The sequence below is a fragment of the Haladaptatus rarus genome, assembly GCF_054177585.1.
In genome coordinates this window covers 112,278-167,216 of sequence record NZ_JBPEHG010000007.1, presented here as the reverse complement: position 1 = coordinate 167,216, position 54,939 = coordinate 112,278, and the positions used below count along the sequence as shown (strand labels likewise).

The following is a 54,939-nucleotide window of genomic DNA, read 5'->3' as shown; positions in this document are numbered from 1 at the left end:
GTGCCACGCTTCGCGTATCCGTGTCCCGACTGCCGAACCACGACGAACCTCCACGGCCCGGACTGCCGGTTCGATGGAGAGCCGTGGACGGACATCGAGAAAGCGTACACGGACATCGTCGCAGTGCTCTCGACGGACTCCTACACCGAGGAGGAACTCCGCGACCTGGTTCACGGTCGCTGGGACGCGCTCCGTGCCGCGGCACTCGACCGCCTCCAGCACGAGCGGCGAGTGGTCGAAAGCGACGGTGCACTCAGATTGCTCACTGCGGACGAGTTCCGGGAGACGGTCTCGGAACCGACCTTCGAGCCGATGCAGACGATCTACGAGAAAGGAAGCGTGCCGGGCTGTCACGACAACGCCGTCTTCGCCATGATCGCGTGGTACGAGATGGTCGGCCTGTCGTGGCCCGAGACACGAGAAAACGTCGTCGAATGGCTTCACGATAGCGGAACGTGGGTCAGAGGTGGGTTCGAGGAATCGACGCCCGAGGAACTGGTCGAAAACAAGCGCCATGTCTACGAGGCTGGCTACGGCTGGAAAGAGAAAGCCGAGGCCGCGAAAGCAGTCGTCGACCGGAATCTGTAATCTGCGAGAAGAAGAGAGACGTTAGTCGCTCTGGATACGCGGCGCGAGCATGTACGTGACTTGTCCCATACCTTCTGCGATCTCGAAGTGAAGCTTCAACGGGAACTCCTCGCCGAGGTCGATGGTCACTTCACCGTTCTTCGGGAGCGCCTTGTTCATATCCTTGAGATAATCGAGACTGAACAGGGAGTGGGCGGGACCTGCCGTGAGATCGATGAGGTCGTCGGTGTCGAGTTTCAGATCGACGTTATCGGTGTCGCCTTCGGCTTCGACGTAGAACAGTTCGTCGTCTTCGTCGACGCCGAGTGCGATGTGGTCGGAGACCATGTCTGCCGCCTTGACCGCGCGGTTGATGTCGGAGCCTTCGACGACGATGGTAGCGGGAAGGTCGAGATCTGGGATGTCCGGCTCTTGTCGGATGGAGTCCGGGTCGATGAGTGCGAGGGTGTATTCGAGACCATCGATCTTGATGTGGAGCTTGCGGGTCTCCTCGTCGAGTTCCATCTCGACGAGCTGACCGGAACTTGCCATTCCGGCGATGCTTTCGAGACGGTCGAGGTTGACCCCGATGACGCCCCCGTCTGCCTCGTAGGATTCGAACGCTTCTGCGTCGAGTTGGAGATCGACCATACCGACGTTCGCAGGGTCGACAGCCTTGATAGCGAGGCCATCCTCGTCGAGGTGGATCTTACATTCATCCACCAGAACGCCCACGGAATCAATCGTCGTCCGGAGCGTTTCTGCGCTCACGATAGCCTTGAACATGTTGAGGATGGCTACGAAACCGTGGCATAAAAAGACACCCGTTCGCGCGCGCGCCATGTGCGTGTCTATAACATGCTTACCGGCTGTTCAGTGTGAAAACGGCTGTGCTCATCCGCTGCCTGATTATTACAACTGATAATAAACAGATTTTTGATAAACGTTTTAGGGGTGAAGGTATTCTGGACGAATATGTCGCAGGAGTGGCGGCCAGAAGGATACACGCTCGACGATGACGACCCTCGGTGGGGGATATGCAATTATTGCAACAAGAAAGTCTTCGTCAGCGGGAAGAATAAATCGGATCTCGTCCGGCATCAGGACGAGTGTGACCATCGCTGACGGGCGATTCTCCGTCGACAATCCCTCGATACCATCCAGTGGCGACGCTATCGGTCGTCTTCGGTAGCGAGCGAGGCTCGTCGCCGAGTCGAAGCCCGTAAACGGGTCTGTGTAGTACGTTCGAGCAATGACTGGAAAAGACCACTACTACAACAAATCCAAACAGGAGGGGTATCGCTCTCGGGCGGCGTACAAACTCAAGCAACTAGACGAAACCGCCCACATCCTCCACGAGGGCGAGACGGTCATCGACCTCGGAGCGGCACCCGGTGGCTGGCTACAGGTCGCCGCCGAGACGGTCGGCGACTCCGGCACCGTCATCGGTGTCGACCTCCAGCGGATCGATGACATCGACGGTGTCGAGACCATCCGGGGCGACATGACCGAAGACGAGACCCGCGAGAAGGTTCGCGAGGTCGCAGGCTCTGCCGACGTGGTGCTCTCGGACATGGCACCCAACATGACCGGTGAGTACAGCTTAGATCACGCACGTTCCGTCTACCTCGCTCGACAGGCGTTCGAGACGGCACTCGACGTGCTCGACTCCGGCGGTGACCTCGTCGTGAAGGTGTTCCAGGGGCCGGATCTGGACGACCTGCGCGAGGACATCGACCACGAGTTCGAGTACGTCAGAACGATGAGTCCCGACGCCTCGCGCGACGAATCCTCCGAAGTCTATCTCGTCGCCCGGAAGCGTCTCACCGCCCCCGTCAGGGCTGGTGACACCCTCGAAGTGACCATCGAGGGCGTGGGAAGCGAAGGCGACGGCGTGGCGAAGGTCGAAGAGTACACGCTGTTCGTGCCGAACACCGAAGAAGGCGAGACGGTCGAGATACGCGTCGAAGAAGTGAAACCGCGGTTCGGGTTCGCTCAGCGCGTCGAGTAGCTACTCTCGGCGTTCGATGATGGTGCCACTCCCGCCGACCGCCACGTCGGGTCCACTTTCTCCGACGACGGCGTCCCTCAGCGTGTTACTGACCGGTGTCGAGTCTTGTTCCCATCCGTCTTCGGTCAGCTCGAAGATGGTCCCGCTGCCACCTCCAACCAATCCATTCTCGCTCGTCCGGTCGATACCGTAGAGAGCGTTCCCGCCAGCGTAGTTCTTCGTCCAGACCGCACCGTTGTACCGGAAGATAGAGCCGTCACCGCCGGTGACGTTGATGTCGTCCTCGGTGAGTGCGGCGACCCCGTACAGGCCGACGCTGCCGCCGTCGATGCCGACCGTGTTCCACGAGCTTCCGCCGTCTTTCGTCTCGTACACCTTCGCGTTCGTATCGACGATGTACGCCGTCGTATCGTCCACGAGGTCGATGGCCTTCATACTCGAACCGCCGCCCGGCTTCACCACGTCACCCCACGTGATCGCGCCGCTGTCGTTCTGGCCCGTGAGCACTTCGCCGGAGCCGTTGATGAGGTAGATGTTCTCGTTACCGGCACCGCCACCGACTGCGATTCCTTCCCACGTACTCGTCTTGCCCTTCGGCGGGGAGTAGTCCGTGAGCTGTTCTTCGTCCACGTCGTACAGCCCGACGACGCCGCTCCCGCCGACGAACCAAACGTGCTTGCCGTCGTCGGTCACTCCCGCACCGCGAAGCGGGTTCGACTGTACCGTCGGTCCCTTTTCGAGGACGAGTTCCCAGCCGTCTGCGCGCCGAGCGAGCACGTCCCCACCGGCCGCGACCGCGTACGGCTCTTCTTTCGTCATGACGACTTCGTAGATCGTCTTCCCTGTTGGCGATTCCACTTCGGTCCAACCATTCGTCGAAGCCGTGGTCATGGCTCCCGACGATGTACCAGCAAATGCCGCACCCGTCGCGGCGACGCCGGTTGTTTTCAGAAACGTCCGTCGTGACTGCCGTGGTGTGCGCGGCATGGTTACGGGAATGTAATGGGGCACTATAAAATAAGTTAGACATAAATAAAGATTAAACATAGATAGATAAATTTATTCAACAATAAGTAGAAATTTTCTTATTATCTTAACCGAAAATCGTTTACACTGTCAGGGAACTGCATACTGTGAATTCGGCTCCTCAGAGGAATTAGTCCGCAGTCAGTCCGCAGTACTCGGAGATGCTGAAACGTGGTCCTGCGACCGCAGGTAGCCAACCACGGCGTAGACGAGTGGTGTGTCGAGAACCGCGATGAGCAGTTTCAGGAGATACTGGCCGACGATGAGCGAGAGGATGATGTCTGTGGGAAGTTTCGGCCCGATTCCGGCGTACTGCGGCATGACGAAGAACGCCACGCCGACGAAGATGACCGTATCGATAGCCTGACTGCTCGCCGTCGAACCGATGTTTCGCGCCCAGAGATGTGTGCCGTCGGTGAGTTCGCGTATCTTGTGGAACACGATGACGTCCCAATTCTGGCTCACGAGATAGGCGAGCAGGCTTCCGACGACGATGTTCGTACTCGCCCCGAGGACGGTGCGGAACTTCGTCGGGTCGACGCTGGACTGGGCAGCGGGCGCTGCGATGGTCGACCATACCAGCGCCAGCATGACGAAGTTCATGACGAACGCGACGTTCACGAGTCGCTGGGCGGCCCGCTTGCCGAACAACTCGGCGTAGCAGTCCGACGCGAAGAAGGTGAGCGCGTAGGCCAGCGCCGCCCCCGGAAGGAAGAGGGCGTTCCCGGTGACCGGGAGGGAGAACGGGATGGTGAACGCCAACACCTTCGCCGCGGTGAGCTGGGCCGTCACGAGCGCCGTGACGAACAGCGCAGCGATAGCGAGTTGGCCCGTCTCTAGTATCGAACGTGGCGTCTCGCTAGTCATCCTCGAGTCTCCCGTGTCGTTCGTCGATCTCGTCCAGCACGTCCAACATCTTCCGAATGGACGCCCGCACTGCCTCGCTTCGGTTGACGAACTTTCCGTCGTCGCCGACGTGCTCGTCTAAGTCCGCGAGTAGCTCGTCGGGTATCTCGACGCTTATCTTGCTCATACCGCAATATTATCTGAAGAATATTATAAGTCGTTCGGGGCGAACGTCAGGGCCGTCGCGCTCGGTGGGATCGCACCGCGTACCCCACCAGACCAGCGACGAACGAGAGTCCTGCGACCGCTCCTGCAACCATGGTTATAGCGGTCGTGCGGGGGCGACCGAGCAGCTGGTCCACCAGCAGCGTCTCCGGTCGAATCGAGGTCGGAAGCGCGGGCAAGAGGGCCTGATTCAGCCACACGTCGCCACCGAACAGAAGGGCGGCGTAGGCCACGAGGAACCCGACGATAGCGAATCCGAACAACTGTGCGCCTTTCACTCGGATGAGCCGACTGGAGCCGAGCATCGCCAGTCCGAGCCCGTAGGCGAACGAGACGGGGATGGCGACGAGGAACATCGTGTAGAGGCTGTCCGGCGTCACCAGTCCCGCGATGGCGAAGGTGCCCACGACGAAGACGCGCCAGCGGTTACGCATCGTCTCGTAGGAGAGGATACCGCCCGCGTGGAACAGGAGCATCGAGAGCGGGATGTCCGCCAGCAGGCCGACACCAGCCGTGGTGAGGAAGACGAGCCAGAAGAAGCTCTTCACCCGGTAGTAGATGACCATGTTCGCCTGATTCGCGTCGGTGACCAGCCACGAGATGATACGCGGCGCGACGAGACCGTAGCCGATGGCACTGCCGACCAGGAGACCGCCGACGAGCACGCCACCCCACAGGAAGAAGACGTTGCGGTTCCCCCTGACGAGTTTGCGCTCTTTCATCGCGGGCCATCCGTAGTACAGCACCATCGGGAGCACCGAGACCGCGGCGAGCAGGGTACTGACCTTCACCTCGAAGATGAGCGCCTCGACGGGATGGAGCGTGACGATGTTGAGGAAGTCGCCTTTTCCGACGATCTCCTGTGGAACACGCCGCGTGAAGTCCTCGTTGATGACCTTCATGCCGCCCTGGTAGAGCGCCACGAACACACTGGCGAGCACGAGCATGAAGACGCCGACGATGCGGAACATCTTCGACGTGAGACTCTGGAAGATGAACGCGATGTCGTAGTAGTAGCCGCCGATGTCATCCTCGGTGGTCTCGTCTTCCGTGAAGGCGTTCGCCATCCCTGCGGCTGTGCTTTGGAAGACGTTTCCATCGTCGTCTTCGTCGCCCGGCCGTGGCTGTTTCGCCACGTCCTCCGCGAGTGGCGCGCCGCCAGCTTCACGGATCTCCGGTTGCTCGTCTTCTTCCTCTTCTTCCTCGTGGACTTCGTCCCAGCGGTCGAAGATGGCCTGTGCCTTCTCCGGCTGGTCTGCGGCCATCGCGTTGCGTGCGTGGTCGAGTGACTCTCCTTCGCTCATCTCCTCGAACAACTCGGGCGGGGCCGCACGAACGCCTGCGGCGTTGAGCTCATCGATGTCGATCGCGGCGGGAGCGCCCGAGCGTTTCATCGTCGTGCCCGATTCGAGCGAGGCGAAAACGAAGTAGAGGATAGCGACGACGAGTGCGAGGAGGCCGACACCGGCTACCGTGACGAGGATCGCTGTATCGCGCGGCAGTCCGACCACCTGCTCGATAGCTGGCACGCCACCGGGTCGATACCCTGCCGGGAGCATCGGGAGGAGCCGTTCTTCGACGTAGGTGCCGCCCCCACGCGAGATGAACAGATAGGCCCCACCAGCCGCGAGAAGCGTGATTCCGAGGATATGGTTCCAACTCTGCCGAACCGTCCTGCCGAGGCTCACCTCGTCACTTCCGCGGCGGATGGTGACGACGAGTTTCGTCAGGTAGAGGCTGAACCCGTACAGGACGAGCAGTGGCGCTGCCCACATGATCTGCGTGAACGGGTCTGGGGGCGAGAAGAACGCACCGAAGGTGAAGATGCCGACGACCGCGTACCGCCACTTGTCACGGAACGTCTCGTAGGGGACGATTCCCGTGTAGCCGAGGCCGCTCATGATAAGTGGCATCTCCGCGGCGAGACCGAACGAGAGCGTGAGGACGAGCACGAACTCCGTCCACTCCACGATACCGTACTTCGGACTGAACCCCGCGCTGGTCGCGTTCGTGGCGAGGAACTTGAACATCAGCGGGAAGAAAAGCGAGTAGCCATACCAAAGCCCGCCGATGAAGAGCGCGACTGCGAGACTGCCGAGTGGAACGACCTTCCAGTATGAGATAGAGAGATCGGGGTACCATTCGCGTTGCCGGAACGAGTCACGAGCGTAGTAGAGTAAGACGGGGATGGAGATGATGACGCCAGCCACCATCGCTATCTTCGCCTGCAACAGGATGACGTCGAACGGCGTCACCGCGACGATGTCGACCTGATTCATCACGTCTTTCGGCATTCCGGCGGTCGTGACCTCTTTCAGGAACGGCCAGACGACCTGGGCCATGGCGTAGAACGTCCCGAGAAAGCCGATGACGAATACGATGAAGACTTTCTGGAGATGTGTCTGTGCAGTCGAAAGCACTGATCCGAGGGCCTCACGGCCGCTGGCGACTGTTTTTGCGGTATCCTCGTCGATAACGCTGCTCCCCGAGGTAGACATTCCTTGCGAATGGTAACCCCGTCCCAGTTATCAATCTTCTCGTCTCGCAAGATGAAGAAAGCCTATAATAACCGCGACACCTAGCACCGGGTGAATGGGCGAAGAATCGGAGGCGACGGCAGGAAACAATCTTTCGAAGGCACCGGCCACAGAGGAGGCTCCGGAGCCGCGAGAAGAGGAGCTGTACACACCTGAAGATCCGGAACCCGCGGTCGAGCGACCGACCCAACCGGTGAGCGACGAGGAGATGCCGCTGGCGGATCACATCGAGGAGATGATAAAGCGACTCGCGGTCGTCCTCATCATCGCGGGCGTCGTGAGTGTCGTCGTTCTCCCGTTCGCGGACACCGTCATCAACTTCCTCTGGAACTCGATTCTTCCGGTCAAAGAGGGGACGCGCCCGCGGCTCTACCACCCGCTCGCGCTCGTCATGACGGAGCTCAAGGTTGCCAGTCTCGCCGGGGTCATCGTCGCCCTCCCCGTGATGGTGTACGAGACGTATCTGTTCATGCGCCCGGGGCTGTACCCGCACGAACGTCGCTACTATCTCGCCGCAGTGCCGACCAGCCTCGTCCTCGCCCTTATCGGCGTCAGCTTCGCCTACTTCCTCATCCTGCCCGCCATCTTCTCGTATTTCCTCTCGTACACGATGAACGCGGATATCGTCGTCGCGTTCGGTCTGACGAAGACGTTCAACCTCATCCTGATGATGATGGGCGTGCTGGCGGTCGTCTTCCAGATTCCGCTGCTCATCATGCTCGCTATCATGATGGGGCTGACGACGCGCCAGTGGATGGCGAACCGTCGCCTCTACTTCTGGGGTGGCTTCCTCGGCTTCGCGTTCCTGTTCAGCCCCGACCCGACCGGGATGGCACCGTTCCTCGTGGCGCTCACCATGGTCGGCCTGTTCGAAGGAACGCTGTTGTTGCTCAAGTGGACGGGCAGGTAAGCGTCTCCCCCGTCGTTCGTTCTCGTGCCTCTATTCGAACCCGTCGGACAACGGTCGCTTGTGATTCACGTAATCGGGTTATAACTAAGGAAGTAGCTTACCAAATAGCGAGTAGCGTTCGCGCCTGCCCTTAGCTCGCGTGCCAGCAGCTACAGACCGCAGTTCGCGTGCCAGCAAACTGCCACCCTTTGGGTGCGAACGCCTACCCGATTTCTACTGCCGAGTCAGGAACCGAGCTTACGCGCTGTCGGTCGGATACTCCATCGAGAACACGTCTTCGACCAGTGGTTCGTCAGTCGCCGACTCGGTCTCTGGACTCACGCTTCCCGTCTGATAGCCGTGCAGGTCGAGCGTGACGTGGTCGAAGCCGAGGTTGGTGAAGTGCTCGCGGGCGGCGCGGACGAACTCCTCGTCCAGTGCGCGAGCGAGTTCGTCTTCAGCGATCTCGATACGAGCCAATCCGTCGTGGTCGCGGACGCGGAACTGGGAGAATCCCCACTGTCGTACCAGTGCCTCGGCGCGTTCGATGCGCGACAATCGTTCTTCGGTCACTTCGAGGCCGGTCGGGATGCGCGAGGAGAGACACGCCATCGAGGGTTTGTCGGCTACAGAGAGACCGTAGTCCGCCGCGATCTCACGAACCTCGTCTTTCGAGATGTCGTGTTGCAAGAGGGGTGAGTAGGCGTCGAGTTCGTCAACCGCGCGCAGGCCGGGGCGGTGGCCTGCGTTCACGTCGTCGGCGTTCGTCCCGTCGCAGACGATCTCGATACCGAGTCGCTCCGCGGTCTCGAACATCGTCCCGAGGCGCATCGTCCGGCAGTGATAGCAGCGATCCTCGTCGTTGGCGATGAACGCCGGGTCGTCCAGTTCGCTGAACTCGGCGATCTCGTGTCTGATACCGATCTCGTCGGCGACGCGCGTGGCATCTTCGAGTTCGGCGTCGGGAAGCGTCTCACTCTTCGCGGTACAGGCAACCGCGTCGTCACCAAGTGCATCGTGGGCGACGGCGGCGACGACGCTCGAATCGACGCCGCCGCTGAACGCGACGAGAACGCCGTCACGGTCGGCGAGGTCTGCCTTCATGGCGGCCAGTTTCTCCTCGATGGTCGGCATACCTGTACCCTCTCGTCTGGATGGGCAAAAGCCCCTCGTGACGAAAACGCGTCGAATGCTACCATCCGGCCATCATTTTGAACTGCATCTACGGCGATATACTCTCCCGACGATGCCTGACTACTCAGTCCACCAACCCGAGTATTCGGGGACGACTACCGACGGGTGGAGTTCGCCACAGGAGAACGACTTCGACACCGACGACCTCTCGACCATCGCCGACCATTTCTTCCTCTCGTCGTCGGGGTTCCCACCGGACGATTTCACCGACCTGAAACTCCCGGTCGTGAACCCCGACGGGGAGCTGAACCTGAACGCACTCGAAACCGCACACGGTGGCGCACACAGCGTCGAGGCGGTCGATGGCATCGACGACGACACCAAAGAACAGGTGAAAGAGACGATCGAGGAACTCGCGAACGACGAGTTCGACCACGAGATAGACGGGAATTGACTCGGTCACGTCGTCGCGGTCGATCCGATCACCACGTGATTGCGGTAACTTCGGCCACGCCACGTCGGGAACGTTTTTTATGTGTGACGCAATACCTCGGAGCGAATGGACTTCGAGGCGATACCGGGTGTCGGTGCGAAGACTGCCGACGCGCTCTCCAAACTGGACGACTCCGAGCGCGCGCTGAAGACCGGTGATGTCGCCACGCTCGCACGAGCGCCCGGCATCACGGATGGCCGTGCCGCGGCCATCGCGCGTGCGGCGATACGGATCCGACACGACGACCCAGGCGATTTTCTGGCGACCGACAGAGCGCGTGAACTGTACCGCGACGTTCTCTCCCTGTTGCAAGCACGAACGGTCACGACCTACGCCGAAAAGCGTCTCGAAACGCTCTACCCCAGTACGGCGGCGTCCCGCATCGAAGAGGTACGCGAGTTCTCGATGCGGGCGATGGAACGCGAACCCACGTCCGAACTACAGGACGCACTCGCCGGGGTCGAACCGTTTTCGACCCCTCGCGATGTGACCGTTCGCGACCGCTGTCTGGCGACGATCGACGCCGAGCGATACGCGAAAGCTCGGGAAGCGGTGCCCGAACTCCAGGTCGAAGTGGTCGAAGACACCCGCGAACTCGCCGAACTCGCACGCGGCTACTCCACCGTCGTCGCGTTGGACGAGGCGTTTACGGGCGTGACGGTCGATGGCGACGTTCGCGTCGAACCCGATGCACTCGACCGCCCGGCGGAACTCGTCCCCGAGCGCCCGCTGGCCTTCTTTGCGACGAACCGCGACACCCTGCTGGCCGCCGCGGAGGTTCACCGCGTCGCCGGACTGGACGCCCCACTCGACATCGAGGAACTGGAGTCGGCACTGTCTCGGGTCACTCCCGACGGCGGCGTCGCGGGCGACGACGAACTCGACCGACTGACGAACGCGATCTCGGATCTGGACGCCGCCGTCTCGATGGCCGAGGGGGTCGCCAACGACCGGATGCGTGATGCCATCCGGGAGCGCGACGTGACCATCGAAGGGGCCGACCTGCTCTCGCTGGTCGAGCGTGGCGCTGGCGTCGATTCCCTCCTCTCGCGCGAACTGGCGGACGAGTACGACGCCGCCGTGGAAGCCGCCCGCGACCACCTCGTCGAGACGCTGGCACTGGACGCGGGCGAGACGGAGATCGCGCGGCAGGCGTTCCCGGACGACCCGACGTTCCCGGTCGGACACGACGAGAGCGCGATCGCCCGCCTCCGTGAGGATCTAGAGGCCGAGAAATCTCGACGCGCAGAGCGTCGCAAGCGCGAACTCGCGCGGACGCTCGCGGACGAGCGCGAGGCCGCGGAGGAACTCGTCCACGCCGCCCTCGAACTGGACGTGGAACTCGCCATCGCTCGCTTCGCCCGCGATTTCGACTGCGTGATGCCCGAGTTCGATGGCAAGGATGGGAGCGAGAGCGGTGCCGGTGGCAAAAACGGTGACTGCGGCGGCTTCGACATCCGCGGCGGACGCTCGCCACTCCTCGACGTCCCCTTCTCGGGGGTCGAACCGGTCGACTACGGTGTTTCGGGCGTTGCGCTCCTGTCGGGCGTCAACAGCGGCGGGAAGACCTCGACGCTCGACCTCGTGGCGCTCGTCGTCATCCTCGCGCAGATGGGGCTGCCAGTCCCCGCCGAATCGGTACGCTTGCGGCGATTCGAGGAACTCCACTACCACGGGAAGACGCAGGGCACCCTCGACGCGGGGGCGTTCGAGAGCACGCTCCGGGAGTTCGCGGCCCTCGCCGATGGGCAGACGGGCCGACTCGTGCTGGTGGACGAACTCGAAAGCATCACCGAACCCGGCGCGAGCGCGAAGATCATCGCCGGAATCTTGGAGGAACTGAGCGAACGCGACGTGACCGGCGTGTTCGTCTCTCACCTCGCCGACGAGATCCGGGACGTGGCGGACTACGACGTGGCCGTGGACGGCATCGAAGCGACGGGGCTGGAAGACGGCGAGTTGGTCGTCGAGCGGTCGCCGGTGAAAGACCATCTGGCGCGTTCGACCCCGGAACTCATCGTGGAGAAGTTGGCAGACGGTGGTGAGAGTGGATTCTACGAGCGGTTGCTGGAGAAGTTCGATTAGGGTTGTTCGGGTGAGTTTGGAGTTTCCGGAGTGTTGTACTGAAATATACTGGTTTGTACTAATTTGTACTATCCGCGCTTCGAACGTCACGAGAAACCGACGCTACGCCCTTCACCACTTGCTCGGTTCGCTCTCGGCCTCTCTATCGAGAGTCTCCGTCTCGCTCTCTGCGCGGTGTTCCGCCAGAATACCACCGACTGCACCGAAGACGAGGGGGTAGACGAGACCGAGGAATATCGCCGGTATTCCTGCGGGTGAGGCAGTAATCGGGCCGTTCACCGCATCCGCCGTAACGATGAACGCGACGACGACGAACAACGGGACATACCCGACTGCGACGCTCGCACCGGCATTTCGCGGGCCGTTCGCGCCGGAGACCGTTCCGGTCTTCACGACGAGGTAGCCTGCGCCGACCAGAAGCAGTGGCGGGAGAAGATAGAGGACGAGAAGTGACCCGCCGACTTCCGTCAGGAGATTTTGGTTCGTGAGTCTCCCGAGACCGTTCATCGCGTCGGCCGTCGGAAGGCTCGTCGGGACGAAGTGCGCGTTGTAGAACAGCCATCCGGAGACTACCCATTGCGGTGGTGTCGATCCGAAAATCTGTCCGAGGGGCGTCGCGTCGAGATATTCGCCCGGAACTTCGAGCGCCATGACCGTCCCGACGCGGCCAGCCGTGGCCCCGAGGGTCACGAGATACCCGACCACGTATGCGACGATTCCGGCCGGGGCAGCGCGTCGAAGGGGGAGGTGTGTGAACGACATTGTTACAATACTAACCTGTTCCCACATATCTATTTCGCCGAGAACGACCGAACGACGTGCAGAAACCGACAAAAGTGCAAAAAACGCCGTTTTCGACGGAGACACTTACAATCGCTGTCGCAGGGCCGCGACCGTCTTCTCACCGACGCCCTCGATCTCTCGAAGTTCTGAATCCGAGGCCGCACGAATCCCGTCGAGGCTTCCGAACCGCCTGAGGAGCGACCGCCGGGTCTTCGGCCCGACACCGGACACGTCGTCCAGTTCGGTGGAGATCTCGTCGCGGAGCGTCTGGTGATACTGCACCGCGAATCGGTGGGCTTCGTCGCGCACGCGCTGGAGGACGTGGAGGTGCGGAGCGTCGTGCGGCCAGTCGTAGGTTCCGGTCGGCGTGACGACCATCTCCTCGGCTTTGGCGAGTCCGACGGCGGGGATGTCCCAGCCGACCTCGGCCAGTGCTTCGCGCGCCGCGTCGAGCTGTCCTTTTCCGCCGTCGATGAGGAGCAGGTCGGGGTCTGGGCGGTCGTCGCGCCCCTCGACTGCACGTTTCGCGCGCCACCGGAGCAGGGTACGCATGTTCGCGTAGTCGTCGTTTCGCTCGTCCAATTTCTTCCGGCGGTAATCCGACTTCTCCGGCGACCCGCCGACGAAGACGACGTTACTGCCGACGACCGACGACCCCTGTGCGTGGCTCACGTCGAACCCTTCTATCCGTTCGACCGAGGAGAGCGAGAGGGCATCGGCCAGCGCCCGGAGTTCGTCGGGGGCGGTCGCGCTGTTCCGGGCGTTCTTCAGCGCGAGATCGACGAGCGTGGCTTCTCTGCCCGCGCCGGGGACGCGCACCGCGACACCCTCCACGTCCAGCCAATCGAGCACGTCCGCGTCGTCGGGACGCTCCGAGAGCAAGAGTGCGTCGGGCATCTCGCGCTCGGCGTAGAACTGGGGGATGAAGGCCCCGAGCACTGCCGCCACGCTGTCGCCTTCGCCGTCCGGCACCGAGAGCGTGTGACGGTCGCGGTCGACGAGTTGCCCGCGTTCGCTGTGCAGGCGAGCGACGGTCGCCCGGTCACCTTCGACGGCACCCCCGAGCACGTCCACGGTTCGCTCGTCGGTCTGGGAGGCGATGGCGTCGGCATCCCCACCGTGGAACGATTCGACGGCTTCGAGGCGGTCGCGGAGGTTGGCCGCGCGCTCGAACTCACGCTCCTGTGACGCCTCGTCCATCTCCCGGCGGAGCGGTGCGGCCAGAATATCCGTCTCACCACCCAGGAATCGCTCGACGCTCTCTACGTCGGCGAGGTACGCCTCGCGCCCGATCTCGTTCGTGCAGGGCGCGGTACAGAGGCCGATGTCGTAGTCGAGACAGGGGCGGTCGCGGTTCGCGTATTTGTAATCCGAACAGCCGCGAACGCCGTAGGTCTCCCGGAGCGCCTTCACGACCGTCTCGACGCGCGATTTCTTGGTGAACGGTCCGAAGACTGTCGCCCCTTCTCGATCCGGGTCACGGGTGATCTCGATCTGTGGGAACTCGTGGCCCGTCAACTGGACGAGTGGATACGATTTGTCGTCTTTCAGGCGAACGTTGTATCGCGGCTGGTAGCGTTTGATGAGGTTCGCTTCCAGCAAGAGCGCCTGCGTCTCCGTGTCGGTGACGGCGAAATCGAGCGCGTCGGCTCGGTCGACCATCCGTCCGATACGGTTGCTTCGCGGGTCTGCGTACGAGCGCACGCGCGAGCGAAGGTCTACCGCTTTCCCGACGTAGCGAACGGTGTCCCCTTCGAGAAACTGATAGACTCCGGGTTCGTGCGGTAGCTCCGTCGCACGTTCTCTGACGGTCGCCGCGTCCATCGACTGCGCCTAGTCAGCGCTCGGCTTTGAACTTGTCCCTAGTGTCTCTCGAATCCGGCGGGCGGCGTCTTCGGCCTCCTTGCCATCGACCGGTACGCAGATGGGGTCGCGGCCAGCGCGCTCGATGACCAATTCTTCCGAGCGACTGGAAAGGTAGAGACTGCCGAGGACGAGCGCGGTGAACACCAGCACGCCACCGACCAGCAAGAGCACGTCGGTGAGGATGGAGAACATATCGATCATGAACGTGACCAGTTGTTTCACGCCGCCGACGACCTGTCCGTCGGGTGTGTTCGTCCCGCCGAGTTGCGTGAGGATTCCGCTACTGGTTATCAGATACCCTCCGCCGAGGAGGATGGTGCCGTAGACGAGGCTCCGGACGCTCCACGAGAGATAGTTCTGTTGCCCTGCCGGTTCGACGCGCGCGTCGAGGACGTTCGGCCTGTCTTCGTGGTCGAAGCGCCGACCCCCTCCCTCGGGCATGAACGCGAGCACGCGGTGGCTCGTCACCGCGATCCGTGCGCCCGTGAGTTCGATCTCTTCTTCTATCTCCTCGCCCGCGAACAGCATGTCCAGCAGACGATCATCCGATGCCTGGGACAGCGGGGACTGTTGCATCGTTTATCGGGTCGATGACTGAGATAAATAAGGTTGCGGCTGACTGTCTCTCGCCAGATACAAATCCGCGACTCACGAACGACCGTCCATGGACGACGTGGGCGATACGGATGACGTGCGCGTCTGGTTGGTCGAACGAACCTACTCCGACCGCGACCTGTTGACGCTGGTGTATTCGACACCCGATGGCGCGCGGTATCTCCAGAAAGAGCGTGCAGGGCGACTCGGTGGCGAGACGACCGCCGCCATCGAAGTCGAGCCTGACAGACTCTCGACAGTCGAAGACGAGACGACACGAGAGCGATACTCGGCGGAAGCCGCGCGAATGGCAAAGAAACACGAACCTGACGATACCGTGTAGCGCGGAACAGTACAGTTTTATGTCCGTTTCCGTAACCGGGAACTATGACCGCCATTCGACTCGACGGCGTGACCAAGCGGTACGACAGCGTCATCGCCGTCAACGACCTCTCGCTCGAAGTGAGAGAGGGAGAGGTGTTCGGCTTTCTCGGGCCGAACGGCGCGGGAAAATCGACGACCATCAATCTCGTCCTCGATTTCATTCGTCCGACGAGCGGCACGGTCTCCGTGCTCGGCCACGACGCGCAGGAAGAGAGCGTCGCCGTCCGCGACCGAACCGGCGTCCTCCCGGAGGGCTTTTCGGTGTACGAACGATTGACGGGCAGACAGCACGTCGAGTTCGCCATCGAATCGAAGGAGACAACAGACGACCCCGATGCCCTCCTCGAACGGGTCGGCATCCTCGACGCCGCCGACAGAAAGGCGGGCGAGTATTCGAAGGGGATGGCTCAGCGCCTCGCGCTCGCCATGGCGCTCGTCGGTGAGCCCGACCTGCTCATCCTGGACGAACCCTCGACCGGACTCGATCCGAAGGGAGCGCGCGAGATGCGCGAGATCGTCCGGGAAGAACGCGACCGCGGTGCGACCGTGTTCTTCTCCAGCCACATCCTCGGGCAGGTCGAAGCCGTCTGCGACCGCGTCGGCATCCTCCGGGAGGGTGAACTCGTCGCCGAAGACTCCATCGAAGGCCTGCGCGACGCTGCAGGCGGCGATACCACGCTCCGTATCGAGACGACGTCGCTGCCGTCCAGCGCGCTCCAACAGGTGCGCGAGATCGACGGCGTTTCGGGCGTCAACCGGGACGGCGACACGCTGTTCGTCACCTGCGATTCGAGTGTCAAGACGACCGTCATCGCCACGCTGGAGAACGCGGGCGCTGACATCGACGACTTCGAAGCCGAGGAGGCGTCGCTGGAAGACCTCTTCATGGCCTACACCGAACCGGAGGTCACAGCATGACGTGGCAAGCAGTCGCACGAAAGGATTTCCGCGACTCGCTTCGCTCGCGGTGGCTGTGGGTGTTGTCTGCGATCTTCGTCGGCCTGTTCGTCGGAAGCGCGTACTTCCTCGGATCGAGCCTCGGTGGGTCGAAACAGCCGGTCAATTCCGATGCGTTCATCGGCCTGCTTGGGAACAGGGTCGTCGCGCTCCTCGTTCCGCTCATCGCTATCGTGGTGGCCTACAGTGCTATCATCGGTGAGCGCGAATCCGGGACCATGAAGCTCCTCCTCTCGCTTCCGCACTCTCGACAGGACGTTATCGTCGGCAAGGCCGTCGGTCGGAGCGGCGTCGTCGCGGTGCCGATCCTGCTCGGATTGGTGGTCGCCGCGATGCTGCTCGTCGCTTACGGTATCAACATCAAGATCGTGAGCTATCTGCTGTTCACGATCCTGACCATCGCACTCGGCGTGACCTTCGTCAGTCTCGCGGTCGGGGTTTCTGCGGCCGCGTCGACGAACCGCCGTGCGATGGTCGCGTCCGTCGGACTGTACGTTCTGTTTACGATCCTCTGGAAGAGCGTCCGCCGGATTTTGCTCGTCGTGAACGACGAACTCTCACTGGGCTGGGAGACGGTCGATCTGGTTAAATACGGGCTGTTCATCAAGTACTTCAATCCCGTCCGAGCCTACGAGACATTGGTTCAGGCGCTGTACGCTAAATCGACGTTACAGGCACGACTGTACGGTGCAGGCATGTACGCCCAGATCCTCGAGAAACAGATCGGGACAGCACCGTTCTACCTCTCCGATGCAGTCGTCGTCTCCCAGTTCCTCCTCTGGCTGCTCATCCCCGTCGCAGTCGGCTATGTGGCGTTCGAGAAGGCCGACCTCTAGGCTCCTAATCCCTGATCTTTCCCTCCTCTACACTTCCGACCGCTACGCCTCGATCCCTTCTTCGTCCAGCAGGTTCCAGAACTCCTCTTCTTCGATCACCGGCACACCTCGTTCCTCGGCATCTTCGCGCTTCGTCTGCCCCGGATTCTCACCGACGACGAGGTAATCCGTGTTGCCCGAGACGCTCCCCGTCGCGTTCGCGCCGTGGCTCTCGACGAGATCGGCGATGTCGGAACGTGGCTGTGAGAGCGAGCCGGTGAACACGAAGGTGAATCCGGCGAGTTCGTCGCCGCCTTCCATCTCCACCTGCTCGGGGTCGACGTGGGTCAGCAGTTCCTCGATGACCTCGCGGTTCTGTTCGGAGTCGAAGAACTCCCGAATCTGCCCGGCGACGGTCGGCCCGATGTCCGGAACCGATTCGAGTTCGTCACGGCTCGCGTCCATCACCGCCTCGAACGTCCCGAACTGGCGGGCCAACTCGCGGGCCGTCTCGGTGCCGACTCGGGGAATCCCGATCGCCGAGATGAAGTCGTCGAGCGCGGGCTGTCTCGACGCTTCGATCTCGCTGAGGAGATTCTCGGCGCTCTTCTCGCCCCATCCGTCCAGTTCGAGCAGATCGTCCGTATCGAGTTCGTAGAGGTCGGGCAGCGATTCGACGACACCGGCATCGATGAGCTGCTCGACGCGCTCTTCACCCAATCCCTCGATGTCCAGTCCGTCGTCGCTGGCGTAGTACGAGACGGCGCGGCGCAGTTGCGCGTCACAGGCCAGGCCGCCCGTGCAGAACGCGATCGGCCCGTCGCGTTCGACCGGACTGTCACAGACCGGGCAGTGGTCGGGGAACTCGTAGTGGCCTTCGGCGTGCTTTTCCACCACTTCGTCGACGTAGGGGATCACGTCGCCTGCGCGTTCGACGCGCACCTCGTCACCGATGTTGACGTTCTTCTCGGCGATCTCCTCTGGATTGTGGAGGCTAGCGCGCGAGACGGTGACACCGCCGACGTCGACCGGTTCGAGCAGGGCGACCGGCGTGAGCCGACCGGTGCGACCCACTTGAACGATCACGTCCGTGATTTTCGTCTCCTCCGAGCGCGCCGGGAACTTGTAGGCGTAGGCCCACCGGTAGGAGCGCGCGGTCGTTCCGAGTTCCTCGCATTTCGTCCAATCGTCGACCTTGATGACGACGCCGTCGATCTCGTAGTCCAGTTCCGCACGTTCGGCCATCAACTGGTCGCGGTAGTCGATGGCGTCCTCGATGTCGGTGACGAGTTCGGTTCGGTCGGTCACCTTCAGGCCGTACTTCGGGAGTGTCTCGTACTCCGACCAGTGGGACTCGAACTCCTCGCTGGCGTCCAGCACGTCGTAGAAGAAACAATCGAGGGGGCGCTCGGCAGTTACGGAGGGGTCGAGTTGCCGGAGCGACCCGGCAGCAGCGTTTCGCGGGTTGGCGAAGGGGTCGTCGCCCTGCTCGACGCGCTCGCGGTTGAACTCGTCGAAGGCGTCCCGTGGCATGTGTACCTCCCCGCGTACCGCGAGGAAGTCGGGGTAGTCGCCCCGGAGGTGGTGTGGGATGCTGGCGATGGTGCGGACGTTCTCGGTCACGTCCTCACCCGTTTCGCCGTCTCCTCGCGTGGCGGCCCGGACGTACTCGCCATCTTCGTAGACGACTTCGAGCGAGAGTCCATCGAACTTCGGATCACAGACGTACTTCACGTCGCCGACTTCGCGGCGGACTCGGTCGTCGAAGGCACGCACATCGGCGGCGTCGCCGCTGGAATCGAGCGAGAGCATGGGGACGACGTGTTCGACCGTTCCGAGTTCGTCCAGCGGTTCGCCACCGACTCGGCGGGTCGGACTGTCTTCCGTCTGGATGTCGAAGGCCGACTCGAGATCTTGCAGGCGCGTAAAGAGGGCGTCGTAGGTTCGGTCGGCGATGATGGGGTCGTTCTCGACGTAGTAGCGATAGTCGTGGTGGCGGATCGCCTCCCGAAGTAGTTCGGCCTGTTCGCGCGCTTCGTCTTCGCTCAGTTCTTCGACCGGCGCGAAATCGGTCCGTGGGTCTTCGACGTACGGGTTCTCGTCTGCGCTCACCTCAGCCATCGTTCGGGGATTGTTCGTCATCCGGTAAAAACTTCAACGACTCCGTGTCGTCTCGCCGTCTCCGTGGAAAAACGCGTCACGAGGGACGAACGTGACCGAATCGAGACTCGAAACGTCACGTTACCATCGTCGGCAGCAACGGAAGGATTTTCAATGCGCCGTTACTCGCCCGACGTATGAGCGACGACTTCTCGTTCGCGTATTCGCTCGCCACGCTCGACTGGGCGCGCGAGGAACACGACGTGGTCGGTGACCAGCGACAGATAGACGGTGAGCGACTGCGCGCACGTTTGGTATCGCGGTCGCTCAGGCGAATATGGTATCTGTTTCGGTAGCGACCTACAGCAGTTCGGCGACGTTCTCTATCGTATTCCGACAGAACGGACAGCGGTAGTTCGTCGAGAACCCGTTCGAGCGAGCCACTGTTTTCGTCTCCAGTTCACGAAACGAGATGTTCCGACGGCAGTCGGGACAGGCTACTTTCGGCACGCGATATGCTATGCTATCGCAGTCACTAAAATCATATGAATCACGCCGTTTATATGTGGTTTACTTACGCACTCACGACCTCGTACTACAGGCGCCCACCGTGCGGTCGAGCGCCCGCGGGCGCTCGACCACCTAAAAATCTGCATCGAACAGCTCGCTCGCGTCAGTACCTTTCTACGCCTCGAACCCGAATCTCACTACGCTTCGAATCCGTCTTCGAACCGGAACGTTCCGTTTCGCTGAACCACTTCGCCATCCACTGCGATGAACGAATCTTCGCTCATATCGATGATCATGTCGACGTGGACTGCACTTTCGTTCTGTTCCTGGCTGTCGGGGACACAGATGTCGTAGGCCATACCGACTGCGAGGTGGACGGTGTCGCCCATCTTCTCGTCGAACAGCATGTTGTAGGTGAATCGGTCGATATCGCGGTTCATCCCGATGCCGAGTTCACCGAGTCTGCGAGCGCCTTCGTCCGTGTCGAGGACGCCTGCGAGTACCTCTTCGTTCTTCCCGGCGCTGAAATCGACCACTTCGCCGCCCTCGAATTCGAGGGACACGTCTTCCACGATGTGACCCTGATGGACGAGCGGTTTGTCGAACAGTACCGTCCCCTCGACGGAGTCGACGACGGGTGCGGTGAACACCTCGCCACCGGGCAGGTTGTTCTTCCCGTGGTCGTTGATCGTCTTCATGTCCGTGACAGCCATGGTGAGATCCGTAGTGTCGCCGGAGACGATGCGAACCTCGTCGGCGGGGTCGAGAATCTCGACCATCTGCTGTTGGAACTCGCGCTGTTCGTCCCAGTCTTTGTTCATCGCGCCGTAGACGAACTCCTCGTAGGCTTCGGTGCTCATCTCGGCCAACTGCGCGCTGCCGGGTGCGGGGAACTGCGTGAGACACCACGGCTTCGAGAGGATCTCCTGCTGGATCGGCTGGTAGTGCTGCTTATATGCGGCGTGGGTCTCCGAGGGCACGTCGCTCATCTCGGAGGCGTTCTCGTGTGCGCGAACCTGCAGGATGGCATCCGATTCCTCGATGAGTGCCTGTTCGTGGCTGAACGTATCGAGGTCGTCCGAGTCGATCGATTTGAGAAACGCCGCTCGCTTTTCGTCGCGTCGCCCCGCCGTGACGAGGGGGAATGCGCCGCGTTCGCCGAGCAGTTCACAGAGTGCAATGGTGAGGTCGTCCGCGACCGTCGGGACGCGAAGCACCACGTTGTCGCCGGGTTCGATGTCGAGCGAATGATCGACGATGATCTCCGCGTGTTCCCTGATTCGTTGATCCATAGTAGGAAATCTCACGTCCGGAGGAAACCGCTTTCGATACGACGTCTGGAACGTGATACATAATCGGCTAGGCATGCATGCCGTGTCACCTGCTCTGGTTGCGAAACCAGTTCGAAACGTTCCCGCGTCTCGCTCGCCGGGAACGTCGGCTATTTGCCCCATGGGAGCAACGGCTAGCACATGATCGATCTGCGAAGCGACACGGTGACGAATCCGAGCGACGAGATGCGCGACGCTGCCCGCGACGCCGACGTCGGCGACGACGTGTACGGAGAAGACCCGACGGTGAACGAACTGGAAGCGCGCGCTGCCGACTTGATGGGCATGGAAGCCGCCCTCTATGTGCCGACCGGGACGATGGGCAACCAGATCGCCGCCCGCGTCCACACCGACCGCGGGCAGGAGGTGCTGGTCGAACGCGAGAGCCACATCTACAAGTGGGAACTCGGCGGGCTCGCCCAACACGCGGCCCTTCAGGTACGAACCCTCGACGGCGGCGACCGCGGGATTCCGACACCCGAGCAGGTTCGAGACGGTTACGTCGAAGAAGACGCTCACCGACCCGGAACCGGGTTGTTGTCGCTCGAAAACACGCACAACAGCAAGGGCGGTGTCGCCATCGACCCCGAGAAGATTGACGCTGCGGCGGAGGCAGCTCACGACCTCGGCGTTCCCGTCCATCTCGACGGCGCGCGGGTGTGTAACGCCGCCGTCGCACACGACGTGTCGCCCGCCCGAATCACGGAGGAAGTCGATTCGGTGATGTTCTGCCTCTCGAAGGGACTCGGCGCACCCGTCGGCTCGATGCTGGCCGGGAGTGAAGAGCTCGTCTCACGTGCACGTCGCACGCGAAAGCTGTTCGGGGGCGGGATGCGGCAGGTCGGCATGGTGGCCGGGCCGGGTCTCCTGTCGCTGGACAACGTCTCCCGACTCGCGGACGACCACGAGAACGCCCGCGTGCTCGCCGAGGAGGTCGCCGACGCGAGTGGTCTGTCGGTACAACCCCCCGAGACGAACATCGTCCTCGTGAACACCGAAGGAACAGGCCTCACCGCAGGTGAGTTCCTCGAAGCCTGTGAAGAGCAGGACGTTCTCGGCACGCAGTTCGACACGCACGTCGCCCGGTTCTGTACGCACTGGGACGTCGACCGAGACGACGTGAAAGCGGCCGCAGACGGGATTCGAAACGCGCTCTGAGAACGGGTGGCTCGCGTTCGGCATTGCCCTGGCTGCACCCACCGTTCGGGTGAGAAATGTCATTGTCGATGGAGTCCGTAGTGGATGACATGGTACCTCGTTTCCGTCGAGAAGCGGAAGAGACGGATAGAGTTCTCGCGCTGAGTGACGGCGTGATCGCGATCGCGATCACGCTATTGGTGCTGGAGATCACGGTTCCGACCGTCCCAGCAGGCAGTTCGGGGTCGATTCTCGCCGAGCGTATCGTAGAACAGTGGAACGAGTTCTTCGGGTACGTACTGAGCTTTCTTGTCATCGGGCTGTACTGGATCCTCCACCGACGCGTCTTCGTTCACATCGAGCAGCATGATAAGGGAGTGCTCTGGTTGAATCTCCTCTTCCTCCTGATGGTCGCGTTCGTACCGTACGGAACAAGCGTGTTCAGCACCTATCCGAATCAGTTCGGCATCGTGTTCTACGCGAGCGTGTTGGCACTGACTGGATTCAGTCTCACACTCCTGTGGGGCTACGCCTCGCGGAAAGATCTCCTGGAAGCGGGGCTTACGTCTCGCACCATCTTGCTTTAGGGTGCCAGTTTCCTCGCTTCACCGCTGGTGTTCATCCTCTCGATAGTCGTTGCGGTCTTCGACCCGACGGTGGCCATCCTCACCTGGTTTCTCTTGATCCCGATCACCGCTGTGTTTCAGTCACGACTCGTCGAGAGTCTGGAAGAATCGTCGTAGAACGTTCGGTTATCGCTGTCCTTTCTGCATGCCTTCCTGAAATCCGGTGAGCGTGCGACGGATGAACAGGTAGATGAAGAAGACGAAGGCGAGCAAGGCGACCAGTAGCCCGACGAATACGGGGTCGCTGAGGAGGTCTCCGATGAGTCCGAGTGGTTGCATACCTCTGCTTATCAGTTCACGAACCAAATTCGTTTCGACGCACTAGTGACAAAGTTGATTGATGAGTAGTCGTATAGCTCTCGTATGGCAGACCTCTTGCCCTCCAGTTCAGACGTCGAAGCTCCGACAGGTGGTGCCCCGAGGGTACTTGGCGTCGATAGCGACGACGCCGACGACCTCCTCGGGGCACTCTCGTCGGACACGGCGCGGAGCCTTCTCTCTGCGCTCCACGAAGACCCCGCGACGGCGTCCGAACTTAGCGATAGAGTCGATACCTCGCTCCAGAACGCGCAGTACCATCTCGGAAAGCTCGAAGACGCAGATCTCATCTCACAGGTCGACACCATCTACTCCGAGAAGGGCCGCGAGATGAAGGTGTACGCACCGACCGACGGGCCACTCATTCTCTTTGCAGGCCGCGAAGACCAGACGACGGGCCTCAAAGATGCCCTCTCGCGCGTGCTCGGCGTGGCCGTGGTGCTGGGCGTCATGAGTGCGGCCATCCAGTACGCCGTCACTGAAGGACTGTTCGGCATCGGCGGACAATCTGCCGAGAAGAGTACTGATTCTGGTGGACAGATGGGGACGTTTTCGTCACAATCTTCGGAGGCGGCCCAGACCGCGACGGACACCGCGATGACCACTATTCCGCCGGGAGTACTATTCTTCGCCGGTTGTGCGCTCGTCCTCGCCCTCGGCGCCGTCTGGTGGTATCTTCGGACCGACCGATAACTAAAATACGTTTTTGAGTTTACCAAGAGTACTTGACATCTCCCTCCCTACTGTAGATTGGTGCCGCCCTGCTTCGGCCCTCCGCGGAACGCCATTAGCTTTCCAGCCCTCCGACGTGGAACTCTTCCACGAGTTCCCCGTTCCGTACATAAATTCCTCCAGCGAAGCCCTTCTCCGTCGGTTCGAGCTCGATGTGCGTCGGTCGATTCCCCCTCGGTCGAGCGTAGCTTCCCGGATTCAACAGCAACACTGCACCAGCGTGACGAGCGAGATGTCGATGTGAGTGACCGAAGACGACCACGTCCGCATCGCGTTCGCGCCCGAACAGTTCGAGACCCGTACTTCCGCCATCGCGGCGATGTGTGAGCGCGAACCGTACCCCGTTCTCCTCGAACGTGCGCGTTGCCGGAAGTCGCTCGTACACTGCCGGGGTCGCGTTGTTGCCGTGAACCGCAACGAGTCGGTTACTCACGGATTCGAAGGCATCGAGGGCGTCGGCGGTCGTGAAATCTCCGGCGTGAACGACGAGGTCGGCGTCGCGGACTGCGTCTCTGGTTCGTCCCGAGAGTTCGTGGCCGGTCGTGCTGTGGGTGTCGGAGACGATAGTTATCATAGCAGACAGTAGACACTCATCTCGTATGTGTCCGTCGTAAGGCCTTTGACACCTCCCGGACGCTAGTCAGGCAATGGCGAGTAGCAAGTCCGTCGTGATTGCAGCCCTCGTCGCCAACGGGGCGATTGCCGTACTGAAGTTCATCGGCTTCCTCCTCACCGGGAGCGCAGCGATGCTCTCGGAGACGTATCACTCCATCTCTGACACCGGGAATCAGGTGTTCCTTCTCATCGGAATCCGCTACGGTCAGCGCGAGGCGACGCGAGGACACCCCTTCGGCTACGGCAAGGCACAGTTCTTCTATAGCTTTCTCGTGAGCGTCCTGCTCTTCGGTATCGCCGGGTGGGAGAGCGCGAAACACGGATACAACGCGATCGTCCACCATCACACGGTTGGTGCCGGACAACCGGTCACTCTCCTCGGGCAGTCGTTCGACCCCGTCTTCGTGAACTACGCCGTCCTCGTCGGGGCCATCCTCTTCGAGAGTTACGCATTCAAGAAGGCGTACACTGCGATGAAGCTGGAGATCGACCGCCGGGAGTGGAGCGGTTTCCGGGAGGCGTTCCGCAAGACCAGCAACGTGACGACGCTGACGGCACTGACCGAGGATGCCATCGCCCTCGCCGGTGCCGGTATCGCACTCCTCGGTATCTTCCTCTCGCGCTGGACGCAGAACCCGATATACGACGCGGGAGCCGCCCTCCTCATCGGTTTCATGCTGATGGGCTTCGCAGTGGCGCTGGCATGGGAGAACAAACGCCTCCTGCTCGGTGAGAGCCTCCCCGAGGAAGAGGAGGACAAACTCCGCGAGATGCTGAACGATTGGGACGGCGTCACGGAGATCGTCGACTTCCGCACCGTCTACTTCGGCCCTGACCGCCTCATCGTCGCCGCAGACGTGGCCTTCGACTCGACGCTCGATACGGGCGAGATAGACGACCGAATCACGGACATCGAGGACGAGATGTTCGGCGCCAACGAGCACGTCAAGAAGGTGTACATCGAGCCGGAAGTGCGAGAGGAAACCGCGTCGAAGTCGGCCATCTAAGTCGGTCGTCTACCGTTTGTCGAAGTCGGCCGTTGAAGTCTATCGTCGAAGTGGCTCATTTTACTCCGTCAACCGGCACAGGCATCCGTCACGAGACGACCCCATTTCAAACGCATCTCACTCAGGGATCACGAGGCCACGAGGGCTATCACTCTGTACCTCGTGGCTCAGTCGAGTATGGAGTACGAATTCACGAACCGACCGGCGTTCGCTGAACTCGCGATGGCACTGGACGAGGGCGAGCGGATTCGAACGGAAGCGACGTCGCTGGTCAGTTACTCGGATGGCGTGGCGGTCACCCCCGACGATGGTGGTGGGCTGGAAGAATCACTGGAACAGTCGGTGCGCTCCAAAGACACGGCCTTCTCGACGATGGTTACCGCAGACCGCCCTGGAACCGTCACACTGGCACCACCGTTTCCGGGCGACATCTCACACTACGAGCTCCGTGACGAGAAGCTGTACGTCCAATCGTGTTCGTTTCTCGCCGCGGAACCGTCCATCGAGTTCGGTGCCGACTTCAGCGACTCCGAGACGTTCGTCGATAGCGACTGTGATTTCCTGCTCGAACTGTCGGGGAACGGGCTTGCCTTTCTGACGAGCTACGGAGCCATCTCGGTCGTCAGTCTCGACCCCGGTGAACAGTACGTCGTGGATACGGGCCACGTCGTCGCCTTCGAGGACACGATCGAGTTCACTATTCGCCGCGTCGAAGGGGTCAGGTCGCCGTCCGACACCGGCCGCGGTCTCTTCTGTGAATTCGAAGGCCCCGGAACGATCTGGACACAGTCGCGTAGTCCGGCGGCGTTTCTCGCGTGGCTCGTGTCGAATCTCCCCTCGGAAGACGAAAATTGAGCGTTACTCGACTCGTTCGAGTCCGTCGTCAGTGTATTCGACGTATTCCTGTCGCTCGTGATTAGTGGCGGAAATTGCGTTCCACACGACGCTTATTTACCGGGCCATCGAACAGTGGAGTATGCGAGAAGATTTTCTCCTACTCAACCCCGGCCCAGTTCCACTCGCACGTGACGTTCGGTCCGCGATGAGCGAACCGATGGTCTCTCACCGTTCCTCGGAGTTCGAGTCGGTGTACGAGCGCGCACAAGACGGTCTCGACTACATCTTCGAGCGGTCGTCCCTCGACGAGACGCCGACCACGACCGACGGCACCAGCCTCATCTTCAACGGAACCGCGACGATGGCGATGGAAGCAGCCGTCGCCAACCTCGCGGGAAGCGACGACGAAGTGGTCGCTGTCTTCAACGGCAAGTTCGGTCGGCGGTTCAAGCGCATCGCCGACCGGTACGCCAACGTGACGCCCGTCGGGTTCGACTGGGGCCAATCCATCGACCCCGACGCTGTCCGCGAGGCGGTAAGCGACGACACGAAGGTCGTGACGATGGTGCACAACGAGACGAGCACCGGACTGCTGAACCCGGTCGCGGAGGTCGGTGAAATCGTCGCCGAGCACGACACCTACTTCGTCGTCGACGGTGTCACTTCCCTCGGCGGCGACGAGTTCCTCGTGGACGAATGGAACGTCGACGTCGCGGTCACGGACGCCCAGAAGTGTCTCGCTGCCCCGCCGGGAACCAGCGCGATGTACGCCACGCCGCGGGCACAGGAAGCCTTCGACGGGGAGAGCGCACCGTTCTACGAGGATCTGGAGTGGCACCTTCGGAAGGCGGATTCCCACCAGACTCCCTTCACGAGCGCAGTTCCGCTGTTCCGCGGCCTCGCGCTCGCAGTCGAGCAGATCGTCGACGAGGGGATGCCCGAGCGAATCGCCCGCCATCGCAGACAATCGAAGGCGTTCCGGTCGGCGTTCACGGCGATGGGCCTGTCGATGTTCCCCGAGCGAAACGACGTCTCGGAGTACTCGAACACGCTCACCGCCATCGCGCTCCCCGCGGGCATCCGCGAGGACCCGGATGCCTTCTTCGACGCGGTGACCGAGCGTGGTGTGAGCATCAGCGGCGGTCAGGCCCACCTCGGCGGCGAGATATTCCGCGTGAGCAACATGGGGAATCTCTCCTCGGAGCAGGTGCTGCGCGGCGTGCGTGCCATCGGAGAGGCGTTCCACGAGGTCGGCGAAGATGTCGAACTGGAGGCAGCGATGACATCGGCACGAGAACAACTCCGGTAACTCGTCGATAGCTCGTCGCTGGTTCGTCACGACTCGTTCATCTCGAAGCAAGTATTCGATTTTCGCCGTCGGCTGTCCCCGATAGCGAAATCGTCGAAAACGAGCGCGCAGCCGAATCGCTGCCGTCAGATCAGTTCTTCCATCTCGTCCAAGTACTCGCCGTACACGTCGAGTGCGCGCTGGATGGGTTCGGGCGAGCGCATGTCCACGCCAGCACCCTGAAGCAATTCGAGCGGGTACTCACGCGAGCCGCTGCTGAGGAAGTCGAGATAGCGTTCGGCGGCCGGTTCGCCCTCGTCGAGGATCTTGTCGGCCAGCGCGACAGCGGCACTGATACCCGTGCTGTACTGGAAGACGTAGTACGCACGGTAGAAGTGCGGAATACGCATCCACTCGCGCTCGATTCGGTCGTCAACGACGGCGGGTTCGTAGAACTCTCGTTTGAGGTCGCCGTAGATCTGATCGAGTCGATCGGGGGTGAGTGCTTCGTCGTTCTCCACGACCTGGTGGGTCTGATACTCGAAGTCGGCGAAGAGCGTCTGCCGATAGAGCGTCGAGCGGAACCGTTCCAGGTACTCGTTCAGGACGTGCTGGCGGAACTCAGGGTCGTCGACCGTTTCGAGCAGGTGGTGGGTCAACAGCGATTCGTTGACGGTGCTGGCCACCTCGGCGACGAAGATCTCGTAACCACTGTAGACGTAGGGTTGGGTCTCGCTCGTCAACTGCGAGTGGAGCGAGTGGCCGAGTTCGTGCGCCAGCGTGTACATCGAGGCGATGTCGTCCTGATAGTTCATCATGATGAACGGCTGGGTGTCGTAGGTGCCGCCACTGTACGCACCTGCTCGCTTGTCCTGTGTCTCGTAGACGTCCACCCAGCGTGATTCGATCCCCTCCGCGACGCGCGACTGGTAGTCGTCACCGAGTGCACCCACGGCATCCACGACGTACTCGACCGCCTGATCGTACTCTAAGTCCGGGCTCTCGGTGTCGGTCATCGGCATGTAGAGGTCCCACATCTGGAGTTCGTCAACACCGAGGCTCTCGCGCTTGAGTTTCGCGTGGTGGTGGAGTTTGTCGAGATTGTCCCGTACGGTGTCGAGCAGGTTGTCGTACACTGCTGCCGGAATGTTCGGGTCATCGAGGGCGGCCTCACGGGCAGTGTCGTAGTTTCGTGCCCGAGCGAACTTCACGTCCGATTTGACGCTGTTCTTGTACGCCGCACCGACCGAATTTCGGACGTTGTGCCACTCGTCGAAGTAGCCTTCGTACACGGACTGGCGGAACTCTCGGTCGGGATTTCTGAGGAGATTGACGAAGTTGCTCTGGGTGATCTCGACCGCGTCTCCGTCGGGTTTCTCGACCCTCGGGAAGGTCATGTCCGCGTTTGAGAGCATCGAGTAGATCTCCCCCGACGCACCCGTGACCTCACCGAACTCCGCGAGCAGGTTCTCGATCTCGCTGGAGCGCGTGTGCTCTTTCATCCGCATCACGTCGTCCAGGAAGTGGTCGTACTGTTCGAGTCCGTCCGTCTCCTCGATCATCCGGTCGAGTTCGTCGCGGTCGAGCGACTGGATCTCCGGTTCGACGAAACTAGAAGCACTCTGGGCACGCGACAAGAGTGACTGTGCGCGCGTGGAAAGTGCCTGATACTGCTGGTCGGAGGTGTCCTCGTCGCTTCGCATCCGGGCGTAGGAGGCGACCATCGATACCTTCCGCCCGAGTTCGTCAGAAAGCTGGAGAACTTCGAGCAGTGTCTCACCGTCTTCCGTCGTCTGCCCTTCATAGGCTTCGAGGTCGGCCAATCGCTCTTCGACCTCCTCGTAGGCCACCTCCCACTCCTCGTCGGACGTGTAGATACTCTCTAAATCCCACTTGTATCGTGTGTCGATATCGCTTCGTTCGGGAACAGAACTCATACCACGCTCTAAGAACAGCCTCCTCGTAAACGTTGATATTCCGGAAGGAGGTTTTACACGGATGGTACCACAATGAGGGGTATGACCGACGACGTACATCGCACGCTCGGCGAGATGTGGAAAGACGACTATCCGTGGACGTTTCTGACGAGCTTGACCGAACTCGAAAACCGGATGGGTGGCCATCCCGGTGAACGCCGGGCCGCCGAACTGGTCGCAGAGGGATTCGAACGTGCCGGCGCCCGGAACGCACGCACCGAATCGTTCGAGATGAACTGCTGGCGTCGTGGGACTGCCACACTCGCAGTCACCGAACCGGTCGAGCGCTCGTTCGAGTCGATCGCGCTTCCCTACACACCCGCAGGCGACGTGCGTGGGGAACTGGTGGACGTCGGCCACGGCATGCCCGACGAGATAGACGAGAAAGACGTGGCCGGGAAGATCGCGGTCGCCAGCACGACCACCCCTGCCGGGAGTCGGTTCATCCACCGGATGGAGAAGTTCGGCTACGCTGCCGCAGCAGGGGCAGAAGGATTCGTCTTCCACAACCACGTATCGGGCCAGCTTCCGCCGACCGGGTCGCTCACTTTCGGCGATGAAACCGCCATCCCCGGCATCGGTGTCAGCAACGAAACCGGCGCATGGCTGACCGAGTACGCCGAGCGCGGTGCGATGGCGAGGCTCAACGTCGATGCCGAGACGACGTCGGGGACGAGTCACAACGCGGTCGCTGAACTCGGTCCCGATACTGACGACGAGATCGTCGTCGTCGCACACCACGACGCCCACGATATCGCGGAGGGGGCACTCGACAACGGGTGTGGTATCACCGTCGTCGTCGCGGCGGCCCACATGCTCGCGGAGGTGAACCTCGACACCCGCGTTCGCGTGGCGGGTGTGGGCTGTGAGGAGATCGGTCTCCTCGGGAGCCACGCGCTGGCCGACTCGCTCGACCCTTCGACGGTTCGTGCCGTCGTGAACGTGGACGGTGCAGGGCGCTTCCGCGACATGCGGGCGTTCACCCACGGTTCCGAGACGATGCGCTCGGTCGTCGAGGGCGTCTCGGACGAAACGAACCAGCCCATCGAGATTCAGGAGGGCGTCCACCCCTTCAGCGACCACTGGCCGTTCCTCAAACAGGCCGTTCCAGCACTCCAGTTGCACAGCCAGCAAGACCACAGTGCTCCGGGCGCACGCGGACGCGGGTGGGGACACACCCACGCGGACACGCGAGACAAGGTAGACGATCGGAACCTCCGCGAGCACGCCATGCTGACCGCGCTTCTCGTCCGGAAACTCGCCTCACGCGAGGAGATTCCGCGTAAAGAGACGGAAGACGTGGCAGCGAACCTCCGAGAGAACGACTACGAAGAAGGGATGCGGGCGGCGGGAATCTGGCCCGAGGCGTGGGACTAAGTTTCGATTCGTTTTCCGTCCACGACCGCTACGATATCTTCGACGAGTTTGCTGAGGCCGCGAACGACGAAATCCACACCGAGGACGAGCGCGACGATATAGAACGATCCATAGAGGACGATTCCAGGAAACCGGAACGGTCCGGCGGCCGCGGCACCCAGTCACCGAACGAACGAGAACGCCAGAACACCGAGTGCTACGTCTATCGTCACTTCCCACAGAAGTTCATCGGCTACCATAGAAAAAGAACTAGGTTCGGAGAAATAACTCTATTCGAGCCGCGAATGAATCTCGCGAGCAGTGCGTGACCGAGTTCGGCGCTCGATTCGCAGGTCTTCGAACACCTCTCGCGCATTCTCGACCGCGTCTTCATCCACAGAGAACTCACAGTCGTAGCCAACGTCCGCGAGCACGAGCGGGTGGGCGGGCGCTGGCGGAACGCCCTCCGGGCCGTCGATGGGTTCCGGCGCGAGCACGCGGTCTATCTTCATCATCGGAGAGTCACCCACGGCGATGGCGTGGACGAGCGAGACGACGCGCCGGACGAGGTTGCGGGCGAAGCCACCAGCACGGAGCGTGAACACCAGATAGTCGCCGTCCTGGAGAACGCGGATGTCGAGGTCGCGGACGGTACCCTCGTCGTCGGGCGTCACGTTGTGGAAGTCGTGCTCGCCAGCGAGGCGGTCGCAGGCGTCTTTCGCCAGCCCGAGGTTCGCCCGTGGCGCGTAGCAGTGATAGACGTACTCCCGAAAGTAGGCATCGTGCGTCGCGTGGAACTCCGGGACGACTTCGGCGCTTGCCCACGCTCGAATCGACGCCGGGAGTTCGCTGTTGAACGCCGATGGAGTGAGCCAGTCGGGGCACTCGAACGAGACGGTCTGGGCGACGGCGGAGACGCCTGCGTCGGTTCGACCGGCGGCGGCGTACCCCTCCGGTACGTCGTCCGCTACACCGAGGGTGCGGAGCGCGTCGAACAGCGTGTCTTCGACGGTCGGGACATCCGGCTGGCGCTGGAATCCGTAGTATGGCCGACCGTCGTAGGCGACTCGAAACGCGCGCATCTCACGGTGATACAGGAGGGTGACGTTTAGTTTGTTGGATATTACCCGGTACGGCGGATGGCGTTGGTACTCCGTACTGAAAATCAGGGAGATGGTTCGAACGCGGGTAGTGTCGGTGTGACCGAACAGCCATCGTCGAACGGTGTGCTGTCACCGAGTCAGGAAGCCCGTAACGTAGGTTTGCTCGTGGGCAGGGAACACCTCGTCTACTGCTGACTCGCCGTGTTCACGGGCGAGGAGGGAGCGCAGTTCGGCTTCGTAGTCGGCCTTGCGAATCTCGTCGCTCGGGCCGGATTCGACGTCGAGGGTTGCTGTGACGAGGCGGTCGACTGCACCGCGTCCGAACCCGGAGAGGGGAACGATGTAGTCGATGTCGTGTCGGTCTTCTAAACTCTGGGCCTGCGCGCGCGAGACGGTCGGCACGCGGTCGTCCCGGCGGGTTCCATCCGCGACCGCGTCGAAGCGCATCCCCGCCACGGTTTCCAGAGCGTGGAGATGCACCTGCTGGATTCCGTTTCGCGGGTAGCCGTCCTCGACCATCTGTTCGACGGCCTCGATGGCGGCATCGTGGTCGAGTTCGACCGTTTCGAAGTCGAAGCCGGTCGCTTCGGCGGTGTCGCGGGCGTGCTTCCAGTCGTCCGTGACGCCGAAGTGGGCGGTGACGAGCGTCACGTCGTAGAAATCGTCGAGTAGGAGGGCGGCGAGCGTCGAGTCCTTTCCCCCGCTGTAGAGGAGTCCGAGTTCCATCTCAGCGGCGCTTGATGTTGAAGCTCTTCTTGTCGGGCTTCAGCTCGCGCAGGATCTCTTTCATCTTCTGGTCGTCGATCTGGCCGTTGATGCGCCCACTCTGGGCGATCGCGAGCACCTGCTGCTCCACTTGGTCGGCGAACTGCGGCTTGCTCATCCGGACGGAGTTCAGTCGCTTGCGCGCGCCGTCGGTGAGATACTGGCGGAGCAGTGCCTGCTTCTGCGCGTCGGCGCGCTGCTGGGCCTGCTCTTGGGCCTCTTCCTGTTGCTGTTGGTCCTGCAGTTCCTCCATCTTCTGTTTTCGAAGCTCTTCTAGTCGGTCGTCGTCAGGACTTCCACTCATGCCTTATCTGTAGCTTACCGGCCATGACCAAAAACAATTACGGAGAATAACGTTCCAACAGGTCGGAAAAAACGGTCAGGCATCAGTGAGAACTGCGATGTTCGAAGATTGGTGCGACTTCGAGTACGAAGGTCGATGCCTCCCCTACAGAAGTCACCAGGGGACTGCAACCGCAGGAATCGCACCGCAAGAGTTGCTTAGATCTATCCGTACCGCGGAAGTAACTAGGCCACCGCGACAGCAGGAGACGCTAGGACAACATACCGTAACCGCAGCGCGCGGCCCCGATCCTCCCCGTGTCGAAGCAGGCTTCGCCAACCGCTGGCTCAGTCTGCTTCGTGACGCGGCCTGTCGGCTGGTTGGCCTGCCGAAACAGTTTCGAGAACGTACCTATCGCTCACGAAGGGTGAGACGAAAACGAAATAATCAGTTCAGGCGTAGCGTTCGAGTTCCGGTCGGTCGAGGTCGGCCATGACCTCGCCTGCCGTGTCGTCGAGGAGGCTTCGACCTTCGGCAGTGATCTCGCGGCCTCGGTGTTCGTTGGACTGGATGAGGCCTTCCTCTTCGAGCTGCTGGAGGATGGTTCGGATGATCTTCTTGCTTCCGTCGGCGCGGTGGATGGGTGCGACACGGTATCGGGTCGAACCTTTCTTGCCACCGCCGTACTCGGTCGAGAGGCGTTCGACGCCGACCGGGCCGTTCGTGGCGACCTTTCGCAGGAGGCTTCCCGCGCGGATGTGCCAGAAGTTCTCCTGCTCGGGGGGCATCTCGCGCTGTGCGCCGGTTTTAGTGAAATCGGCCCAGTCCGGTTGGTCGAATCGATCCTCGAGTTCGTCGGCGAGCGCCTCGATGAGCGCGTCCGCCGGAACGTCGTAGAGCGTCGTCATACGACTGATTTCCCTGCGGCGGCGTTTAAAGCCATCGTTACAGAGTTCGGGCGGGTTCGAGGTCGCTACCTCCTCCTGCCGCACCTATTTTATCCCCTAGTCGAACCAGCCACGACGACCCTGACGAAGGTTTATATACTATCTCGTGGCCAAACACGGCGTGACGCTCAATCACCGTTCGAATTGTCCGCTTCGAGCATCGCTGTCGCCGTCCATCCGAGCATCACCGGGAGCCAGTAGGTCGCCCCCCGGTGGATGACTGCCGCCGCCCCTGCGGTCGCCGCCGTCACGCCCGTCAGCGGGACGAGGAGGAGCACCAGCGCCGCCTCGACACCGCCGAGTCCACCGGGCAGTGGTGCAACTCCGGCTATGCTTCCGATGGGGACGATGAACAGCACCGCCGCGAACGGGACGGTGTGGCCGAGTGAGTAGAGCGACAGCCACAGCGACACCGACGATAGAAGCCACCCGAGCGCGGAGAAGAACACCGCGAGTAAGAGGCGACGACGGTCTCCTGCGACGCGCTCGATGGCACGAAAGAATCCTCGGATTCGTCGCTGGACTGCAGGGCGAGTCGTCGGCTTCACGCGCGGGATGACGCGCGCGACTGCACTCACAGCAGGGACGATACCTGTGGCGATCCCCGACTCCACCCGACTTCGGTTTCGCCACCCCACGACCGCTACGGCGGGAACCGCCATCGCGAGCGCGACGATGGAGACCGCGACCATCTCGATCGTGTCGCCGAGCGTGAGCACCGTCGCGTAGTACGCCACACCGACCAGTGCGAACGAGATGGACGGGACGAAATTGATGGCGTCGACGCTGGCGATGGCACCGAGACTGGTCTCGTACTCTGCGTCTGTCGCCCGCGAGATGAGCAGGGCGGCGAACGGTTCACCACCCGCTTGCCCGAACGGGGTCACGTTGTTGGCGAACGTCGCGCCCGCGTAGAGTAAGAACGAACGTACAGGAGAGATGTGAACGCCCAGGACATCCAGGACGGTTCGAAGCGACATCGCCCACGAGAAGAGCCATGCCAGTGCGACGACACAGACGAGGGCGACCACGCGCACGTCCGTCACCGAGAGTGCGGACACGACGCGATCGATTCCGACGATGGAGAAGACCGCGAGCAAGACCACGACCGCAGCTACGAAGCCGACGGTTATCGTGCGTACGTCACCCAGGTCGATTCGCATCAGTTCGCAAATATCAGTGCGACTGCTTGAAGCCAGCGAAGACCGGTCGGCTTTTTTCCCGGCATGACAGAAAGACGGTATGGACGAACGGGCCGCGCTCAGACTGCTGGCGGGTGAGCTTCCCGACGCGGGCGACGACGCGGCGGTCGTGGACGGGCAAGTACTGACGACCGATATGCTCCACGAGACGACGGACTTCCCCGAGGGGACAACACGGTACACCGCTGGTTGGCGTGCCGTCGGTGCTTCCCTCTCGGACGTTGCGGCGATGGGGGCGACGGCGACCGCAGCAGTCGCCGTCTACGCCGCGCCGGAGTTCACCCGCGACGAACTCGAAGCGTTCGTCGCGGGCGCGAGTGAGGTCTGTGAGTCGGTCGGCGCGCGGTACGTCGGCGGCGACCTCGACACCACCACGGAGTTCACGGCGACGACGACGGCACTCGGACGGACGGACGACCCCGTCATGCGGTCGGGCGCACGTCCTGGCGATGTGCTCTGTGTCACCGGCACGTTCGGGCGAAGCGGTGCGGCGCTCCGCCTGTTCGACCGAGACGAGACGGAACGCGCGAACGACCTCTTTCGCTTCGACCCGCGAATCGCCGCAGGGCGAGCACTCGCGCCGCACGCGACCGCCATGATGGACTCCAGCGACGGACTCGCACGGTCGGTACATCAGCTCGCGGAGGCGAGCGACTGCGGGTTCAAACTCGATAGCGATTCGGTTCCGATCGCCGAGAGCGTTCGTGACGTGGCCGAAGACACAGCCGACGAACACGAGTTGGGACTCTTCTTCGGCGAGGACTTCGAACTCGTCTTCACCCTGCCCGAGGAGCGAGTGACGGAAGCCAAATCGGAGTCGCCGACGCCGGTCTCGGTCGTCGGCGAGGTCACTGACTCAGACGTGACGATGGACGGAGAACCGCTTCCCGATCGCGGATACACCCACGGTCAGGAGAGTATCTGAATCGGTGTCGGCGTGAAACAGAGCAACCCGAGGATGAACGTGAGGGCTCCGAGCAGTTTCCGGTTCATGTCGAGTTCGCCGTCGTTGATAGGTGTCGCGGGGCCGACGTAGGCGAAGAACATCGACAGGAACCCCCAGATGACCCAGAGCACCGTCGCGTTGCTCACGTTGAGGACGTAGAAGACGTACGCAGCAAGTCCGAACAGCACGGCGGGGACGAGTGCTGCGACACTCTCCTGTCGTTCGCCGATTATCGCCCGGACGATGTGGCCGCCGTCGAGTTGTCCGACCGGGATGAGATTGAGGAACGTGACGAACATACCGACCCAGCCGCCGATGACGACCGGATTGACCGATTTGGCAGGGTTGTCGTAGGTGAGCGGTTCGCCCATCACTGCCGCGATAGCCTTCAAGAGGGGCGGGTAGCCGAACTTCACCTCGATGGTCGATGCACTGTTGAGTGTCTCCTGGGTGACGGTGACTGGTTCCATCGTCAATCCGACCGCCGTGACGACGACGGTTGCCACGAGTCCTGCGAGTGGCCCCGAGACGCCGATATCGAAGAGCGCCTTCCGGTTCGGCATCTGCCCTTTCATCCGGATGACCGCGCCCATCGTCCCGATGAGGGTCGGCATCGGGATGAAGTACGGCAGCGTCGCATCGACGCCGTGGTAGCGACTCATCACGTAGTGGCCGAGTTCGTGGGTGCCGAGAACGCCCAGAACCGCCAGCGTGAACGGCCACGCCGTCAGCATCGCCTCTACCGGGTTCGTCACGGGATTGACGTGGTACCACGTCGCACCGGCCCAAAGTGTCGAGAGTACCGTCGCGAGGAACAGAATGACGTTCTTCCAGGGAACCCCGTCTGGGCCGAGTTCGATGGGTTCGGCGACGAGGACGTACTCTCCCATCCGAGTCGTCAGTGCAACTTCGTAGCCGTGCTCCCGAAAGAGCGGCCAGATGGTCTTCATCAATCGGTCTTGCGGCACCAGCGGTTCGCCGTAGTAAACCAACTGCTCGCCGTCACTGCGAACGTCGTACACCCGAAACACCGAGTGCAATCGTTCGATTGAAGGACCTGCCTCGGGCGGCTCGGTCGAATCCATTCAGTCATAGTACGGAACGAATCCGTATAAACCCTTAGACGACGGCATCCGACTGGAGGATGGCGATGAGGAGTGTCAACACCGGGACACTCACGAGTGTGCTGGTGAATATCGCCGTGCTCACGTACTCGGGGGCGGTGAGACCGACACCTCCCTCATCGTACTCGATACTGAGGATGAGCGGCGTGATCGCGGCTGGCATCGCACATTCGAGAACGAACACACGCGCGACGGTCGCGTCTTCGAAACCGAGGAGGAAGACGACGACGACGGCGACGACCGGTGCGACGACGAGTTTCATCCCGTTCGAGACGCCGACACGGGCGATTGCAGCACCCGAATCGGTGTTCGCCAGTTGGATACCGAGCATGAGTAACATCACCGGGATCGCCGCGTCGCCGGTCAGTTTCAGCGTCTCCATGGCCGCAGAATCCACTGGCGGGACGATATCAAGTGCGCGGGCGGCACCTGCTGCGAAGACAGCATACACGAGTGGGAGTTTGAACACCTCGCGGACGGCGGCGAAACTGGACGTACCGTTGCCACGCGAGGCGAGGTACACGCCGACGGTGTAGGTGAGCACCGACTGGGCGGCGATGTAGAGGATGGCGGTGCTTCGACCGACGTCACCGAACGCGAACTGCGAGAGGGGAATCCCGTAGTTACCCGCGTTGGGGAACGCACTCGTCAACACGAGCGCACCGAGAACCGGCTCCGACTCGCCGAGCAGCCGACCGACGAACTCCGCCAGTGCGACCATCGCCAACGTGAACACCGTGACGCAGCGCGAGTGTCACCGCCGTCTTGCCGCCGAGCGACGAGGTCGTCAGACTGTGGAAGACCAGTGCCGGGGTCAAGACGTAGATGGTGACGGTACCCAGCGCGTCCACCTCGATGTCGCGGAGGCTACCGAGAAGGAACCCGACTGCGGCGACCGACAGAACGGGGAGGATAGCGGTCGTCAACGCGGATACGAGTGACACTGGTCGAACGAAACCAGTAGAGGACTACAAAGGCGTCGAAGGAGGAGCGGTCGAATGTGGCAGTTGGGGATGGGGCGGGCAGTCGGGGACAGGGTCGAATCGTCGCCGTGGCGTGCGAGTCTGCAAGGCGTGCAGTGAGTGTGACGGGGCGGTCGTGGAGGCGTGCGAGGGAGGGTTTCGCAATGCGTGCGGGAACCGCAGGGCGTTCGAAGGGGGTGCGGATGTTCGGGGCCGCAGGGCGTATGGGGACGCGATGGACGCGTCGGGGGAACGCGTGGGGGATGCGTTAGGGGGAACGCATGCGGAACGCGATGGAGGCGTGGGAGCCGCGGGAAACGCGTTAGGTGAACGCGTCGGGGGAGTGGAGGCCGCGGGGACCGCGTGCGGGGACGGGGCCGTGAACGTTACGCGGGAGCCACGCGCCACGTAGTCGCACTCGTGTACGACCACTTCTCGACTTCGAGTTCGGCGCAGTCGGTCAGTTTCACCATCAGCGCACCGATCTCCTTCGCGGAGAGGCCGACTTCGTCAGCGATGAACTTGCTCTTGAAGTACAGCTCTCCGTCGCTCGCCTTCTCGCAGAGGTACTGCTTCAGGCGGGCTTCTTTGGATTCCGGTTCAGGGCTTTCGGCAGCGACTTGGGTGGTTGCGCTCATGTGCTGACTCCAGTTACTCCATAGACTGGGGAGATGTTATAAAGGGCAGAAGCTTAGGGTAGTTTCGGGAATCTTTAGCTCTATCCAGCGGAAAAAGACGTGAACGCGGGTAAAAGCGACATTTTACAAACGGCTCTATCGAATTTTAATAGTTTAAAAACGCCTCTCGTTTTTTATTTCGTAAATATGAGGGGATCTGATAACGTCGGACGATCGAGGACGATATCGGGGGTCGTACACTCGGCCTATCGCTCGTGAACCCAGAACTGCTCGTCCATCGTGACCTCTTTTTTGAAGATCGGAACCTCCGCTTTGAGTCGGTTGATCCCGTCTTCGACGGTTCGAAACGCCTCTTCACGGTGTCCTGCGAGCACGACGACGAAAACAATGTCCTCGCCGTACTCGATGAGGCCGGTTCGGTGGTGCATGACCACCTCGAAGACGCCGTCGCGCGCTTCGAGTTCCTCGCTGATCGCGTCCATCCGCGTCTCCGCCACGCCCTCGTACTTCTCGAATTCGAGGAACTCGGTCGGTGTGTCGTCCGTGCTGTCTTTCGCCCGGACGCGCCCGGTGAACGTGGCGATCGCACCCGACAACTCGGCTTTCGGCGACCGCTTCACGCGTGCGACGAGTGATTCGAGCGTTTCGTACGGTTCGACCTCGCCGAGGGAGTTTACCACGGAGTCGATATCCAAAGCATCCGTGTCGGGTGCGTGGACGAGTGGCTCTCGATCGAGATCGGTGTCGCCGACAGCGACCTGCGGGAGGTTCGCATCCGGAAACCCAGAGACGAGTGCGTAGTCGTGGTCCGGTGCGAGTTCGTCGAGTACGTCTGCCAGCGAGCGGTCGGTTCCGTGTGCCAACCATCCGTCGTCACCGAGTTCGATGGTGGTCGAATCGCTCGGTTCCGGTGCCCCCCGCGTGACGGTTCCGACCGCACCGCGTTCACCGAGTCTGTCGGCGAGTTCGTCGGCGACGGAATCTGACTCGTTCCCGACGATACCCAGTACTTTCATGCCCGTAATGCAGTCGGCGAGGCGCTTTTAGCCTTCGGTCGGAAGTTGAGAACGCTTAAGGCCGCGTCCGGGCAACACGGCGATAGCATGAAGGTGGTCGTTTCTATCGGCGGGAGCGTGCTCGCTCCGGACCTGGAGTCCCAGCGTGTTCGTGGACACGCCGAAGTCATCGAATCGCTCGCAACGGAGGGATGTACCATCGGCGCGGTTGTCGGTGGCGGGGGCGTCGCCCGAGAGTACATCGGAACTGCCCGTGACCTCGGCGCAAACGAGATCGAACTGGACGACATCGGTATCGACGTCACCCGACTGAACGCCCGGCTTCTCATCGCGGCGCTGGGTGAGCAGGCCGCACCCAGTCCAGCGGAGACCTACGAGAAGGCGGGAACTGCGATGCATCGCGGCGATATCGCGGTCATGGGTGGCGTGATGCCCGGCCAGACGACCGACGCCGTGAGCGCGGCACTGGCCGAGTACACCAACGCCGACCTCCTCGTCTACGCGACGAGCGTGAACGGTGTGTTCAGCGACGATCCGAACGAGGTCGACGACGCGACGAAGTACGACGAACTTTCGGCGAGCGAACTCGTCGATGTCATCGCCGATCTCGAAATGACCGCCGGCAGTTCCTCGCCGGTCGACCTGTTGGCCGCGAAACTGATCGAGCGGTCGGGCGTTCGCACCATCGTCCTCGACGGGACCGAACCGGAACGGATCGCCGACGCCGTCCTCTTCGGGGAACACAGCGGAACGGACATCATCCCGGAAGGTACGGACGACGAGATGTCCTACTGGGTACAAGGATGAGCGTCGATTCGGCACCAGCAGACGACCGTGATGACGGCGGAGACGACCACCACGTCTTTTGGGCCGACGAGGTGGCAGACCGGATCGAAGCCCGCGACCCGGACGACCCCATCATCATCAAGGGCGGCATCTCGCCGTCCGGGGTTCCACACCTCGGCAACGTCAACGAGATCATGCGCGGCTACTTCGTGGCGGCGGTCTTGCGCGACAGGGGGCACGAGGTACGACAGGTCTTCACCGCCGACGACCGTGACCCACTGCGGAAACTGCCGCGAAAGCTCGCCGACCTGGACGGGAACATCGTCGAACTCGGCGACGTGAACGCTGGCGCACTGGGACGCAATCTCGGCAAGCCGTACACGGACATCCCCGACCCGTTCGGCTGTTGTGACTCCTACGGCGACCACTTCTCGAACCTCATCCAGCAGAGCGCAGACCTTCTCGGCGTTCCTATCGACGTGGTCTCGAACACCGAACTGTACGAGACCGGCGAACTGGAGGACGTCACCCGTCAGCTGCTCGACAATGCCGAGACGGCTCGTGAGGTGCTCGCGGAGTATCAGGACAAGGTGGACGACGAGTACGTCCCCTTCAATCCCATCTGCGAGGACTGCGGAAAGATCACGGAGACGGTGACGGAGTTCGACGTTGAAGAAGGCACCATCGAGTACGTCTGTACCGACCTGAAGGCGGGCGACAACACTATCGACGGCTGTGGTCACGAGGGGACGGCGACCTTGCGCGATGGGAAGCTTCCGTGGCGATTCGAGTGGCCCGCCCAGTGGAAGACGCTCGATGTGGACTTCGAACCGTTCGGGAAAGACCACGCAGAAGGCTCGTGGCCGAGCGGCGAGGACATCGCTCGCAACGTCATGGAGTTCGAACCGCCGGTTCCGATGACCTACGAGTGGTTCACGCTCAACGGGAAGCCTTTCTCCTCATCGGAGGGGAACATCGTCCTCGTCAAAGAGGTGCTGGAGCTGCTCGAACCCGAGGTGCTTCGGTACTTCTTCACCAAAGACCCGAACAAAGCCCGTGACTTCAGTATCGAGCGACTCGACCTGTTGGTGGACGAGTTCGACCGGTTCGAACGGATCTACTTCGGCGAGGAGGATGGCGACGAGAAAGAGCGTGCGCTCGCCGAGCGGATCTACCCGATGGTCGTCGGCGAGATCCGCCCCGAGCGCATCCGCATCCCCTACACCTTCGCCGCCGTGCTGGGGATGACCGACGACCGCGACCTCAGCGAGGAGATCGCACGACGCGAAGGACACATCCCCGACGACGCGCCGGAGTGGGCCGTCGAGGATGCGCTCGCGCGCGTCGAGTGTGCACGGGCGTGGGCACACCGGACGAGCAACGAGTACGACTACGACCTGAAGCGAACCGAGATGCCCGACGTGACTCTCGATCCCGAGACGGAGGCCGCGCTGGACGAACTCGCGGCGTTCGTCGAGGAAGGCCACGATGGCGAGGCGATCCAGGGCGAGATCTACGAGACTGCAAAGCGTCACGACATCGACATCGGCGACTTCTTCAGCACGGGCTATCGGCTCTTTTTTGACGACGAACAGGGACCGAAACTCGGCCCGTTCCTCTCGAAGCTAGACCGCGATTTCGTCCTTCGACGACTGCGTCGAGACGGCTAACGTCGATATCGTTTTCGCAGGAAACGAGAACCGCCAGCAGAGTTAAGGATGCTGGCAGATAATATTCAATTACCTCCACCTAATTAGTGCATAACAAAGTACGTCGCAGTACTACGGGGAGGTGCAAGGTCTGTCTGACGACTAATCACGTCAGCGACTGAACGGTGATATTACCATGGCCCTGATAGAACTCAATCTCGAGAAACCAGCGTTGAAACGGACAGAACTCGTCAAAGACGAAGCAGAGATAGAGAAGACTGAAACGAAGACCGAAGAGACAGAAGAGATCGACGAGATCGAAACGGGATCCGAGATCGAAGAGACCGAAGAAGCCGAAACGACGAAAGGCAAGAGTCGAACGAAGACGTTCGCTCGTCGCGCCGCAGTGCTCGGCGGCACCGCCGCCGGAGTCGCTGCCGCTCGGAAGATTCGCCAGCGCCGTCGGAGCAAGAAGGAAGCTCAGCAGCAGGAACTCGAAGAAGACTGGCAGACGGCGGAGTAACTCCCGTTTTTCCGCGTTCGTTCTCTCATTTTGCGCTCGTTCCCAAACGCCTTTGAGCGACGGGAACTTTCTTTCGTTCGATGGATACGATCGTATGGGTGCTTCTCGGAATTGCAGCCTACTGGTTCGCCCTTCTCGCACTTCGGGCGAACGATATGTTGCCGCCGTTTCTCGGCACACAGGGCCCGATTCTGACGGTCCACACCCAGAGAGGAAAGCAGCTGCTCGACCGTCTCGCTCGGCCGAAGCGATTCTGGCGAGCGTGGGGGAACTTCGGGCTAGGAATCGCGCTGGTCGTGATGGTCGGAACGTTCCTCGTGCTCGTCGTTCAGGCTATCGTGGTCGTCCAGAACCCGCCGGAGCCGACGGCGGTCACACAGCCACGGAACGTGCTCGTCATCCCCGGCGTCAACGACTTCCTCCCGCTCTCGGTCGCGCCCGAGATTCTGTTCGGCCTGCTCGTTGGACTGGTCGTCCACGAGGGAGGTCACGGTCTCTTCTGCCGAGTCGAGGACATCGAGATCAAGTCGATGGGACTGGCGTTGTTCGCCTTCCTGCCGATCGGTGCGTTCGTCGAGCCGGACGAGGAGAACCGCAAGAAAGCGGACAGGGGCGGCCAGAGTCGGATGTTCGCGGCGGGCGTGACGAACAACTTCGCCGTCACGATTCTCGCGTTCTTGCTCCTGTTCGGCCCGGTGATGGGGTCGATATCCGTCGCGTCCGGCGCGGCGGTCGGTGGCGTCTTCGACGGCTCTGCTGCAAGTGACGCCGGAATCCAGCGTGGCGACCGCATCGTCGCGGTCAACGGGACGGCGGTCGAGGGCAACGGCGACCTCAACGCGAAACTCGGCGAGATACAGAGTCGGTCGGTGACGGTGACGGTGGCTCAAAACGGTGAAAACCGGACGACGACCATCGAACGTTCGTTGCTCGTGACGGGGTTGGCACGGGATTCGCCGTTCGCGTCGAGCGTCGGAACGGGTGACCGCATCGTCGCGGTCAACGGGACGGCGGTCTACACAGAACAGGCGCTGAACCGCGAACTCGAAGACAAGAAGATCGCCACGCTGACCGCGAACGGGTCGAAGGTGACCGGACCGGTCGGCGCGCTCTCGACGGTTCAGTCCGAAAGTCCCGCCAGCGAGTCCGGACTCGAAGCCGGAGATACCATCGTCATCACGGCTATCGACGGGAAACGAGTCGTCGACAACGGCGACCTGACGACCGTTCTCGATGGCTACGAACCGGGGCAGACGGTGACGATCGAAGCCTACGAGAAAGAGGGTGGAAACTACGTTCGGCAGACGTACGACGTGACACTCGGCGAGAACGACAACGGGGAGGCCATCGTCGGTATCCTCGTCGCGCCGGGAACGTCGGGCATTACGGCGAGTGGTTTCGGCACGAAACTCTACCCGGCGGAGACGTTCCACGACCTCGTCTCGGGGCAGTTCGTCTCGACCTTCGGTGGCGGCGGTGGCAACGGGCCGGTCACGTCGTTCCTGCTCGGTATCGTCGGGACGCTGTTGCTCCCGTTCGCCAGCCTCTCGATGCCCGTCGGGTACAACTTCGCCGGGTTCGTCGGGCTGAACGCCAACTTCTACGCGGTGGAGGGGCCGCTCGCGGGACTCGGTGGCGGTCTCTTCCTGGTGGCGAACGCCCTGTTCTGGACGGGGTGGATCAATCTCAACCTCGGCTTCTTCAACTGCATCCCGGCGTTCCCCCTGGACGGCGGACATCTCCTTCGGATGGGTGCCGAGGCGATCGTCTCACGGCTACCGACCAGTCAGGGGAGGCAGGTGACGACGATGATAACGACGAGCGTCGGACTGACGATGCTCGCCAGTCTCATCCTCATGATATTCGGGCCACGACTGCTGGCGGGATAGGCAGCACTCGTTTTTCGTAATACTCGGGAGAGAACAGCGTTTTCGTGGCGGTCAGCGTTCGAGACCCATTCGTTCGTAGAACTCGTCCGGTGCGTCGGGGATTCGCTCGAATTCGGCGAAGTCGCGCTCGTGGTGCCGGATGATCTGCTCGACGATCCACGAACTGAACGTCTCGTCGAACTGCCACTCACCCTCGGGACTCTGCACTTCGAATCGTTCGTCGGTAGCGAAGGCGACGTAGACGTGGTAGAATCCGAGGATGACGTCCGCGAACTCGCGGGCTTTCGTCCCGCTCTCCTCGCGTTTCTCTTCGAGTTCTTCGTACCCCGAATCGGTGAGTTCGAAGTATTTTCGGTCGGGCTCGTCCTCGCGTTCGATCCGTTCGGCCCACCCCTTCTCTTCGAACTTGTAGAGGATCGGATACACTGACCCGTAGGAGGGTTCCCAGTGGCCGCCACTGATATCACGGATCTCTTTCAGTATCTCGTATCCGTACCGAGGCTTTTCATCTAGGAGTTCGAGCACGAGGTACGAGATCAGGCCTTTCGGCGGGCCACTTTTCCGCATCGACTGGGGGTTTAAGTCGTGATTTTGAAAGGCTTTCGGTCGGAGCGACACCGACCGCAGTTAGACTAACCACCGAAACGACGAAACGTTCGCACGACCGACTCAAAACATCCTTGTCCGGTCACTACTAACCCTCGCGCATGCCGAGAAAAGCCCCACCGACCCGCGAAGGGTGGTACGCGCTCCACGATTTCCGAACCATCGACTGGAATGCGTGGCGAGACGCCCCCGAGCGAGTCCGTGAAAGCGCACTGGACGACGGAATCGAGTTCCTGCAAGCACACGAGAGCGTCACCGACGCCGAGGACGGATCGTCCGCCGTGTTCAGCATCATGGGACACGAGGCCGACCTGTTGGTTGTCCACTTCCGGCCGACGGTGGCCACCCTCGACACCGCCGAGAGAGCCTTCGAGCGAACCGAGTTCTCAGAATTCACCGAGCGAGCCGACTCCTACGTCTCCGTAACGGAGGTCGGTGGCTACACCTCCGACGAGATGGTGAAAGCGCCCGAGGACATCGGGGACACCGGGATGGCCCGGTACGTGGCGAGCAAACTGTATCCGGACATCCCGGACGCGGAGTTCGTCTGCTTCTATCCGATGAACAAGCGCAGACTCGGCGAGGACAACTGGTACGACACGCCGTTCGACGAGCGAGCCGAGATGATGGCGAGCCACGGCGAGATCGGCAAAGGCTACGCCGGAAAGGTCACCCAGATCATCACGGGCAGTATCGGGATGGACGACTTCGAGTGGGGTGTCGACCTGTTCAGTAACGACCCGACGTACATCAAAGACCTGCTCTACGAGATGCGCTTCGACGAGGCGAGTTCGCGCTACGCCGAGTTCGGGTCGTTCTACTTCGGTCGCCGGTTCCCACCTGCCGACCTCCCGGCGTTCATGGCCGGCGAGGACGTTCCGACGCCGGACGACGCCCACGCACACGGGAGCGGACACGAACACGGACACGCTCACGCACACGGCGAGCAGGAGGGTGCGAGCACGCACGCACACGGGGACGAAGGCGGGCACCAACACGGTGATGATTCGCAGCACGGCCACGGAAGCGGTGGACAGGACCATGGCGGGCACGACCACAGCAGTCACGGCGAATCCGGATCGGGTGACATCCGCGGCGAACTCGAAGACCTCGACATCTACGCCGGAAAACCCCACGGCGAGGACGTGTACGCGATGGTGCTCTATTCCGAGGCCGACGCCGACGAACTGTTCGACGAGGTCGATGGCCTGCGGAGCAACTTCGACCACTACGATACGCACGTCAAGACGGCGGTGTACGAGGGCGAAGAACGCTCCGCCGTGGTGAGCATCTGGAAGACCCAGAGCGCCGCCGAGACGGCAGGCGGGTTCCTCGCCGACCTACCGGGGATCGTCGCCCGCGCTGGCGAGGAGAGCGGCTTCGGGACGATGGGAATGTTCTACACCGTCAAGCCCGACCGCCGCGAGGACTTCGTCGAGAAGTTCGAGACGGTCGGTGGTGTACTCGGCGACATGGAGGGCCACTTCGACACCGAACTGCTGGCCAACCACGAGGACGAAAACGACATGTTCATCGCCAGCCAGTGGCGCTCGAAAGAGGACGCGATGGACTTCTTCCGAAGCGACGCCTTCAGCGACACCGTCGACTGGGGCCGAGACGTGCTGGCCGACAGACCGCGCCACGTCTTCCTCGCGTAAAACGGGACGGGGAGTGGTGAGTTTTTATTGATCTTCTTCTTCTGTGGTTCGGCCGTCTCTCGGTACTTCGGCTTCCGTTCAGCCAGTACGTTTTAGTACAAATCAGTGTATTTCAGTACATGTAATTCGGAGATTAGCTCGCTGGTCGTGAAGTTCCGGAAAACGGACGAGCGAGTTACCTCTGCGCTAGTGTCCTCGAAAGCCCTCGGGCGCTTTTCGTGATTGGCAGGTGCGGACGCTTGGCGGCTGGTTGGCCTGCTCGCGGTGGCGCGCGGAGGCGCGCCGGCGGTGCGCCCGCGCGAGGGACGGGTATCACAACGGAGAGGAGCGCAGCGAGATCACCATTCAGTTCGCTCATGGCGACCGGCCGAGCGGAGCGACGCTGACCCGGCGGGGGGACCGGGGGCTTTCGAGGACGACGCGATCGCGGCGATTCGGTCATCCGAACGAATGGAGGCCACGATGAAACCCAGATAGCATAATATACCATGTCGAACAGCGTCCAGCCAGTGCACGGTGAAAGTGAAATTCGAACGGAATAGACAAGCCGCAGTCGGCCAAATTTCGAGTTGAAACGGTGGCGTTAGGAAGATGCACTCCCCGCCGCAACCAAAACCCCCTTTGCCTACGGGCGGTAAGTAACCGATAAGAATTTCGAGGGATATATATGACAAAGCGACATGTCACACTTCCTGAATCCGCCGAAGCGGGTCTTCGCGGTTTCATCGACGAAGTAGACGAACGTCTGGCAGGTGACGAGGACACGTGCAAGGTGGTCGAGGAGATCCTCGTCGATCTGCACGGTGACCGGGACGCCTACGAAGCGTGGAAAAGCGGCGAACCGGTTTCGAACGCGGAGCGCGTGCGACTGCAGAGCTACGACCCCTGTAACTCGACGCTGGAGAGCGAGTACTACGCCGAGAAAGACGAAGAGAAGTTCCGCGAATCCAAGCATCTCCAGTGGCTCTGGCGGCAGTTCGATGACACGCCGATGGCCGACAACGTGGAGTTCGCGCTTCGCTTCCGCCAGGTGCTCGCGAACCATCTTTTCGAGGAGGCTGGCGACGATCTCCGTATCTTCAAGGGCGTCACGATGACATACGGGCACAACATCTCCGTCGGCGACAACACGGTCATCCACGACGACGTGCATCTGGACGACCGCGGAAAGCTGACCATCGGCAATCGCTGTTCCATCAGCGACGGCGTTCACATCTACAGTCACGACCACGACGTGGTCGACCAGACCGAGGTGACGAACTTCCACACCATCATCGAAGACGACGTGCGACTCACCTACGACGCGATGGTTCGCGCGGGTCTCAAGATCGGCGAGAACGCCATCGTCGGTGCGCGGGCGGTCGTTCAGAGCGACATTCCAGCTCACCACATCGCGGTGGGGATGCCAGCGAAGAGCATCAAGATAAAGCCGGGCTGGGAGGACGAGGCCGTCCCCATCGACGACGTGCCGCCGACGGAGAAGGAATCGCGGCGGATCGACTATGAACTCCCCGACGATATGGAGCAGTTCGACGAGTTCGAGCGCGATCTCGACCCGTCGAACTAACCCGCACCGTTTTTCTCCCGCCGGGTCGTGGCACGGAGTATGCGACGCCGCACCTACCTCCAGTCGGTAGCACTCGGTATCAGTGGACTCGCCGGGTGTATCGGGTCGTCCGGTCGGCTGACGGAGACCTCGACCACGAAGCGACGACGGGGTGTGCGCGTCAAGACGGTCGCCATGAATCTCGAAGTGCCGTGGGGTATCGCGTTCGATTCCAGTGGCGACCTCTATCTCACCGAACGACCGGGGCGTATCCGGCGTATCCGCCCGAATCAGAACAAGATCGTCGCCGATTTCACCGGGCAGATAGCACATCGTGGCGAGGGAGGACTTCTCGGACTCGTCTTACACCCGGACGACGAGACGCTGGCGTACACCTACCAGACCTACGAGTCGGCTGACGGACTCCGAAACCGAGTCGTCCGCCATCGGGTCGACGACGGATTCGACCCGGAGCGCACCATCATCGACGGGATTCCTGCGTCCTCTATCCACGATGGAGGCAGACTCGCCATCCACGACGACGCGCTGTTCGTCACCACGGGCGATGCGGATTCCAGAAAACGATCGCAGAACAAAGAGTCGCTAGCCGGGAAAGTCCTCAGACTGACACTCGATGGCGAGCCACATCCCGACAACCCCTTCGGGAACGAGGTGTTCACCTACGGCCACCGCAACCCACAGGGTCTCGCGTTTCGCGAGGATACCCTCTTCAGCACGGAGCACGGTCCCACCACGGACGACGAGATCAACGTCCTCGAAGCCGGAAACAACTACGGCTGGCCCGAGGTAACCGGGGAAGCCGGGAAGTTCACCGATCCGATCACGACCTACACCCCGACCATCGCACCCGGAAGCGCGACCTTCTACGACGGGCCGATTCGTGAGTGGCAGGGAGACTTCTTCTTCGGAACGCTCGTGGGGGCACACCTCCACCGAGTGCGAATCGACGGCAGGAACGTGGTCGAACAGGAGCGCCTGCTGGAAGGTGAGTACGGTCGCCTCCGAACGGCGTTCACCGGGCCGGACAACCATCTCTACGTGACGACCAGCAACCGAGACGGGCGTTCGGAGAGTCCCGCCCCGCAGGACGACCGCGTTCTCAAGCTTCAACCGGCGTGAGTTCGTCGTTTAGCCAGCGTCCCCGGACGATTAGCCAGCGTACTCTCGATAGGCCGCGACCCCAAGTTCTCCGAGGAGCCACAGGGTCACGAACGCCATCCCGAGGAGCGTGAACAGTTCCGGCAGGCGTACCCACGCCGGAAAGACGAACGACGCGTAGGCTTCCGCCTGTTGGAGGAGTCCGGTCGCGGTGTCAGAGTCACTGAACCGACTCTCAAAATCGGCACCGGAGATGGTGTCAGTCGAGTTCTCGGGGACGGTGAGGCGGTCTGCGGTGTAGGGCATCATCACGCCTTCGTAGCGCCAGACGACCTCGCCGTCGGGGTTGATCTCCAGTACGCGATTGTTGAACGTGTCCACGATGAGCGTGTTCCCGTTCGGCAGTCGGTCTGCGTCACGCGGCCAGTGGAGCAGCTTCTTGCCGCCGTACTGCCAGACCACTTCGCCGGTCGAGGCGTTCAGCTCGACGACACGGTCGTTCTGGCTGTCGGCGACGAGCAGCGTGTTCCACCGCTCCAGACGGTCGGGGTTGTGCTGTTCGTGCATCACGCTGTGGTTGCCGGGTTCGCCGACCACGTCGACGATCTTGTTCGTCTTCGGATCGACTTCGATGACCACGTCGAAGTTCCGCACCGAGATCTGGAAGTTGCCGTTCTTCAGACGGTCGATGTCGTTCATGTGCGTCCAATCTTTCTCGCCACCGGGATTCGGCGGCCCGCCGTACCGTTCGCGGAACTCGGTTCCTTCGCCGAGATGTTTCTCGGCGTGCCACTCCCACGTGATATCGCCTGCGCGGTTGACCGTGAACGCCCGGTCGTTGCCCATGTCGATGATGGCTGTCTGCCCGTTTTCGAGGCGGTCGACGTCGTGAACCTCGTGATGCGTGATGTACTCGTCGTACCACGAGTAGTTCCAGACGACGTTCTTCGTCTCGTAGTCTATCTCGAGCACCTTGGCCTGGATACACTGCTCCGAGTTGACCTGCAACTGCTCGGCGGGACACTGTTCGGGCGGGAGTTTCGTCGTCACGCCGACGAGGAAGTTTCCGTTGTCGAGCTGTTCCGCGTCAAAGACCCGCGAGTTCGGCGGGTCGTACTCCCAGACGACTTCGTTTTCCTCGTTCACTTCGATGAGTTTGCCGTTCAGCTTGTAGCTCTGGATGCTGATGAGCGTGTGTCCGCGGTAGGGGCCATCTGCCACCGTTTCGGCGTGAACGCTCTGGTCGGCGGTCGCGGCTTGATAGCCGAGGAGGGCGGAGAGAATCACGAGGGCGACAGCGAGATACCGCACGCGAGAGTGAACCATATCCGACACTCGTCAACGACCATTCTAAAGCTGACGGATAGTCCTGTGCGAAGCTACCAAGTAGCATGACGACGTATGGCACGTCGTAGCATGAACGTCTGGGGATGGATCGTCCTCTACATCGTCCTCTTCGCGGGACTCCAGTTGCTCATCTACCGGTTCCTGCGGAGTGACGAGGACTCACCGCTGCTCCGTTCGACGCCACCGACGCCGGAGCAGAGCGCACCTGACGACGTGCGAAAGGAGAGCGTCCTCGAAGAGTTCCACGAGGACGATCCGAACGTCCGCCAGTGTCCGCATTGTGGGACGGAAAACGGGGCGCAGTACACCTTCTGCCGCCAGTGCGTCGAACCGCTCGGCGTGTGGTAACCCGCGTCGGCGGAGCCACATTTTTCCCGCCTGCGTCCCCATCCAGAGGTAATGGTCCGTGCCGTCGCTATCAACGTCGCCGCCAACACCAACCAGCCCGGCGTCCGCGGCCCGATTCATCCCGACGGGAGCTTCGAGTACGTCCCGATTCCGGAGTCCGAGCCGACCAGTCGCCCCGTGCCGACCTACGCCGACCTCGACCTCGCGGTCGAACTACCGGACGGAACGGCAGACCGACCAGTTCACCTCGACCCGGAGTTCGCCGAGTATCCCTGCTGTGAGCGGTACACCTACGGCGACCCCTTCGGCGTGAAAGCGCGGCCTCTGCTCGAACTCGATGCGAGCGATTACGTCTTCTTCTACGCGACGCTCTCGACCGTCGGAGAGCCAGAGCGAGCGTGGATCGCTCCCGACTGGGGTGCGTACATCATCGGGCAGTTTCGGTTGGCCAGCAAGCCGATTTCGGGAGACGAATTTGCGGCGTTAGACGATGGGCAGAAGGACGTGTTCGAGAACAACGCCCACGTGAAACGCGAGGAGTTCGACGCAGCGGTGTTGCTGGTGGGTTCGGATGACGGGTCGGGGTTGTACGAGACGGCGGTTCCATTGAGTAGCTCTGCGAACGGGTCGGAAGCGAATCGGGTGGTGACCGAACTGTCCAGCGATTCGGGGAAGGGACCGTGGTGGCGCAGGCCGATGAAGTTTGGAGGAGATGGTGTGGAGGAGGTGCTGGAGATGCGGGAAGACGGTGTGTTCTGGTAGTTGTTTTTAGAAAGGCTGTGGAGTGCGCCGACCGGGAGTCGAACCCGGGCTATGAGCTTGGGAAGCTCATGTCCTGCCACTAGACCACCGGCGCTCACTTCGTTCACGCTGAGGATCGCAAATCCTTCGAATTTGGTCACCACCGGCGCGCTCGTCGTTGCACTCCGCTCGCGCCGAGCCTGACGACACTTCAGTTGCTCAGACACCGGCGCATGTCACTTCCTTCACCCCGATTGCACTTCAACTTAGCGCCAGCGACTACCTCCGCTACGAATCCACGGCAGGAGAGGAGGTTTTAGTCATCAGCCACCCAACAGCCAGGTATGATCGACCTCGAACTCTCGGAGTCGGAACTCGATGCCCACCGTGAGCACATCACCGCATTCATTCACGAGAAAGTCGAAGACGCAGGAACCGATTCGGCAGTCCTCGGACTCTCCGGCGGGATCGACAGCACGCTGACGGCTTACCTCGCAGTCGATTCCCTCGGGCGGGAGAACGTCCACGGACTCGTCCTGCCGGGGGCGGTGAGCCGGGACGACAACATGAGCGATGCCGAGTGGGTCGCCCAGGAACTCGAGATCACCTTCGACGTGTTCGAGATCAACCCCATCGTCGACGAGTTCTTGGACACCTATCCCGAAGCGGAGGGCGACCGGATGGCGGTGGGCAACGCTCGCGCACGAACGCGGGCGGTGCTCAACTATCTCGTCGCCAACCACGAAGGGTCGATCGTGCTCGGCACCGGAAATCGAACCGAAGCACTGGTCGGCTACTTCACGAAATACGGCGACGGTGCGGTCGATTGTCACCCGATCGGCAATCTCTACAAACAGCAGGTGCGCCAGCTCGCGACGCACATCGGCGTCCCCACCGAACTCGCGGAGAAAGAACCCACTGCGGGGCTGTGGGCGGGGCAGACCGACGAGGAGGAGCTCGGCATCGACTACGACACCCTCGACGCGATTCTAGCGCTCCACATCGATGGGCCGTTCTCCGCCGCCGCGACAGCACGACAGGTCGAGGGAGCGACGGAAGAAGACGTCGAACGAATCGCTGCGCTGTCCAACCGAAGCGCGCACAAGCGGGCTGTTCCCCCATCGCCCGAACTACTCTAATTCTCCATCGTCCGACTTGCTGGAGTCACGGCAAGACGCCCTCACTGAGCCGCGTTACTCTCGCTGGTCTGCGATGTTCGAGGCGTTCGCCGCCACGAGCTCGCCGAACGCTTCGGCTTCCCTCTCGGTCTGTACAGCCATCGAAGAACGATCACGAACACGAGCCTTGACGACGCGAAGCGCATCGGGGTCGTTCGCCGCTATCTCTTCGGCCACGGAACGCGGGGTTTCGGTGATACGTGAGACGAGCCCCATCGTTCGGGCTTCTTCGGCAGTCACGACTCGACCGGAGAGAGCGAGGTCGAGGGCGTCACCCAGCCCGACGATCTCGGGGAGGCGAGCAGTTCCACCCCACGCACCGAAGATGCCGAGGCGAACCCCCGGTTCGGCGAACGTCGCGTCTGGCGTGGCGATGCGCAGGTCACAGGCCAGCACCAGTTCGACACCGCCACCCCGTGCTGCCCCGTCGATTCCAGCGACGACGACGCCTTCTGCGCGTTCGATCTCGTCCGCGACTCGCTGGCCGTGTTCTGCGAACTCGGTCGCCGATTCGCGGTCTAAATCCGCCACGACGTCGAGGTCAGCGCCAGCACAGAACGCGGTTCCTTCCCCTCGGAGGTAGACGACTGGCTGGTCGGCCCCGCGGATGGCGTGAGCGAGGTCGTCCAGCCCGTCCGGTGTGAGTGCGTTTCGGCGCTCCGGACGATCGATCGTGACTGTTCTGATTTCCGACCCGTCGATCACGTGAATCATACCACCCTGTTGGCGACGCTTTCCAAAGGTCTTTGGCAGTTCCGTCGTAACCACCCGACAATGGAAGAGGCCGTCCGGGCGCGCGGGGCAGCGCGCGAGGCTATCGGAGACATTACGCCAGCGCGGCTCTGCGACCACATCGGTGGACTGCTGGAGTCGTCGGCAATGGTTCCGGGCGTGTTGACGCTACTGAGTGCACGAGCAGTCGGTGGCGGTGCCAGCACGACCGAGGTCGAGAGTCGCGCCGCTGGCGTCCAACTCATCTACGAAGGGCTGCAGCTCACACGAACGCTCGCACTCGACGAACCGTGGGAGACGGAGCCGCCGAACACCGATAGCAACATCGCCATCTTGGCGGCGGACGTGATGGTCTCTCGTGGTTTCTCCCTCCTCGCTCGAACGGAAGCCGCCGACAAAGCTGTGCAGACCGTCAAATCGTTCGGACGCGACCAGACCGAACGTGGTGCCGACCACGCACTCGATACGGACGTGTTCGAACTCGCGGTCGTCGCCGGGACGACCATCGTCGGTGGCGACGTTCCCCCCGGAACCAGGCGATACGCCGAGCAACTCGCCGCGACGGTCGCCGAACACGAATCAGCAACGGTGCTCTCCGACGACGCGGTCGATACGTTGGTGAAGCTGTCGAGTAACCGAACGAACTGGACGGACGAAGCTCCGTCGTCTGCCACCGACCCCTGACTCGAATCGAAACGCCTAAAGACGGTTCCCCGTGTAGGAATGAATGCCGCGCCTGGGTAGCTTAGCGGTAAAGCGCGTCCTTGGTAAGGACGAGAGCCCGGG

The 54,939-nt window shown here is 61.9% G+C and carries 56 protein-coding genes, 2 tRNA genes and 1 pseudogene (1 of these 59 cut by a window edge); 31 read left to right on the top strand and 28 right to left on the bottom strand.

Annotated elements, in window-relative coordinates; all coding sequences use genetic code 11:
* Entirely contained in the window at nt 1-588 is a 588-nt protein-coding gene (locus ACR3FE_RS16510) for a DUF7474 family protein (protein WP_458208428.1), read from the top strand.
* A 21-nt stretch (nt 589-609) separates the two neighbouring features.
* Here the strand turns inward: ACR3FE_RS16510 and ACR3FE_RS16505 are convergent, their stop codons facing one another.
* The gene (locus tag ACR3FE_RS16505) at nt 610-1,353 is read right to left on the bottom strand and encodes a DNA polymerase sliding clamp (protein WP_458208427.1); all 744 of its coding nucleotides are present in this window, start codon (nt 1,351-1,353) and stop codon (nt 610-612) included.
* A gap of 189 nt (nt 1,354-1,542) precedes the next feature.
* Between ACR3FE_RS16505 and ACR3FE_RS16500 the strand changes: the two genes are divergently transcribed.
* Together ACR3FE_RS16500 and ACR3FE_RS16495 are read left to right on the top strand one after the other, a co-directional pair.
* On the top strand, nt 1,543-1,692 hold the full coding sequence (locus ACR3FE_RS16500; protein WP_458208425.1) for a hypothetical protein: 150 nt from the start codon (nt 1,543-1,545) through the stop codon (nt 1,690-1,692).
* Nucleotides 1,693-1,819: 127 nt separating this feature from the next.
* On the top strand, nt 1,820-2,578 hold the full coding sequence (locus ACR3FE_RS16495) for an RlmE family RNA methyltransferase (protein WP_458208424.1): 759 nt from the start codon (nt 1,820-1,822) through the stop codon (nt 2,576-2,578).
* On the opposite strand, the gene ACR3FE_RS16490 is transcribed toward ACR3FE_RS16495, so the two are convergent.
* From ACR3FE_RS16490 to ACR3FE_RS16475, 4 genes are all read right to left on the bottom strand, one after another.
* Nucleotides 2,579-3,565, bottom strand: coding sequence for a sialidase family protein (locus tag ACR3FE_RS16490; protein WP_458208422.1), 987 nt, complete (start codon nt 3,563-3,565; stop codon nt 2,579-2,581).
* A 180-nt stretch (nt 3,566-3,745) separates the two neighbouring features.
* Nucleotides 3,746-4,471: a queuosine precursor transporter gene (locus ACR3FE_RS16485; RefSeq protein WP_458208420.1), complete on the bottom strand. Its 726-nt coding sequence runs from the start codon at nt 4,469-4,471 to the stop codon at nt 3,746-3,748.
* On the bottom strand, nt 4,464-4,637 hold the full coding sequence (locus tag ACR3FE_RS16480) for a ribbon-helix-helix domain-containing protein (RefSeq protein ID WP_458208419.1): 174 nt from the start codon (nt 4,635-4,637) through the stop codon (nt 4,464-4,466). The genes ACR3FE_RS16485 and ACR3FE_RS16480 overlap by 8 nt, the downstream gene beginning before the upstream one ends.
* 46 nt (nt 4,638-4,683) lie before the next feature.
* Nucleotides 4,684-7,173, bottom strand: coding sequence for a twin-arginine translocase subunit TatC (locus ACR3FE_RS16475; protein WP_458208418.1), 2,490 nt, complete (start codon nt 7,171-7,173; stop codon nt 4,684-4,686).
* 94 nt (nt 7,174-7,267) lie between these two features.
* Between ACR3FE_RS16475 and tatC the strand changes: the two genes are divergently transcribed.
* Nucleotides 7,268-8,122: a twin-arginine translocase subunit TatC gene (gene tatC, locus ACR3FE_RS16470; protein WP_458208416.1), complete on the top strand. Its 855-nt coding sequence runs from the start codon at nt 7,268-7,270 to the stop codon at nt 8,120-8,122.
* Nucleotides 8,123-8,359: 237 nt separating this feature from the next.
* Here tatC and larE read toward each other — a convergent pair whose 3' ends face one another.
* Nucleotides 8,360-9,235 carry an ATP-dependent sacrificial sulfur transferase LarE gene (gene larE / locus ACR3FE_RS16465; RefSeq protein WP_458208414.1) on the bottom strand — a complete coding sequence of 292 codons (876 nt, stop codon included), beginning with the start codon at nt 9,233-9,235 and terminating at the stop codon, nt 8,360-8,362.
* A gap of 112 nt (nt 9,236-9,347) precedes the next feature.
* Here larE and ACR3FE_RS16460 point away from each other — a divergent pair, with 112 nt between their 5' ends.
* Together ACR3FE_RS16460 and ACR3FE_RS16455 are read left to right on the top strand one after the other, a co-directional pair.
* Nucleotides 9,348-9,689: a hypothetical protein gene (locus tag ACR3FE_RS16460; RefSeq protein WP_458208413.1), complete on the top strand. Its 342-nt coding sequence runs from the start codon at nt 9,348-9,350 to the stop codon at nt 9,687-9,689.
* A gap of 105 nt (nt 9,690-9,794) precedes the next feature.
* The gene (locus ACR3FE_RS16455) at nt 9,795-11,813 is read left to right on the top strand and encodes a MutS-related protein (protein WP_458208412.1); all 2,019 of its coding nucleotides are present in this window, start codon (nt 9,795-9,797) and stop codon (nt 11,811-11,813) included.
* Nucleotides 11,814-11,924: 111 nt separating this feature from the next.
* Here ACR3FE_RS16455 and ACR3FE_RS16450 read toward each other — a convergent pair whose 3' ends face one another.
* The 3 genes from ACR3FE_RS16450 to ACR3FE_RS16440 form a co-directional block, all read right to left on the bottom strand.
* Entirely contained in the window at nt 11,925-12,575 is a 651-nt protein-coding gene (locus ACR3FE_RS16450; RefSeq protein ID WP_458208411.1) for a DUF7978 family protein, read from the bottom strand.
* A gap of 105 nt (nt 12,576-12,680) precedes the next feature.
* Entirely contained in the window at nt 12,681-14,420 is a 1,740-nt protein-coding gene (locus tag ACR3FE_RS16445; RefSeq protein WP_458208409.1) for an excinuclease ABC subunit C, read from the bottom strand.
* Between the two features lie 9 nt (nt 14,421-14,429).
* A complete protein-coding gene (locus tag ACR3FE_RS16440; protein ID WP_458208408.1) occupies nt 14,430-15,038 on the bottom strand; it encodes a hypothetical protein in 609 nt (202 codons plus the stop codon).
* Between the two features lie 88 nt (nt 15,039-15,126).
* Between ACR3FE_RS16440 and ACR3FE_RS16435 the strand changes: the two genes are divergently transcribed.
* Genes ACR3FE_RS16435 through ACR3FE_RS16425 form a run of 3 tightly spaced genes read left to right on the top strand, consistent with a single transcriptional unit; the run spans nt 15,127 to nt 17,233 of the window.
* Complete coding sequence (locus ACR3FE_RS16435; RefSeq protein ID WP_458208407.1) at nt 15,127-15,399, top strand: DUF7967 family protein; 273 nt, start codon at nt 15,127-15,129, stop codon at nt 15,397-15,399.
* A gap of 44 nt (nt 15,400-15,443) precedes the next feature.
* Complete coding sequence (locus ACR3FE_RS16430) at nt 15,444-16,358, top strand: ABC transporter ATP-binding protein (protein WP_458208406.1); 915 nt, start codon at nt 15,444-15,446, stop codon at nt 16,356-16,358.
* The gene (locus tag ACR3FE_RS16425) at nt 16,355-17,233 is read left to right on the top strand and encodes an ABC transporter permease (protein ID WP_458208404.1); all 879 of its coding nucleotides are present in this window, start codon (nt 16,355-16,357) and stop codon (nt 17,231-17,233) included. The genes ACR3FE_RS16430 and ACR3FE_RS16425 overlap by 4 nt, the downstream gene beginning before the upstream one ends.
* Before the next feature lie 42 nt (nt 17,234-17,275).
* On the opposite strand, the gene ligA is transcribed toward ACR3FE_RS16425, so the two are convergent.
* Nucleotides 17,276-19,333, bottom strand: coding sequence for an NAD-dependent DNA ligase LigA (ligA, locus tag ACR3FE_RS16420; protein WP_458208403.1), 2,058 nt, complete (start codon nt 19,331-19,333; stop codon nt 17,276-17,278).
* Nucleotides 19,334-19,509: 176 nt separating this feature from the next.
* On the opposite strand from ligA, the gene ACR3FE_RS16415 reads away from it, so the two are divergent.
* Complete coding sequence (locus ACR3FE_RS16415) at nt 19,510-19,668, top strand: hypothetical protein (RefSeq protein WP_458208402.1); 159 nt, start codon at nt 19,510-19,512, stop codon at nt 19,666-19,668.
* A gap of 4 nt (nt 19,669-19,672) precedes the next feature.
* Here ACR3FE_RS16415 and ACR3FE_RS16410 read toward each other — a convergent pair whose 3' ends face one another.
* Together ACR3FE_RS16410 and ACR3FE_RS16405 are read right to left on the bottom strand one after the other, a co-directional pair.
* Nucleotides 19,673-19,822 (bottom strand): hypothetical protein, encoded by a 150-nt coding sequence (locus tag ACR3FE_RS16410; protein WP_458208401.1) that lies wholly within the window; start codon nt 19,820-19,822, stop codon nt 19,673-19,675.
* 197 nt (nt 19,823-20,019) lie between these two features.
* Nucleotides 20,020-21,114, bottom strand: coding sequence for an aminopeptidase (locus tag ACR3FE_RS16405; protein WP_458208400.1), 1,095 nt, complete (start codon nt 21,112-21,114; stop codon nt 20,020-20,022).
* 180 nt (nt 21,115-21,294) lie between these two features.
* Between ACR3FE_RS16405 and ACR3FE_RS16400 the strand changes: the two genes are divergently transcribed.
* Both ACR3FE_RS16400 and ACR3FE_RS16395 read left to right on the top strand, forming a co-directional pair.
* Complete coding sequence (locus tag ACR3FE_RS16400; protein WP_458208399.1) at nt 21,295-22,311, top strand: threonine aldolase family protein; 1,017 nt, start codon at nt 21,295-21,297, stop codon at nt 22,309-22,311.
* An 89-nt stretch (nt 22,312-22,400) separates the two neighbouring features.
* A complete protein-coding gene (locus ACR3FE_RS16395) occupies nt 22,401-22,877 on the top strand; it encodes a TMEM175 family protein (protein WP_458208398.1) in 477 nt (158 codons plus the stop codon).
* A 165-nt stretch (nt 22,878-23,042) separates the two neighbouring features.
* On the opposite strand, the gene ACR3FE_RS16390 is transcribed toward ACR3FE_RS16395, so the two are convergent.
* Complete coding sequence (locus ACR3FE_RS16390; RefSeq protein ID WP_458208397.1) at nt 23,043-23,195, bottom strand: DUF7859 family protein; 153 nt, start codon at nt 23,193-23,195, stop codon at nt 23,043-23,045.
* Between the two features lie 84 nt (nt 23,196-23,279).
* On the opposite strand from ACR3FE_RS16390, the gene ACR3FE_RS16385 reads away from it, so the two are divergent.
* A complete protein-coding gene (locus ACR3FE_RS16385; RefSeq protein WP_458208396.1) occupies nt 23,280-23,927 on the top strand; it encodes an ArsR/SmtB family transcription factor in 648 nt (215 codons plus the stop codon).
* Between the two features lie 94 nt (nt 23,928-24,021).
* Here ACR3FE_RS16385 and ACR3FE_RS16380 read toward each other — a convergent pair whose 3' ends face one another.
* Complete coding sequence (locus tag ACR3FE_RS16380) at nt 24,022-24,540, bottom strand: metallophosphoesterase (protein ID WP_458208395.1); 519 nt, start codon at nt 24,538-24,540, stop codon at nt 24,022-24,024.
* 73 nt (nt 24,541-24,613) lie between these two features.
* Here ACR3FE_RS16380 and ACR3FE_RS16375 point away from each other — a divergent pair, with 73 nt between their 5' ends.
* From ACR3FE_RS16375 to ACR3FE_RS16365, 3 genes are all read left to right on the top strand, one after another.
* Nucleotides 24,614-25,588 (top strand): cation diffusion facilitator family transporter, encoded by a 975-nt coding sequence (locus ACR3FE_RS16375; RefSeq protein ID WP_458208394.1) that lies wholly within the window; start codon nt 24,614-24,616, stop codon nt 25,586-25,588.
* A 177-nt stretch (nt 25,589-25,765) separates the two neighbouring features.
* Nucleotides 25,766-26,443, top strand: coding sequence for a TIGR00266 family protein (locus tag ACR3FE_RS16370; RefSeq protein WP_458208393.1), 678 nt, complete (start codon nt 25,766-25,768; stop codon nt 26,441-26,443).
* 121 nt (nt 26,444-26,564) lie between these two features.
* On the top strand, nt 26,565-27,734 hold the full coding sequence (locus tag ACR3FE_RS16365; RefSeq protein ID WP_458208391.1) for a pyridoxal-phosphate-dependent aminotransferase family protein: 1,170 nt from the start codon (nt 26,565-26,567) through the stop codon (nt 27,732-27,734).
* Between the two features lie 125 nt (nt 27,735-27,859).
* Here the strand turns inward: ACR3FE_RS16365 and pepF are convergent, their stop codons facing one another.
* Complete coding sequence (gene pepF / locus ACR3FE_RS16360) at nt 27,860-29,650, bottom strand: oligoendopeptidase F (RefSeq protein WP_458208390.1); 1,791 nt, start codon at nt 29,648-29,650, stop codon at nt 27,860-27,862.
* Nucleotides 29,651-29,722: 72 nt separating this feature from the next.
* On the opposite strand from pepF, the gene ACR3FE_RS16355 reads away from it, so the two are divergent.
* Entirely contained in the window at nt 29,723-31,066 is a 1,344-nt protein-coding gene (locus ACR3FE_RS16355) for a M28 family peptidase (RefSeq protein WP_458208389.1), read from the top strand.
* Between the two features lie 269 nt (nt 31,067-31,335).
* Here ACR3FE_RS16355 and truA read toward each other — a convergent pair whose 3' ends face one another.
* The 5 genes from truA to ACR3FE_RS16330 all read right to left on the bottom strand — a co-directional run bounded on the left by truA (nt 31,336) and on the right by ACR3FE_RS16330 (nt 35,306).
* Nucleotides 31,336-32,127: a tRNA pseudouridine(38-40) synthase TruA gene (truA, locus tag ACR3FE_RS16350; protein ID WP_458208388.1), complete on the bottom strand. Its 792-nt coding sequence runs from the start codon at nt 32,125-32,127 to the stop codon at nt 31,336-31,338.
* 150 nt (nt 32,128-32,277) lie between these two features.
* Entirely contained in the window at nt 32,278-32,874 is a 597-nt protein-coding gene (locus ACR3FE_RS16345) for a DUF7411 family protein (RefSeq protein WP_458208387.1), read from the bottom strand.
* A 1-nt stretch (nt 32,875) separates the two neighbouring features.
* A complete protein-coding gene (locus tag ACR3FE_RS16340; protein ID WP_458208386.1) occupies nt 32,876-33,217 on the bottom strand; it encodes a DNA-binding protein in 342 nt (113 codons plus the stop codon).
* A gap of 431 nt (nt 33,218-33,648) precedes the next feature.
* A complete protein-coding gene (locus ACR3FE_RS16335; protein WP_458208385.1) occupies nt 33,649-34,104 on the bottom strand; it encodes a 30S ribosomal protein S19e in 456 nt (151 codons plus the stop codon).
* Between the two features lie 167 nt (nt 34,105-34,271).
* Complete coding sequence (locus ACR3FE_RS16330) at nt 34,272-35,306, bottom strand: lysylphosphatidylglycerol synthase transmembrane domain-containing protein (protein WP_458208383.1); 1,035 nt, start codon at nt 35,304-35,306, stop codon at nt 34,272-34,274.
* 79 nt (nt 35,307-35,385) lie between these two features.
* Here ACR3FE_RS16330 and thiL point away from each other — a divergent pair, with 79 nt between their 5' ends.
* Nucleotides 35,386-36,270, top strand: coding sequence for a thiamine-phosphate kinase (gene thiL / locus ACR3FE_RS16325; protein WP_458208382.1), 885 nt, complete (start codon nt 35,386-35,388; stop codon nt 36,268-36,270).
* On the opposite strand, the gene ACR3FE_RS16320 is transcribed toward thiL, so the two are convergent.
* Together ACR3FE_RS16320 and ACR3FE_RS16315 are read right to left on the bottom strand one after the other, a co-directional pair.
* Nucleotides 36,255-37,376, bottom strand: a complete 1,122-nt coding sequence (locus ACR3FE_RS16320; RefSeq protein ID WP_458208381.1) for a site-2 protease family protein — start codon at nt 37,374-37,376, stop codon at nt 36,255-36,257. The two genes, thiL and ACR3FE_RS16320, sit on opposite strands and share 16 nt — an antisense overlap.
* Before the next feature lie 34 nt (nt 37,377-37,410).
* Nucleotides 37,411-38,359 (bottom strand): annotated as a pseudogene (locus tag ACR3FE_RS16315) (AEC family transporter).
* Nucleotides 38,360-38,415: 56 nt separating this feature from the next.
* Here ACR3FE_RS16315 and ACR3FE_RS16310 point away from each other — a divergent pair.
* Nucleotides 38,416-38,649, top strand: coding sequence for a hypothetical protein (locus ACR3FE_RS16310; protein ID WP_458208380.1), 234 nt, complete (start codon nt 38,416-38,418; stop codon nt 38,647-38,649).
* 114 nt (nt 38,650-38,763) lie between these two features.
* Here the strand turns inward: ACR3FE_RS16310 and ACR3FE_RS16305 are convergent, their stop codons facing one another.
* Together ACR3FE_RS16305 and ACR3FE_RS16300 are read right to left on the bottom strand one after the other, a co-directional pair.
* Nucleotides 38,764-39,015 (bottom strand): DUF7123 family protein, encoded by a 252-nt coding sequence (locus ACR3FE_RS16305; RefSeq protein WP_458208378.1) that lies wholly within the window; start codon nt 39,013-39,015, stop codon nt 38,764-38,766.
* Between the two features lie 245 nt (nt 39,016-39,260).
* A complete protein-coding gene (locus tag ACR3FE_RS16300; protein WP_458208377.1) occupies nt 39,261-40,031 on the bottom strand; it encodes a molybdopterin synthase in 771 nt (256 codons plus the stop codon).
* 87 nt (nt 40,032-40,118) lie between these two features.
* Between ACR3FE_RS16300 and pyrH the strand changes: the two genes are divergently transcribed.
* The 4 genes from pyrH (at nt 40,119) to ACR3FE_RS16280 (ending at nt 44,878) form a co-directional block, all read left to right on the top strand.
* Nucleotides 40,119-40,838, top strand: coding sequence for a UMP kinase (gene pyrH / locus ACR3FE_RS16295; protein WP_458208376.1), 720 nt, complete (start codon nt 40,119-40,121; stop codon nt 40,836-40,838).
* Nucleotides 40,835-42,487 (top strand): lysine--tRNA ligase, encoded by a 1,653-nt coding sequence (gene lysS, locus ACR3FE_RS16290; protein ID WP_458208375.1) that lies wholly within the window; start codon nt 40,835-40,837, stop codon nt 42,485-42,487. Before pyrH ends, lysS begins: the two co-directional genes overlap by 4 nt.
* Before the next feature lie 175 nt (nt 42,488-42,662).
* On the top strand, nt 42,663-42,989 hold the full coding sequence (locus tag ACR3FE_RS16285; protein WP_458208373.1) for a hypothetical protein: 327 nt from the start codon (nt 42,663-42,665) through the stop codon (nt 42,987-42,989).
* An 80-nt stretch (nt 42,990-43,069) separates the two neighbouring features.
* Nucleotides 43,070-44,878, top strand: a complete 1,809-nt coding sequence (locus tag ACR3FE_RS16280; RefSeq protein ID WP_458208371.1) for a site-2 protease family protein — start codon at nt 43,070-43,072, stop codon at nt 44,876-44,878.
* 51 nt (nt 44,879-44,929) lie between these two features.
* Here the strand turns inward: ACR3FE_RS16280 and ACR3FE_RS16275 are convergent, their stop codons facing one another.
* The gene (locus ACR3FE_RS16275) at nt 44,930-45,445 is read right to left on the bottom strand and encodes a PadR family transcriptional regulator (protein ID WP_458208369.1); all 516 of its coding nucleotides are present in this window, start codon (nt 45,443-45,445) and stop codon (nt 44,930-44,932) included.
* Nucleotides 45,446-45,585: 140 nt separating this feature from the next.
* Between ACR3FE_RS16275 and ACR3FE_RS16270 the strand changes: the two genes are divergently transcribed.
* The 3 genes from ACR3FE_RS16270 to ACR3FE_RS16260 all read left to right on the top strand — a co-directional run bounded on the left by ACR3FE_RS16270 (nt 45,586) and on the right by ACR3FE_RS16260 (nt 49,828).
* Complete coding sequence (locus ACR3FE_RS16270) at nt 45,586-47,142, top strand: heme-binding protein (protein ID WP_458208368.1); 1,557 nt, start codon at nt 45,586-45,588, stop codon at nt 47,140-47,142.
* 667 nt (nt 47,143-47,809) lie between these two features.
* A complete protein-coding gene (locus ACR3FE_RS16265) occupies nt 47,810-48,709 on the top strand; it encodes an acyltransferase (protein WP_458208366.1) in 900 nt (299 codons plus the stop codon).
* A gap of 39 nt (nt 48,710-48,748) precedes the next feature.
* The gene (locus ACR3FE_RS16260) at nt 48,749-49,828 is read left to right on the top strand and encodes a PQQ-dependent sugar dehydrogenase (protein WP_458208364.1); all 1,080 of its coding nucleotides are present in this window, start codon (nt 48,749-48,751) and stop codon (nt 49,826-49,828) included.
* A gap of 30 nt (nt 49,829-49,858) precedes the next feature.
* On the opposite strand, the gene ACR3FE_RS16255 is transcribed toward ACR3FE_RS16260, so the two are convergent.
* Entirely contained in the window at nt 49,859-51,133 is a 1,275-nt protein-coding gene (locus ACR3FE_RS16255; RefSeq protein ID WP_458208363.1) for an aryl-sulfate sulfotransferase, read from the bottom strand.
* A gap of 75 nt (nt 51,134-51,208) precedes the next feature.
* Between ACR3FE_RS16255 and ACR3FE_RS16250 the strand changes: the two genes are divergently transcribed.
* Complete coding sequence (locus ACR3FE_RS16250; RefSeq protein WP_458208361.1) at nt 51,209-51,502, top strand: DUF7577 domain-containing protein; 294 nt, start codon at nt 51,209-51,211, stop codon at nt 51,500-51,502.
* Between the two features lie 51 nt (nt 51,503-51,553).
* Nucleotides 51,554-52,264, top strand: coding sequence for an Nmad3 family putative nucleotide modification protein (locus ACR3FE_RS16245; RefSeq protein ID WP_458208359.1), 711 nt, complete (start codon nt 51,554-51,556; stop codon nt 52,262-52,264).
* A gap of 23 nt (nt 52,265-52,287) precedes the next feature.
* Here ACR3FE_RS16245 and ACR3FE_RS16240 read toward each other — a convergent pair.
* Nucleotides 52,288-52,358 (bottom strand) — tRNA-Gly (locus ACR3FE_RS16240).
* A gap of 229 nt (nt 52,359-52,587) precedes the next feature.
* Between ACR3FE_RS16240 and ACR3FE_RS16235 the strand changes: the two genes are divergently transcribed.
* Nucleotides 52,588-53,382, top strand: coding sequence for an NAD+ synthase (locus tag ACR3FE_RS16235; protein ID WP_458208357.1), 795 nt, complete (start codon nt 52,588-52,590; stop codon nt 53,380-53,382).
* A gap of 54 nt (nt 53,383-53,436) precedes the next feature.
* On the opposite strand, the gene ACR3FE_RS16230 is transcribed toward ACR3FE_RS16235, so the two are convergent.
* Nucleotides 53,437-54,135: an enoyl-CoA hydratase/isomerase family protein gene (locus ACR3FE_RS16230; RefSeq protein ID WP_458208355.1), complete on the bottom strand. Its 699-nt coding sequence runs from the start codon at nt 54,133-54,135 to the stop codon at nt 53,437-53,439.
* A 60-nt stretch (nt 54,136-54,195) separates the two neighbouring features.
* On the opposite strand from ACR3FE_RS16230, the gene ACR3FE_RS16225 reads away from it, so the two are divergent.
* Nucleotides 54,196-54,837, top strand: coding sequence for a DUF7114 family protein (locus ACR3FE_RS16225; protein ID WP_458208354.1), 642 nt, complete (start codon nt 54,196-54,198; stop codon nt 54,835-54,837).
* 50 nt (nt 54,838-54,887) lie between these two features.
* Nucleotides 54,888-54,939, top strand: a tRNA-Thr gene (locus ACR3FE_RS16220) (it continues 20 nt past the right edge of the window).

Coding starts and splice junctions, on each gene's coding strand:
- ACR3FE_RS16490 (WP_458208422.1), bottom strand. CDS start 3,565: ATGCCGCGCACACCACGGCAGTCACGACGGACGTTTCTGAAAACAACC.
- ACR3FE_RS16230 (WP_458208355.1), bottom strand. CDS start 54,135: ATGATTCACGTGATCGACGGGTCGGAAATCAGAACAGTCACGATCGAT.
- ACR3FE_RS16385 (WP_458208396.1), top strand. CDS start 23,280: ATGGCAGACCTCTTGCCCTCCAGTTCAGACGTCGAAGCTCCGACAGGT.
- ACR3FE_RS16340 (WP_458208386.1), bottom strand. CDS start 33,217: ATGAGTGGAAGTCCTGACGACGACCGACTAGAAGAGCTTCGAAAACAG.
- ACR3FE_RS16235 (WP_458208357.1), top strand. CDS start 52,588: ATGATCGACCTCGAACTCTCGGAGTCGGAACTCGATGCCCACCGTGAG.
- ACR3FE_RS16450 (WP_458208411.1), bottom strand. CDS start 12,575: ATGTCGTTCACACACCTCCCCCTTCGACGCGCTGCCCCGGCCGGAATC.
- ACR3FE_RS16335 (WP_458208385.1), bottom strand. CDS start 34,104: ATGACGACGCTCTACGACGTTCCGGCGGACGCGCTCATCGAGGCGCTC.
- ACR3FE_RS16460 (WP_458208413.1), top strand. CDS start 9,348: ATGCCTGACTACTCAGTCCACCAACCCGAGTATTCGGGGACGACTACC.
- ACR3FE_RS16380 (WP_458208395.1), bottom strand. CDS start 24,540: ATGATAACTATCGTCTCCGACACCCACAGCACGACCGGCCACGAACTC.
- ACR3FE_RS16425 (WP_458208404.1), top strand. CDS start 16,355: ATGACGTGGCAAGCAGTCGCACGAAAGGATTTCCGCGACTCGCTTCGC.
- ACR3FE_RS16480 (WP_458208419.1), bottom strand. CDS start 4,637: ATGAGCAAGATAAGCGTCGAGATACCCGACGAGCTACTCGCGGACTTA.
- ACR3FE_RS16505 (WP_458208427.1), bottom strand. CDS start 1,353: ATGTTCAAGGCTATCGTGAGCGCAGAAACGCTCCGGACGACGATTGAT.
- ACR3FE_RS16500 (WP_458208425.1), top strand. CDS start 1,543: ATGTCGCAGGAGTGGCGGCCAGAAGGATACACGCTCGACGATGACGAC.
- ACR3FE_RS16440 (WP_458208408.1), bottom strand. CDS start 15,038: ATGCAACAGTCCCCGCTGTCCCAGGCATCGGATGATCGTCTGCTGGAC.
- ACR3FE_RS16445 (WP_458208409.1), bottom strand. CDS start 14,420: ATGGACGCGGCGACCGTCAGAGAACGTGCGACGGAGCTACCGCACGAA.
- ACR3FE_RS16400 (WP_458208399.1), top strand. CDS start 21,295: ATGATCGATCTGCGAAGCGACACGGTGACGAATCCGAGCGACGAGATG.
- ACR3FE_RS16270 (WP_458208368.1), top strand. CDS start 45,586: ATGCCGAGAAAAGCCCCACCGACCCGCGAAGGGTGGTACGCGCTCCAC.
- ACR3FE_RS16485 (WP_458208420.1), bottom strand. CDS start 4,471: ATGACTAGCGAGACGCCACGTTCGATACTAGAGACGGGCCAACTCGCT.
- ACR3FE_RS16260 (WP_458208364.1), top strand. CDS start 48,749: ATGCGACGCCGCACCTACCTCCAGTCGGTAGCACTCGGTATCAGTGGA.
- pepF (WP_458208390.1), bottom strand. CDS start 29,650: ATGAGTTCTGTTCCCGAACGAAGCGATATCGACACACGATACAAGTGG.
- ACR3FE_RS16430 (WP_458208406.1), top strand. CDS start 15,444: ATGACCGCCATTCGACTCGACGGCGTGACCAAGCGGTACGACAGCGTC.
- ACR3FE_RS16475 (WP_458208418.1), bottom strand. CDS start 7,173: ATGTCTACCTCGGGGAGCAGCGTTATCGACGAGGATACCGCAAAAACA.
- ACR3FE_RS16250 (WP_458208361.1), top strand. CDS start 51,209: ATGGCACGTCGTAGCATGAACGTCTGGGGATGGATCGTCCTCTACATC.
- ACR3FE_RS16370 (WP_458208393.1), top strand. CDS start 25,766: ATGGAGTACGAATTCACGAACCGACCGGCGTTCGCTGAACTCGCGATG.
- thiL (WP_458208382.1), top strand. CDS start 35,386: ATGGACGAACGGGCCGCGCTCAGACTGCTGGCGGGTGAGCTTCCCGAC.
- tatC (WP_458208416.1), top strand. CDS start 7,268: ATGGGCGAAGAATCGGAGGCGACGGCAGGAAACAATCTTTCGAAGGCA.
- ACR3FE_RS16415 (WP_458208402.1), top strand. CDS start 19,510: ATGAGCGACGACTTCTCGTTCGCGTATTCGCTCGCCACGCTCGACTGG.
- ACR3FE_RS16395 (WP_458208398.1), top strand. CDS start 22,401: ATGGTACCTCGTTTCCGTCGAGAAGCGGAAGAGACGGATAGAGTTCTC.
- ACR3FE_RS16345 (WP_458208387.1), bottom strand. CDS start 32,874: ATGGAACTCGGACTCCTCTACAGCGGGGGAAAGGACTCGACGCTCGCC.
- ACR3FE_RS16495 (WP_458208424.1), top strand. CDS start 1,820: ATGACTGGAAAAGACCACTACTACAACAAATCCAAACAGGAGGGGTAT.
- ACR3FE_RS16330 (WP_458208383.1), bottom strand. CDS start 35,306: ATGCGAATCGACCTGGGTGACGTACGCACGATAACCGTCGGCTTCGTA.
- ACR3FE_RS16355 (WP_458208389.1), top strand. CDS start 29,723: ATGAGGGGTATGACCGACGACGTACATCGCACGCTCGGCGAGATGTGG.
- ACR3FE_RS16455 (WP_458208412.1), top strand. CDS start 9,795: ATGGACTTCGAGGCGATACCGGGTGTCGGTGCGAAGACTGCCGACGCG.
- ACR3FE_RS16375 (WP_458208394.1), top strand. CDS start 24,614: ATGGCGAGTAGCAAGTCCGTCGTGATTGCAGCCCTCGTCGCCAACGGG.
- ACR3FE_RS16225 (WP_458208354.1), top strand. CDS start 54,196: ATGGAAGAGGCCGTCCGGGCGCGCGGGGCAGCGCGCGAGGCTATCGGA.
- ACR3FE_RS16265 (WP_458208366.1), top strand. CDS start 47,810: ATGACAAAGCGACATGTCACACTTCCTGAATCCGCCGAAGCGGGTCTT.
- ACR3FE_RS16405 (WP_458208400.1), bottom strand. CDS start 21,114: ATGGATCAACGAATCAGGGAACACGCGGAGATCATCGTCGATCATTCG.
- ligA (WP_458208403.1), bottom strand. CDS start 19,333: ATGGCTGAGGTGAGCGCAGACGAGAACCCGTACGTCGAAGACCCACGG.
- ACR3FE_RS16390 (WP_458208397.1), bottom strand. CDS start 23,195: ATGCAACCACTCGGACTCATCGGAGACCTCCTCAGCGACCCCGTATTC.
- ACR3FE_RS16435 (WP_458208407.1), top strand. CDS start 15,127: ATGGACGACGTGGGCGATACGGATGACGTGCGCGTCTGGTTGGTCGAA.
- ACR3FE_RS16285 (WP_458208373.1), top strand. CDS start 42,663: ATGGCCCTGATAGAACTCAATCTCGAGAAACCAGCGTTGAAACGGACA.
- lysS (WP_458208375.1), top strand. CDS start 40,835: ATGAGCGTCGATTCGGCACCAGCAGACGACCGTGATGACGGCGGAGAC.
- ACR3FE_RS16245 (WP_458208359.1), top strand. CDS start 51,554: ATGGTCCGTGCCGTCGCTATCAACGTCGCCGCCAACACCAACCAGCCC.
- ACR3FE_RS16305 (WP_458208378.1), bottom strand. CDS start 39,015: ATGAGCGCAACCACCCAAGTCGCTGCCGAAAGCCCTGAACCGGAATCC.
- truA (WP_458208388.1), bottom strand. CDS start 32,127: ATGCGCGCGTTTCGAGTCGCCTACGACGGTCGGCCATACTACGGATTC.
- larE (WP_458208414.1), bottom strand. CDS start 9,235: ATGCCGACCATCGAGGAGAAACTGGCCGCCATGAAGGCAGACCTCGCC.
- ACR3FE_RS16280 (WP_458208371.1), top strand. CDS start 43,070: ATGGATACGATCGTATGGGTGCTTCTCGGAATTGCAGCCTACTGGTTC.
- ACR3FE_RS16300 (WP_458208377.1), bottom strand. CDS start 40,031: ATGAAAGTACTGGGTATCGTCGGGAACGAGTCAGATTCCGTCGCCGAC.
- ACR3FE_RS16275 (WP_458208369.1), bottom strand. CDS start 45,445: ATGCGGAAAAGTGGCCCGCCGAAAGGCCTGATCTCGTACCTCGTGCTC.
- ACR3FE_RS16365 (WP_458208391.1), top strand. CDS start 26,565: ATGCGAGAAGATTTTCTCCTACTCAACCCCGGCCCAGTTCCACTCGCA.
- ACR3FE_RS16255 (WP_458208363.1), bottom strand. CDS start 51,133: ATGGTTCACTCTCGCGTGCGGTATCTCGCTGTCGCCCTCGTGATTCTC.
- pyrH (WP_458208376.1), top strand. CDS start 40,119: ATGAAGGTGGTCGTTTCTATCGGCGGGAGCGTGCTCGCTCCGGACCTG.
- ACR3FE_RS16320 (WP_458208381.1), bottom strand. CDS start 37,376: ATGGATTCGACCGAGCCGCCCGAGGCAGGTCCTTCAATCGAACGATTG.